Raw genomic sequence first — 57671 nt, forward strand, 5'->3', positions numbered from 1 at the left:
CGCCGAACGTACGCTCGGAAGCATGTCCGAGGTGTACGCGACGCGCCGCGCGCGGCTGCGCGAGCGGTGTGCGGCGGCCGGTGGCGAGGCCGCCCTGGTCTGCGGCGGCGCCAATGTCCGGTATCTGGCGGGCGGCGCGCCGCCCGGGGCCGCGCTGCTCCTCGGCCCGGACGGCGAGGACGCGCTGGTGTGCGCGAGCGACCCGTTCGTGGACGCCACGGGCGCCAGCCGCCCCGGGGACGGGCTGACCGTCCTGGTGCTGCCCACGCCCGAGGGCGATCCGGCCGTGGCCGCCGCCGAGCGGGCCGAGGAGCGCGGGGTGCGGTCGCTCGCAGTCGAGGAGCACCATCTGACGGTGGCCCGGCACCGCGCGGTGCGCTCGGTCGCCCCCCGGCTGCGGCTGAGCGACCTGGGGACGGCCGTGGAGCAGCAGAGGGTGATCAAGGACGACGAGGAGATCTCGACGCTGCGGATCGCCGCCGAGATCGCCGACCAGGCGCTCGGCGAGCTGCTGGAGTCGATACTCGTCGGCCGTACCGAGCGTCATCTGGCGCTGGAGCTGGAGCGCCGGCTGATCGACCACGGCGCGGACGGCGCGGCCTTCCCCACCTCGGTGGGGGCGGGGCCCCACTCGGGGCGGGCCGGGCACGTCCCGACCGACCGCCGGGTGGAGGAGGGCGATTTCCTCAGCGTCTGCCTGGGGGCGGACTATCGTGGGTACCGGAGCGAGATCGCCCGTACGTTCGTCATCGGGGCCTCTCCGGCGGACTGGCAGATCGAGCTGTACGAGCAGGTCTTCGCCGCCCAGCGGGCGGGCCGGGAGGCCCTCGCGCCGGGTGCCGCGTACCGTGACGTGGACCGCGCGGCACGGGTCGTACTGGAGGCCGCGGGCCATGGCGAACGGGTCGGACCCCGGATCGGTCACGGCGTCGGGCTCGAAAACGACGAGGACCCTCGGCTGGCACCGTCGGCAATGGGTAAACTGGACGCTTGCGTGCCGGTCACCGTAGATCCGGGAGTCCACCTCCCGGGACGGGGCGGCGTCCGGATCGATGACACGCTCGTCGTTCGCCCCGAGGCGGACGGCGGACCCGAGCTACTCACCATTACGACCAAAGAGCTGCTCGCGCTCTAGGAGCGCACCGCACTTTCTGGTTCCACCAGCCCAGGAGATACCGCAACCGTGGCATCCACGAACGACCTCAAGAACGGCATGGTGCTCAAGCTCGACGGCGGCCAGCTCTGGTCCGTCGTCGAGTTCCAGCACGTCAAGCCCGGCAAGGGCCCCGCCTTCGTCCGTACGAAGCTGAAGAACGTGCTCTCCGGCAAGGTCGTCGACAAGACCTTCAACGCGGGCGTGAAGGTCGACACGGCCACCGTCGACCGTCGCGACATGCAGTTCTCGTACATGGACGGCGAGTACTTCGTCTTCATGGACATGAAGGACTACGACCAGCTGATGATCGACCGGAAGGCCGTCGGCGACGCCGCGAACTTCCTTATCGAGGGCTTCGAGGCCACGGTCGCCACGCACGAGGGCGAGGTGCTCTACGTCGAGCTCCCGGCCGCCGTCGAGCTGGTCATCGAGCACACCGACCCGGGTGTCCAGGGCGACCGCTCCACCGGTGGCACCAAGCCCGCGAAGCTGGAGACCGGCTACGAGATCCAGGTCCCGCTCTTCGTCACCACCGGCGAGAAGATCAAGGTCGACACGCGCACCGGCGATTACCTCGGCCGGGTGAACAGCTAACCGTGTCCGCCCGCAGCAAGGCCCGTAAGCGCGCCTTCCAGATCCTCTTCGAGGCCGACCAGCGCGGCTCGTCCGTGGAGTCGGTCCTCGCCGACTGGATCCGGCATGCCCGGACCGACGACAGGCAGCCGCCGGTCAACCCGTACACGATCCAGCTGGTCGAGGGCTACGCCGAGCGCGCGGCCCGGATCGACGAGCTGATCGCCACCTACGCGATCGACTGGGACCTGGACCGCATGCCGGCCGCGGACCGCGGCATCGTCCGGCTCGGCGCGTACGAGCTGATCTGGGAGGACGAGACCCCGGACGCCGTGGCGATCGACGAGGCGGTGGAGCTCGCCAAGGAGTTCTCCACCGACGACTCGCCCGCGTTCGTCAATGGTCTCCTCGGTCGTTTCAAGGAGCTCAAGCCGAGCCTTCGGCGCGCCTAGCGCGAGCTCACAGACGAAAAACCGCCGTGGGGCGGGAAACCGGTTGGTTTCCCGCCCCACGGCGGTTTTGTTGTCAAGAACGGTGGACGGTTACGCGTCCTCGTGCTGAACGGCGCGACGGGCGTCCGCGTCGAGAACGCCCCAGCTGATCAGCTGCTCGGTGAGCACCGAGGGCGACTGGTCGTAGATCACGGCAAGGGTGCGCAGATCGTCCTGGCGGATCGAGAGGACCTTGCCGTTGTAGTCGCCGCGCTGGCTCTGGATGGTGGCGGCGTAACGCTGGAGCGGGCCCGCCTTCTCGGCCGGGACGTGGGCGAGTCGCTCCAGGTCCAGGACCAGCTTCGGCGGGGGCTCGGCCGCGCCGCCGGGCGTCGTGCCGGGCAGCAGCTCCTGCACGGGCACGCCGTAGAAGTCGGCCAGCTCGGCCAGGCGCTGTACGGTCACGGCACGGTCGCCGCGCTCGTAAGAACCCACGACAACGGCCTTCCAGCGGCCCTGGGACTTCTCCTCGACGCCATGGAGGGAGAGGCCCTGCTGGGTGCGGATGGCGCGGAGCTTGGCCCCGAGCTGTTTGGCGTATTCGCTGGACATAAAGCTCCCCGGACACTCTATCGATCGCGCGGCCGCGCCGCGCGACTGGTAACTCACTGTGAGGTTACGCAGCGTAATCTCGGTTCGTCAAGCCGAATGGGCCCCGCCCTGGGCCGTCAGTGGCTGTGGCTGGAGTTCGTCGTGGGTCCTGGTACGGTGAATCCTGTAAATCCGACGTCCTTTAATGTCCGTCCCGTGAGGCGGAGAAGGAGGTCCGTTTCGTATGGACGCAATTCCCAGCGCGCGCCCCGTGCTCGAAGCACCGGACATCGCCCGGGTCCTCACCCGTATCGCTCATGAGATCGTCGAACGCGCCAAGGGCGCCGACGACGTCGTACTCCTCGGCATTCCCACCCGCGGTGTCTTCCTCGCCCGCCGGCTGGCCGCCAAGCTCGAGGACATCACGGGGAGCAAGACCCCGGTCGGCTCCCTCGACATCACCATGTACCGCGACGATCTGCGGCTCCGCCCGGCCCGTGCGCTCGCCCGGACCGAGATCCCCGGTGAGGGCATCGACGGCAGGCTCGTCATCCTCGTCGACGACGTGCTCTTCTCCGGCCGCACCATCCGCGCCGCCCTCGACGCGATGAACGACCTGGGCCGCCCCCGTGCCGTCCAGCTCGCCGTCCTCGTCGACCGCGGCCACCGCGAGCTGCCGATCCGCGCCGACTACGTCGGCAAGAACCTCCCCACGTCGCTGCGGGAGACGGTCAAGGTCCACCTGACCGAGGAGGACGGACGCGACAGCGTGCTCCTCGGCGCGGGCACGACCGCCCCGGCCGACGGGCAGTAGCGAGCCCCTCACGGACCCGCGGGGCGGGTCCGTGCGCCGCCGCATGCCCGGCCACAGCCCTCGCACACCTCCACACCCACGGAGCACCCGGATGAAGCGCCACCTCATCTCGGCCGCCGACCTCACCCGCGACGACGCCGTCCTGATCCTCGACACCGCCGAGGAGATGGCCCGGGTCGCGGACCGGCCGATCAAGAAGCTGCCCACCCTGCGCGGCCGCACCGTCGTCAACCTCTTCTTCGAGGACTCGACGCGGACCCGCATCTCCTTCGAGGCCGCCGCCAAGCGGCTCTCCGCCGACGTCATCAACTTCTCCGCCAAGGGCTCCTCGGTCTCCAAGGGCGAGTCCCTGAAGGACACCGCCCTGACCCTGGAGGCCATGGGCGCCGACGCCGTCGTCATCCGCCACCACGCCTCCGGCGCCCCCTACCGGCTCGCCAACTCCGGCTGGATCGACGGGGCCGTCGTCAACGCCGGTGACGGCACCCACGAGCACCCCACCCAGGCGCTGCTGGACGCCTTCACCATGCGCCGCCGCCTGGTCGGCCGGGACGCCGGCCTCGGCAAGGACCTGTCCGGCCGCCGGATCACCATCGTCGGCGATGTGCTGCACAGCCGGGTGGCCCGCTCCAACGTCCACCTGCTGACCACGCTCGGCGCCGAGGTCACCCTGGTCGCCCCGCCCACGCTGGTGCCCGTCGGCGTCGACACCTGGCCCTGCGAGGTCTCCTACGACCTCGACGCCGTGCTGCCGAAGTCCGACGCCGTGATGATGCTGCGGGTGCAGCGCGAGCGGATGAACGCCGCGTTCTTCCCGACCGAGCGCGAGTACTCGCGGCGCTACGGCCTGGACGGCGACCGCATGGCGAAGATGCCCGAGCACGCCATCGTGATGCACCCCGGCCCGATGAACCGCGGCATGGAGATCACCGCCCAGGTCGCCGACTCCGACCGCTGCACGGCCGTCGAGCAGGTCGCCAACGGCGTCAGCACCCGGATGGCCGTCCTCTACCTGCTGCTCGGCGGCTCCGAGCCCGCCGTCGGCACGAACAACGCCCGCACCGAGGAGAGCAAGTAATGTCCAAGATCCTGATCCGTGGTGCGAAGGTCCTCGGCGGCGAGCCGCAGGACGTCCTGATCGACGGCGAGACCATCGCCGAGGTCGGTTCCGGCCTGTCCGCCGAGGGCGCGACCGTCGTCGAGGCCGAGGGCAAGATCCTGCTGCCCGGCCTGGTCGACCTCCACACCCACCTGCGCGAGCCCGGCCGCGAGGACTCCGAGACCGTCCTCACCGGCACCCGCGCCGCCGCGAGCGGCGGCTACACCGCCGTCTTCGCCATGGCGAACACCTTCCCGGTCGCCGACACCGCCGGCGTCGTCGAGCAGGTCTGGCGCCTGGGCAAGGAGTCCGGCTACTGCGACGTCCAGCCCATCGGCGCCGTCACGGTCGGCCTTGAGGGCAAGCAGCTCGCCGAGCTCGGCGCCATGCACGACTCCGCCGCCGGGGTCACCGTCTTCTCCGACGACGGCAAGTGCGTCGACGACGCCGTGATCATGCGCCGCGCCCTGGAGTACGTGAAGGCCTTCGGCGGCGTCGTCGCCCAGCACGCCCAGGAGCCCCGGCTCACCGAGGGCGCCCAGATGAACGAGGGCGTCGTCTCCGCCGAGCTGGGCCTGGGCGGCTGGCCGGCCGTCGCCGAGGAGTCGGTCATCGCCCGCGATGTCCTCCTCGCCGAGCACGTGGGCTCCCGGGTGCACATCTGCCACCTGTCCACCGCCGGCTCGGTGGAGATCGTCCGCTGGGCCAAGTCGCGCGGCATCGACGTCACCGCCGAGGTCACCCCGCACCACCTGCTCCTCACCGACGAGCTCGTCCGCTCGTACAACCCCGTCTACAAGGTGAACCCGCCGCTGCGCACCGAGCGCGACGTGATGGCGCTCCGTGAGGCCCTGGCCGACGGGACGATCGACATCGTCGCCACCGACCACGCACCGCACCCGCACGAGGACAAGGACTGCGAGTGGGCCGCGGCCGCCATGGGCATGGTGGGCCTGGAGACCGCCCTGTCGGTCGTCCAGCACACCATGGTCGAGACCGGGCTGCTGGACTGGGCCGGGGTCGCCGAGCGGATGTCCTTCAAGCCCGCCCGGATCGGCAGCCTCGCCGGTCACGGCCGCCCCGTCGCCCCGGGGGAGCCCGCCAACCTCACGCTGGTGGATTCCGCTTACCGTGGTGTCGTGGACCCCGCGGGCTTCGCCTCCCGCAGCCGCAACACCCCCTACGAGGGCCGTGAGCTGCCGGGGCGCGTCACCCACACCTTCCTGCGGGGCCGGGCGACGGTCGTGGACGGGAATCTCGCGTGACACCTGCACTAATCATCACTCTGGCGGCGGAGCAGAAGTCCGCCGACGTCACCCACTGGGCCGCGCGCGCCGGCTGGGTGGTGGGGCTGCTGCTCTTCGTCGCACTGCTCTACTGGCTGATGCGCGAGGGCTGGAAGTGGCGCGGCACGCTCCAGGGCGACCTGCCCGAGCTGCCCACCGCCCCCGCAGAGCAGGGCGAGCCCACCCTCACGATGAGTGGCCGCTACCACGGCTCCACCACCTCCGGGCAGTGGCTCGACCGGATCGTGGCGCAGGGGCTGGGCACGCGCAGCAAGGCCGAGCTCACCCTGACGGAGCAGGGCGTCGACGTCGTAAGGCCCGGCGCCCGGGACTTCTTCATCCCCGCCGCCGCCCTGCGCGGCGCCCGCCTGGAGACGGGCATCGCGGGCAAGGTCCTCCCCGAGGGCCTGCTCGTGATCACCTGGCAGCACGGCGACAAGACCATCGACTCGGGCTTCCGCTCCGACCGGGCGGCCGGCCACGCCGCCTGGGTCGAGGCGATCAGCACCATGAACAGCACTACGGAAGGCGCACGATGACGACCTCCAGCAGGGGAAGCAAGGTCCCCGCCGTACTCGTCCTGGAGGACGGTCGTACGTTCCGCGGCCGCGCCTACGGGGCGATCGGGACGACCTTCGGCGAGGCCGTGTTCTCCACCGGCATGACCGGCTACCAGGAGACCCTGACCGACCCCTCGTACCACCGCCAGGTCGTCGTGATGACGGCCCCGCACGTCGGCAACACCGGCGTCAACGACGAGGACCCCGAGTCCGGCCGGATCTGGGTCGCCGGCTACGTCGTCCGCGACCCCGCCCGCGTCCCCTCCAACTGGCGCTCCCGCCGCTCCCTGGACGAGGAGCTGGTCAAGCAGGGCATCGTCGGCATCAGCGGCATCGACACCCGCGCCCTCACCCGCCACCTGCGCGAGCGCGGCGCGATGCGCGTCGGCATCTTCTCCGGCAGCGCGCTGCCCGACGAGGGCACGATGCTCGCCGAGGTCCGCCAGGCCCCCGAGATGAAGGGCGCCGACCTCTCCGCCGAGGTCGCCACCAAGGAGACCTACGTCGTCCCCGCGATCGGTGCGAAGAAGTTCACCGTCGCCGCGATCGACCTGGGCATCAAGGGCATGACCCCGCACCGGATGGCCGAGCGCGGCATCGAGGTCCACGTCCTGCCCGCCACCGCGACCGTCGAGGACGTCTACGCGGTGAACCCGGACGGCGTGTTCTTCTCCAACGGCCCGGGCGACCCGGCCACCGCCGACCACCCCGTCTCCGTGATGCGCGAGGTCCTCTCCCGGAAGACCCCGCTGTTCGGCATCTGCTTCGGCAACCAGATCCTCGGCCGCGCGCTCGGCTTCGGCACCTACAAGCTGAAGTACGGCCACCGGGGCATCAACCAGCCCGTCCAGGACCGTACGACCGGCAAGGTCGAGGTCACCGCCCACAACCACGGCTTCGCCGTCGACGCCCCGCTCGAGGGCGCGACCGACACGCCGTACGGCCGCGTCGAGGTCTCCCACGTCTGTCTCAACGACGACGTGGTCGAGGGTCTCCACCTCCTCGACCAGCCGGCATTCAGCGTCCAGTACCACCCCGAGGCAGCAGCAGGCCCGCACGACGCCGCGTACCTGTTCGACCGCTTCGTGACCCTGATGGAGGGCCAGCGTGCCTAAGCGCACCGACATCCAGTCCGTTCTGGTCATCGGCTCCGGCCCGATCGTCATCGGCCAGGCAGCGGAGTTCGACTACTCCGGCACCCAGGCCTGCCGCGTCCTGAAGGCCGAGGGCCTGCGGGTCGTCCTGGTCAACTCCAACCCGGCCACGATCATGACCGACCCGGAGATCGCCGACGCCACCTACGTCGAGCCGATCACCCCGGAGTTCGTCGAGAAGATCATCGCCAAGGAGCGCCCCGACGCCCTCCTGCCCACCCTCGGCGGCCAGACCGCGCTGAACACGGCCATCGCCATGCACGAGAACGGTGTGCTGGAGAAGTACGGCGTGGAACTGATCGGCGCCAACGTCGAGGCCATCCACAAGGGCGAGGACCGCGACCTGTTCAAGGGCGTCGTCGAGGCCGTCAACGCCAAGATCGGCCACGGCGAGTCCGCCCGCTCGGTCATCTGCCACACCATGGACGAGGTCCTCGCGGGCGTCGACACGCTCGGCGGCTACCCGGTCGTCGTCCGTCCCTCCTTCACCATGGGCGGCGCCGGCTCCGGCTTCGCCCACGACGAGGAGGAGCTGCGCCGCATCGCCGGCCAGGGCCTCACGCTCTCCCCGACCACCGAGGTGCTCCTGGAGGAGTCCATCCTCGGCTGGAAGGAGTACGAGCTGGAGCTGATGCGCGACAAGCACGACAACGTCGTGGTCGTCTGCTCCATCGAGAACTTCGACCCGATGGGCGTCCACACCGGTGACTCCATCACCGTCGCCCCGGCGATGACGCTCACGGACCGTGAGTACCAGATCCTGCGGGACGTCGGCATCGCGATCATCCGCGAGGTCGGTGTCGACACCGGCGGCTGCAACATCCAGTTCGCGATCAACCCCGACGACGGCCGGGTCATCGTCATCGAGATGAACCCCCGGGTCTCGCGCTCCTCCGCGCTCGCCTCCAAGGCCACCGGATTCCCGATCGCGAAGATCGCCGCCCGGCTCGCCGTGGGCTACACCCTGGATGAGATTCCCAACGACATCACCGAGAAGACCCCGGCGTCCTTCGAGCCCACGCTCGACTACGTCGTGGTCAAGGCGCCCCGCTTCGCGTTCGAGAAGTTCCCGGCCGCCGACGCCACCCTCACCACGACCATGAAGTCGGTCGGCGAGGCCATGGCCATCGGCCGCAACTTCACCGAGGCCCTCCAGAAGGCCCTGCGCTCGCTGGAGAAGAAGGGCTCGCAGTTCGACTTCGTCTCCGCGCCCGGCGACAAGGCCGAGCTGCTGGAGAAGGCGGTCCGCCCGACCGACGGCCGGATCAACACGGTCATGGCCGCCATCCGCGCCGGCGCCACCCCGGAGGAGGTCTTCGAGGCGACGAAGATCGACCCCTGGTTCGTCGACCAGCTCTTCCTGATCAAGGAGATCGCCGACGAGCTGGCCGGCGCCGAGAAGCTCGAGCCCGAGCTGCTCGCCGAGGCCAAGCGCCACGGCTTCTCCGACGCCCAGATCGGCGCCATCCGGGGCCTGCGCGAGGACGTCGTCCGCGAGGTCCGCCACGCGCTGGGCGTCCGCCCGGTCTACAAGACCGTCGACACCTGCGCCGCCGAGTTCGCCGCGAAGACCCCGTACTTCTACTCGTCCTACGACGAGGAGTCCGAGGTCGCGCCGCGCGAGAAGCCCGCAGTGATCATCCTGGGCTCGGGCCCGAACCGGATCGGCCAGGGCATCGAGTTCGACTACTCGTGCGTCCACGCCTCCTTCGCGCTCAGCGACGCGGGCTACGAGACCGTGATGGTCAACTGCAACCCCGAGACCGTCTCCACCGACTACGACACCTCCGACCGGCTCTACTTCGAGCCGCTCACCCTGGAGGACGTCCTGGAGATCGTCCACGCGGAGTCCCTCGCGGGCCCCGTCGCGGGCGTCATCGTCCAGCTCGGCGGCCAGACCCCGCTCGGCCTCGCCCAGGCCCTCAAGGACAACGGCGTGCCGATCGTCGGCACCTCCCCGGAGGCCATCGACCTCGCCGAGGAGCGCGGCGCCTTCGGCCGCGTCCTCACCGAGGCCGGGCTGCCCGCGCCCAAGTACGGCACCGCCTACTCCTTCGACGAGGCCAAGGGCATCGCCGCCGGCATCGGCTACCCGGTCATGGTCCGCCCGTCCTACGTCCTCGGCGGCCGCGGCATGGAGATCGTCTACGACGAGCCCTCCCTCGCCGGCTACCTGGAGCGGCACGCGGGCCTGATCTCCGAGCACCCGGTGCTCATCGACCGCTTCCTCGACGACGCCATCGAGATCGACGTCGACGCGCTCTACGACGGCCACGACCTCTACCTCGGCGGCGTCATGGAGCACATCGAGGAGGCCGGCATCCACTCCGGCGACTCCGCCTGCGCCCTGCCCCCGATCACCCTCGGCGGCTACGACATCAAGCGGCTGCGCGCCTCCACGGAGGCCATCGCCAAGGGCGTCGGCGTCCGCGGCCTGATCAACATCCAGTTCGCGATGGCCGGGGACATCCTCTACGTCCTGGAGGCCAACCCGCGCGCCTCCCGCACCGTCCCCTTCACCTCGAAGGCGACCGCCGTGCCGCTGGCCAAGGCCGCCGCCCGGATCTCCCTGGGCGCGACCATCGCCGAGCTGCGCGAGGAGGGCATGCTGCCGAAGAACGGCGACGGCGGCACCCTGCCGCTGGACGCGCCGATCTCCGTCAAGGAGGCCGTGATGCCGTGGTCGCGCTTCCGCGACATCCACGGCCGCGGCGTGGACACCGTCCTCGGCCCGGAGATGCGCTCCACCGGCGAGGTCATGGGCATCGACACCCTCTTCGGCACCGCCTACGCCAAGTCGCAGGCCGGCGCCTACGGCGCGCTGCCCACCAAGGGCCGCGCGTTCGTCTCCGTCGCCAACCGCGACAAGCGCTCGATGATCTTCCCGGCCCGGGAACTGGTCGCCCACGGCTTCGAGCTGCTGGCCACCTCCGGCACCGCCGAGGTCCTCAAGCGCAACGGCATCAACGCCACCGTCGTGCGCAAGCAGAGCGAGGGCGAGGGCCCGAACGGCGAGAAGACGATCGTCCAGCTGATCCACGACGGCGAGGTCGACCTCATCGTCAACACCCCCTACGGCACCGGCGGCCGCCTCGACGGCTACGAGATCCGCACCGCCGCCGTGGCCCGCGCGGTGCCGTGCCTGACGACGGTCCAGGCGCTCGCCGCCGCCGTCCAGGGCATCGAGGCGTTCAGCCGCGGCGACGTGGGCGTGCGCTCCCTCCAGGAGCACGCGGAGCAGCTGACCGCCGCCAGGTCCTGATCCTCCCCGCCCGTCCGCCCCCGGTGAGAGCCGGGGGCGGACGGGCGGTCCCATGGAACCTCCCCTTCGGCTGTGGAAGGCCCGCCACCACATGTACTCCCTCTTCTTCCGACTGTTCTTCCAGCGGATGGACCCCGAACGAGCCCACCACCTGGCTTTCTCGTGGATCCGCCGGGCGGCCGGCGTCCCCGTCCTGCGCACCTTCGTCGCGGCCGTCCTCGCGCCCCGCCACAAGGAGCTGCGCACCGAGGCCCTCGGCCTGCGGATGCACGGCCCCTTCGGCCTCGCCGCCGGCTTCGACAAGAACGCCGCCGCGATCGACGGCATGGCCATGCTCGGCTTCGACCACGTCGAGATCGGCACCGTCACCGCCCAGCCCCAGCCGGGCAACCCCAAGAAGCGCCTCTTCCGCCTCGTCGCCGACCGCGCCCTGATCAACCGCATGGGCTTCAACAACGACGGCTCGGCGGCCGTGGCGGAGCGCCTGGCGGCCCGCAAGGAGGTCTTCCGCACGACCGTCGGCGTCAACATCGGCAAGACCAAGGTCGTGCCGGAGGAGGAGGCCGTCGCCGACTACGTCGCCTCCACCGAGCGCCTGGCCGCCCACGCCGACTACCTCGTCGTCAACGTCTCGTCGCCCAACACGCCCGGGCTGCGCAACCTCCAGGCCACCGAGTCGCTGCGCCCGCTGCTCACGGCCGTCCGCGAGGCCGCCGACCGCACGGTCACCTCGCGCCACGTCCCGCTGCTGGTGAAGATCGCCCCCGATCTCGCCGACGAGGACGTCGACGCCGTCGCCGATCTCGCCGTCGAGCTGGGCCTGGACGGCATCATCGCCAACAACACCACCATCGCCCGTGACGGCCTGGGCCTCGCCACCCCGAAGCGCACCGTCGAGGCCATCGGTGCCGGCGGCCTCTCCGGCGCCCCCGTGAAGGCCCGCTCGCTGGAGGTCCTGAGCCGCCTGTACGCCCGTGTGGGCGACCGGATCACCCTGGTGGGTGTCGGGGGCATCGAGACCGCCGACGACGCCTGGGAGCGCATCCTGGCGGGCGCCACGCTCGTCCAGGGCTACAGCGCCTTCATCTACGAGGGCCCCTTCTGGTGCCGCCGCATCCACCAGGGCCTGGCAGCCCGCCTGGCCGCCAGCCCGTACAAGACCCTCGCCGAGGCGGTAGGCGCGGCAACGCGCTGACCGAGTCGGTGTGTGCCCACCGGCCCGCACCCGACCACCGGCCCGCACCCGACCCGGAAAGGGAAACCCATGACCACCGAACCCTTCGGCGCCAGACTGCGCCGCGCCATGGACGACCGCGGCCCGCTCTGCGTAGGCATCGACCCCCACGCCTCACTGCTCGCCGACTGGGGCCTGTCCGACGACATCGCCGGCCTGGAGCGCTTCACCCACACCGTCGTGGAGGCCCTGGCCGACCGCGTCGCCGTCCTCAAGCCGCAGTCCGCCTTCTTCGAGCGCTTCGGCTCGCGCGGCGTCGCCGTCCTGGAGCGGGCCGTGGCCGACGCCCGGGCCGCCGGGGCGCTGGTGCTGATGGACGCCAAGCGCGGCGACATCGGCTCCACCATGGCCGCCTACGCCGCCACCTACCTCGACCCGGCCTCGCCGCTGTTCTCCGACGCCGTGACCGTCAGCCCCTACCTCGGCTACGGCTCGCTGCGCCCCGCGCTGGACCTGGCCCGGGAGAGCGGCGCGGGCGTGTTCGTCCTCGCCCTGACCTCCAACCCGGAGGGCGCCGAGGTGCAGCACGCGGTGCGGGCCGACGGCCGGAGCGTCGCGGCGACGATGCTGGACCACCTGCGGGCCGAGAACGCGGGCGCCACGCCCATGGGCTCGTACGGCGCGGTCGTCGGCGCCACGCTGGGCGACTCCCTGACCGCGGCGGGCGCGGAGCTCGCCATCAACGGGCCGCTCCTGGCCCCCGGGATCGGGGCGCAGGGCGCCACCGCCGCCGACCTGCCGAAGGTCTTCGGCGCGGCCGTGCGGGACGTGGTCCCGAACGTCAGCCGCGGGGTGCTGCGGCACGGCCCCGACATGGCCGCGCTGCGCGAGAGCGCGGACCGTTTCGCGGGCGAGATCCGGGACGCGGTGGCGGGCTGAGCGACGTCGGTCACAGTGGGGCGATGCGTCCCAGGTCGGCCACACCGGCGAGTTAACGCCAACCGCCAAAGAAAATTGTCGGTCATTATGCCCGGAAAAGTCCTGGTCGAGAGAGTCTGACCAGGACTTTTCGCTTGTTCTCGCTGACTGGAGCGGGATCGGCCGCTAGTCTCCGACGAGAGCGAACGCGCAAGCGCGTTGCTCGTTGCCCCCCAGGTGTGGGCCGACTAGGTTCCTCACCGGTCCGTATCCAGTTCGACTTCCGAGGTGACGTAGGCGTGGCTCTTCCGCCCCTTACCCCTGAACAGCGCGCAGCCGCGCTCGAAAAGGCCGCCGCGGCTCGCCGGGAGCGCGCCGAGGTCAAGAATCGGCTCAAGCACTCCGGCGCCTCTCTGCACGATGTGATCGAGCAGGGCCAGAAGAACGAAGTTATCGGCAAGATGAAGGTCAGTGCCCTCCTGGAGAGTCTCCCCGGGGTGGGCAAGGTCCGTGCCAAGCAGATCATGGAGCGGCTCGGAATTTCCGAGAGCCGTCGTGTGCGCGGTCTCGGCTCCAACCAGATCGCCGCTCTGGAGCGCGAGTTCGGCAGCAAGGCGGCCTGAGCCGAAGACCCCGTCGCGGTGGCCCGGTGGCCGTGACCGCCCCTTCCGGGCGGTCCGGCGTTACCGGGCACTCCCGGGAACCGGGATAATCGCTGCATGAGTACCTCAGTCTCCCGGGGGACGTCCCCCGTACCCCCGGCCAGACGACCGCGGCTGACCGTGCTCTCCGGCCCCTCCGGAGTCGGTAAGAGCACGGTCGTCGCCCATATGCGCAAGGCCCACCCCGAGGTGTGGCTCTCGGTGTCCTGCACCACCCGCAAGCCGCGCCCCGGTGAGCAGGAGGGTGTCCAGTACTTCTTCGTCGACGACGAGCAGTTCGACAAGCTCATCGCCAACGGCGAGCTGCTGGAGTGGGCCGAGTTCGCGGGCAACCGCTACGGCACGCCCCGCAAGGCCGTGCTGGACCGCCTGGACGCGGGCGAGCCCGTGCTGCTGGAGATCGACCTCCAGGGCGCCCGGCAGGTCCGCGAGACCATGCCGGAGGCCCAGCTGGTCTTTCTCGCGCCGCCGAGCTGGGACGAACTGGTCCGCCGGCTCACCGGCCGGGGGACCGAGTCGCCCGAGGTCATCGAGCGGCGGCTGGCCGCGGCGAAGGTGGAGCTGGCGGCGGAGTCGGAATTCGACACCACGCTGGTCAACACCTCCGTCGAGGACGTCGCACGCGAGCTGCTAGCCTTGCTGAGCTGAACATCTTTCTTCACCCCCCTTCGGAAGGCAGAGAGTGTCCTCTTCCATCACCGCGCCCGAGGGCATCATCAACCCGCCGATTGATGAGCTGCTCGAGGCGACCGACTCGAAGTACAGCCTCGTGATCTACGCCGCCAAGCGCGCGCGTCAGATCAACGCGTACTACTCGCAGCTCGGCGAGGGCCTGCTGGAGTACGTCGGCCCGCTGGTGGACACCCACGTCCACGAGAAGCCGCTCTCCATCGCGCTCCGCGAGATCAACGCGGGCCTGCTGACCTCCGAGGCCGTCGAGGCCCCGGCGGCGTAAGCACCGGATTTTTCGTCACCAAGGGCCCGGCAGAGCATCTGCCGGGCCCTTGGTGTGTCATAGGACCGTGCGTACAGATGTGCGTGCGTACGGGGATCGTGGGGAGAAGCGAGAGCGATGGACAAGCCCAACGTCGTCCTGGGGGTCAGCGGCGGGATCGCCGCCTACAAGGCGTGCGAGCTGCTGCGGCGCCTCACCGAGTCCGGCCATGACGTCCGGGTGGTGCCCACCGCGTCGGCCCTGAACTTCGTGGGCGAGGCGACCTGGGCCGCGCTGTCCGGCCACCCCGCCGGCACCGAGGTGTGGGAGAGCGTCCACGAGGTGCCGCACGTGCGGATCGGCCAGCGGGCCGACCTCGTCGTCGTCGCCCCCGCCACCGCCGACATGCTGGCCAAGGCCGCGCACGGGCTCGCTGACGACCTGCTGACCAATACGCTCCTCACCGCCCGCTGCCCGGTGGTCTTCGCCCCGGCCATGCACACCGAGATGTGGGAGAACCCGGCCACCCAGGAGAACGTGGCGACGCTCCGCCGCCGGGGCGCGATCGTCATCGAGCCCGCCGTGGGCCGGCTCACCGGCGTCGACACCGGCAAGGGCCGGCTGCCGGAGCCCGGCGAGATCTTCGAGGTCTGCCGCAGGGTCCTGGCGCGCGGCGCGGAAGGCGTGGCCGCCGACCTCGCGGGCCGCCATGTCGTGGTGAGCGCCGGCGGCACCCGGGAGCCCCTGGACCCCGTGCGCTACCTGGGCAACCGCTCCTCCGGCAAGCAGGGCTACGCCCTCGCCCGTACCGCCGTCGCCCGGGGGGCCAGGGTCACCCTGGTCGCCGCCAACAGCGAGCTGCCGGATCCCGCCGGCGCCGATGTGGTGCACGTCGGGACGGCGGTGCAGCTGCGTGAGGCCGTGCTCAAGGCCGCCGCCGACGCCGACGCCGTGGTGATGGCCGCGGCCGTCGCCGACTTCCGGCCGGCCAGCTACGCCGAGGGCAAGATCAAGAAGCGGGACGGGCAGGAGCCGGAGCCGGTCGCGCTGGTGCGCAACCCGGACGTCCTCGCCGAGCTCTCGGCGGCCCGTCCCCGCCCGGGCCAGGTCGTCGTCGGTTTCGCCGCCGAGACCGACCAGGTGCTGGAGAACGGCCGCGCCAAGCTCGCCCGCAAGGGCTGCGACCTGCTGGTCGTCAATGAGGTGGGGGAGCGGAAGACATTCGGCTCCGAGCTGAACGAGGCCGTCGTCCTCGCCCCCGACGGCACCGAGACCCCGGTCCCGTACGGCCCCAAGGAAGCCCTCGCGGACACGGTCTGGGACCTCGTCGTCCCCCGCCTCGGCTGACGCGCTCCGGGCACGGCCTGTGCGGTTTTCGTGACGGGAGTCACAGGCCGTGCCCAATGTCATCGGGGGCGGGATGTTCGGAGAGCGACGGGGCCGGATAAACTGGCTACGGATCCGAGTCGAGCGCAGCTCTCGGCCGGATCTGTCAATGATCAGCCAGCAGCCGCTGCAACCCCAGGGAGCGATGTGTCCCGCCGCCTGTTCACCTCGGAGTCCGTGACCGAGGGTCACCCCGACAAGATCGCTGACCAGATCAGCGACTCCATTCTCGACGCCCTCCTCAAGGAGGACCCGACGTCCCGCGTCGCCGTCGAGACGCTCATCACCACCGGCCTGGTGCACGTCGCCGGTGAGGTGACCACGAAGGCCTACGCGCCGATCGCCTCGCTCGTGCGCAACAAGATCCTCGAGATCGGCTACGACTCGTCCAAGAAGGGCTTCGACGGCGCCTCCTGCGGCGTCTCGGTCTCCATCGGCGCGCAGTCCGCCGACATCGCCCAGGGTGTCGACACCGCCTACGAGAGCCGCGTCGAGGGCGACGAGGACGAGCTCGACAAGCAGGGCGCGGGCGACCAGGGCCTGATGTTCGGCTTCGCCTGCGACGAGACGCCGAACCTGATGCCGCTGCCGATCGAGCTCGCGCACCGGCTCTCGCGCCGCCTGTCCGAGGTCCGCAAGAACGGCACCATCCCGTACCTGCGCCCCGACGGCAAGACCCAGGTCACCATCGAGTACGACGGCAACAAGGCCGTGCGCCTGGACACCGTTGTCGTCTCCTCGCAGCACGCCTCCGACATCGACCTGGACTCGCTGCTCGCGCCCGACATCCGCGAGTTCGTCGTCGAGCACGTGCTCAAGGAGCTCGTCGAGGACGGCATCAAGCTCGACACCGACGGCTACCGCCTCCTGGTGAACCCCACCGGCCGCTTCGAGATCGGCGGCCCCATGGGCGACGCCGGCCTCACCGGCCGCAAGATCATCATCGACACCTACGGCGGCATGGCCCGCCACGGTGGCGGCGCCTTCTCCGGCAAGGACCCGTCCAAGGTCGACCGCTCCGCCGCGTACGCGATGCGCTGGGTCGCCAAGAACGTCGTCGCCGCCGGCCTGGCCGCGCGCTGCGAGGTCCAGGTCGCCTACGCGATCGGCAAGGCCGAGCCCGTCGGTCTCTTCGTCGAGACCTTCGGCACCAACACGGTCGACACCGACAAGATCGAGAACGCCATCGCCGAGGTCTTCGACCTCCGCCCGGCCGCGATCATCCGCGACCTCGACCTGCTCCGCCCGATCTACGCCCAGACCGCCGCGTACGGCCACTTCGGCCGCGAGCTCCCCGACTTCACCTGGGAGCGCACGGACCGCGTGGACGCGCTGCGCAAGGCCGCGGGGCTGTAAGTCCCGCCCGGTCGTATGACGAACGGCCCCGGACCGAGGAATCGGTCCGGGGCCGTCGTATTGCCGGTCCCGCACGACCGGTGTAACCGAGCGGTCCATGGCAGCAGCACGCCGCCGCCGACTTTCGATCTCGGGCGCCTTCGCGCGGGTGCCACCACTGTCAGTGGCGTCTGGTAGGACTGGGGCTGTGAGCAGCGAGAACGGGCGGTCGGAGCGGGAGGGTCCCGAGGCGGAGCAGCTCGCGCTGATCCGGGAGAGCGTGCGCAAGGCCAAGGTGCCGCGGGCCAAGCCGCGGACGTGGCGGGGGGCCGTGCTGGCCAAGGAGCTGCCCGTCGCCCGGGTGCTGGTCGACAAGGGGCCGGTCCACCTCGACCGGCTGTGGGACTACGCCGTTCCCGCCGAGCTGGACGCCGAGGCCCGGCCCGGGGTGCGGGTGCGGGTGCGCTTCGGCGCGGGCACGCGGAACGTACGGGGCGGGCGCCGGGAGGGGGGCGGGCTGCTCGACGGGTTCATCGTGGAGCGGGTCGCCGAGTCCGACTACCAGGGGCCGCTGGCCGCGCTCGCGCAGGTGCTGTCGCCCGAGCCGGTGCTGAGCCCGGCGCTACTGGGGCTCTGCCGGGCCGTCGCCGACCGGTACGCGGGCTCGCTCGCCGATGTGCTGCAGCTGGCCGTGCCGCCCCGGCACGCCCGGATCGAGGCCGAGCCGTCGCCCGGGCCGGCCCCGCGCCCCGCCGCGCCGGAGCCCGGCAGCTGGGCGCGGTATCCGACCGGGCCCGCCTACCTCCAGGCCATCGCCCGGGGCGACGCCCCCCGCGCGGTGTGGACGGCCCTGCCCGGGCCGCACTGGCCGGGCGAGCTGGCCCGGGCCGCCGCCGCCGCGCTCGCCTCCGGGCGCGGGGCGCTGATCGTCGTGCCCGACGGCCGGACCGCCGCCCGCGTCGACGCGGCGCTCGGCGAGCTGCTGGGCGCCGGGCGCCATGTGCTGCTCACCGCCGACACGGGCCCCGAGGAGCGCTACCGTCGCTGGCTCGCGGTCAGCCGCGGCGCGGTACGGGCCGTGGTCGGCACCCGCGCCGCGATGTTCGCGCCCGTACGGGATCCCGGCCTCGTGGCCATCTGGGACGACGGCGACTCCAGCCACAGCGAGCCGCACGCGCCCCAGCCGCACGCCCGTGAGGTGCTGCTGCTCAGGGCCGCCCATGAGAAGGCGGCGTTCCTGCTGGGCGGCTTCGGCTGCACGGTGGAGGCCGCCCAGCTGGTGGAGACCGGCTGGGCCCTGCCCCTGGTCGCGGCCCGCGAACGGATCCGCGTCACCGCGCCCCGGGTCCGTACGGTCGGGGAGGCCGACGAGGCGCGGGACGCCGCCGCGCGGGCCGCCCGGCTGCCCACGGTGGCCTGGGAGGCCGCCCGGGAGGGCCTCAAGCACGGGCCGGTGCTGGTGCAGGTGCCGCGCCGGGGCTATGTGCCCCGGCTGGCCTGCGAGCGCTGCCGCGAGCCCGCCCGCTGCGCGCACTGCGCCGGGCCGCTGGAGGCGCGCTCCGGAGACGACGGCCTGCTGCACTGCGGCTGGTGCGGGCAGGAGGCCCGCGACTGGCACTGCGGCGAGTGCGGCGGCTTCCGGCTGCGCGCCCAGGTCGTGGGAGCCGGACGGACCGCCGAGGAGCTGGGCCGGGCGTTCCCGGCCGTGCCCGTCCGTACGTCCGGGCGCGATCACATCCTGGACACCGTCCCGGACCGGCCCGCGCTCGTCGTCTCCACGCCGGGCGCCGAGCCCGTCGCCGAGGGCGCCGGCTACGCGGCGGCCCTGCTGCTGGACGGCTGGGCCCTGCTCGGCCGCCCCGACCTACGGGCGGGGGAGGAGGCGCTGCGCCGCTGGCTGGGCGCGGCCGCGCTGGTGCGGGGGCAGGAGGCCGGCGGCACGGTCGTGGTCGTGGCCGACCCCACGCTGCGGCCGGTGCAGGCCCTGGTCCGCTGGGACCCGGCCGGGCACGCGGTGCGTGAGCTCGCCGACCGGGCGGAGCTGGGCTTTCCGCCGGTGTCGCGGATGGCGGCGCTCTCGGGGCCGACTTCCGCCGTCGCGGAGCTGATCGCCATGGCGGAGCTGCCGGAGGGGGCGGAGGTGCTCGGGCCCGTCCCGCTGCCCCCGCCCCTGCCGGGGCGGCCGCGGCGGGCGGGCGACCCGCCGCCGGGTGAGCACTGGGAGCGCGCCCTGCTCCGGGTGCGGCCCGGGCAGGGCGCGGCGCTGGCGGCCGCGCTCAAGACGGCGCAGGCGATACGGCTGACCCGGTGGGAGGGGGAGCCGGTGCGGTTGCGGGTGGACCCGCCAGATATCGGGTGACGGGGCCTGTGTGGGGTGCGCCCGGTGCCGTGCGGTGGGTGCCGGGCGTGTGCGGGCGCGGGCACCCACAATCCGCCGCGGCGGGCATCAGCCACAGCGGTGGATGTCGGCGGTGCCCGCCCGCCTCGGGCCGGTGGGTGCCCCACATGCGGTCTGTTCGGCACCGCCGGGCTCCTCGGTGGGGGTGGCCCGCCATTGCGGCGGGGAGGGGCCCCAGTCCCGCCCTTTCACCGTTTCCGGGGGCTGCGCCCCCGACCCCGGGGGATGGGGGCCGATGTTTCCGGGGCTTCACCCCGGTACCCGCGCGGGCCGGGGCCGCCACTGCCCGGGGCTGCGCCCCGCCAGACCCGGGCCGGGCCCGGGGAGATCAGCCGTTTCGGGGGCCCGGAAACGCCGACGCGCGCGGCTCCTCGCGGTGGGGCGAGGGCTGGCCCGGGACCGTGCGGGCCGCCGGGACGATCGGTACCGGCGTGGGCTCCGCCGTGCGGACGGAGTCGGGCGCCTCGGCCGTGGCCTGCGCGCCCGCGCGCCGCGCGCCGTAACGGCGGTGCACCGCCTGCTTGGTGACGCCGAGCGCCGAACCCACCGCGTCCCACGAGAAGCCCAGCGAACGGTCGAAGTCCACCGCGGCCGTGACCAGCGTCTCGACGCTGTCCCTCAGCTCCTGCGCCAGCCGGACGGTGGGCGCGGGGGCGCGGCCGTAGACGACGAAGCCCGCCGACGGGCCGGTGCGGCGCGGCCGGTAGACATTGCCCAGCTGGGCGGTGAGGGTGCGCAGGGCGTCCACCTGGCGGCGGACCCTCTCGATGTCCCGGACCAGAAGATGCAGGCTGGCCCGTGCCTGGGCGTCGTGGGTTGCGTGGTCGGGCATGAACAAGCCTCTCGGACCGGCGGTTAAAGGGACGTTCGGGTGGGAGAAAGGAAGGCGGGCCGCAGTTGCGGCCCGTTTCGGTCAATCTCTCTTGACCCAACGCGCCACGGGCCGCTGGGTCACGGTATGGGGGCGTACATCCGCCGGAATGGGGCGCGTGTCAGCCCGCACGCCCCCTGTGCCAAGGGCGCCTCTAGACTGAGACGCCGCTCACCAGAGAGGTAGTCCGCCACCCATGAGGCTCGTCTTCGCCGGTACCCCCGAGGTCGCCGTTCCCGCCCTCGATGCCCTGATCGCCTCGGACCGCCACGAGGTCGTCGCCGTCGTCACCCGGCCCGACGCGCCCGCCGGGCGTGGCCGCCGGCTGGTCGCCAGCCCCGTCGCCGAGCGCGCCGAGGAGGCCGGCATCGAGGTGCTCAAGCCCGTCCGGCCGCGCGATGAGGACTTCCTCGCCCGGCTGCGGGAGATCGCCCCGGACTGCTGCCCCGTCGTCGCCTACGGCGCCCTGCTGCCCAAGGCCGCCCTGGAGATCCCCACCCACGGGTGGGTGAATCTCCACTTCTCGCTGCTGCCCGCCTGGCGCGGCGCCGCCCCCGTGCAGCACGCGATCCTCGCCGGTGACGACATGACCGGCGCCTCCACGTTCCAGATCGAGGAGGGCCTGGACTCCGGCCCCGTCTACGGGGTGCTGACCGAGCACGTCCGCCCCACCGACACCAGTGGTGACCTGCTGACGCGGCTGGCCTTCGCCGGTTCCGGGCTGCTCGCCGCGACCATGGACGGCATCGAGGACGGCACGCTCAAGGCCGTGCCGCAGCCGGCGGACGGCATCACGCTCGCCCCGAAGATCAGCGTCGAGGACGCCCGGATCGACTGGGCCGCGCCCGCCCTGCGCGCCGACCGCGTCGTACGCGGCTGCGCCCCGGCGCCCGGTGCCTGGACGACCTTCCGCGGCGAGCGCCTGAAGGTCATGTCCGTGGCCCTCGACCCCGCCCGTACGGACCTGGCGCCCGGCGAGATCGCCGCCGCCAAGAACTCCGTCCACGTGGGCACCGGCTCCCACGCCGTCCAGCTCCAGTGGGTCCAGCCGCAGGGCAAGAAGCCGATGCAGGCCGCCGACTGGGCGCGCGGCGTGCGCATCGCCCAAGGTGAGAAGCTCGGCGGCGAGTGAGCCGGGAGCGGCCCGGGGCGAGCCGGCGGTGGCCCGGGGTGGGGCAGGAGTGATCCGGCGTAGGCTGGAGTTCCTCATCACCCCAGCTCCGGAGCACCTTTCGTGAACGACCAGGCCCCTCGCAAGCGCCCCGCAAAGCCCTACCGCCGGCCCAAGAAGGACCCGGTGCGGATACTCGCCTTCGAGGCGCTGCGGGCCGTCGACGAGCGGGACGCGTACGCGAACCTGGTGCTCCCGCCGCTGCTCCGCAAGGCTCGGGAGCAGGAGGGCTTCGAGACCCGCGACGCCGCCCTCGCCACCGAGCTCGTCTACGGGACGCTGCGCCGCCAGGGCACCTACGACGCGATCATCGCCGCCTGCGTGGACCGCCCGCTGCGCGAGGTCGACCCGCCGGTACTCGACGTCCTGAGCCTCGGCGCCCACCAGCTGCTCGGCACCCGCATCCCCACGCACGCGGCGGTCTCGGCCACCGTCGAGCTGGCCCGGGTGGTGCTCGGCGACGGGCGGGCCAAGTTCGTCAACGCCGTCCTGCGCCGGGTCACCGCCCATGACCTGGACGGCTGGCTGGAGAAGGTCGCCCCGCCCTACGAGGACGACCCCGAGGAGCACCTCGCCGTCGTCCACTCCCACCCGCGCTGGATCGTCTCCGCGATGTGGGACGCGCTCGGCGGCCCCCGGGCCGGTATCGAGGACCTGCTGGAGGCGGACAACGAGCGCCCCGAGGTCACCCTGGTCGCCCGCCCCGGCCGGGCCACGACCGAGGAGCTGATCGCGGCGGTCGGCGAGGACTCCGCCCTGCCCGGCCGCTGGTCGCCCTGCGCGGTCCGGCTCGCCGAGGGCGGCGAGCCCGGCGCGCTGGAGCCCGTCCGGGAGGGGCGCGCGGGCGTCCAGGACGAGGGCAGCCAGCTGATCGCCCTCGCCCTGGCCGAGGTCCCCGTCGAGGGGCCGGACAAGCGCTGGCTGGACGGCTGCGCGGGCCCCGGCGGCAAGGCCGCCCTGCTCGGCGCGCTCGCCGCGCAGCGGGGCGCCGCGCTGCTGGCGTCCGAGAAGCAGCCGCACCGGGCCCGCCTCGTCGCCCGCGCCCTGGCCGGCAACCCCGGCCCGTACGAGGTCATCGCCGCGGACGGTACGCGTCCGCCGTGGCGCGAGGGGTCCTTCGACCGGGCCCTGGTCGATGTGCCCTGCTCGGGTCTGGGCGCCCTGCGCCGCCGTCCCGAGGCCCGCTGGCGCCGCCGCCCCGAGGACCTGGCCGGCTTCGCGCCGCTCCAGCGGGGGCTGCTGCGCGAGGCGCTGCGCTCCGTGCGCGTCGGCGGCGTCGTCGGCTACGCCACCTGCTCGCCGCACCTGGCGGAGACCCGGGCCGTCGTCGAGGACGTGCTGCGCGGCCGCGGTGGCGAGGCCCCGCCCGCCGAGTGGATCGACGCCCGCCCCTTCATGCAGGGCGTCCCGGTGCTGGGCGACGGCCCGGACGTCCAGCTGTGGCCGCATCTTCACGGCACGGACGCGATGTACCTGGCGCTGCTGCGCCGTACGGGCTGACCTCCCGGCCGGGGACGCTCGCGCCCCCGGCCGGCGGCCGGGCTCCCCCGGCCGCCGCCGGGCCCGTGTCACGGGCATGAGCGGCGGCATGGCAGGCTTGGGGCATGGCAGTGCAGATCAACCCCAGCATCCTTTCCGCGGATTTCGCGCGCCTGGCCGACGAGGCGCAGGCCGTGCGGGGCGCCGACTGGCTCCACGTCGATGTGATGGACAATCACTTCGTCCCCAATCTGACGCTCGGCGTTCCCGTCGTCGAGTCGCTGCTCAAGGCGACCGACACGCCGCTGGACTGCCATCTGATGATCGCGGACCCCGACCGCTGGGCCCCGCAGTACGCGGAGGTGGGCGCCGGCTCGGTGACCTTCCACGCGGAGGCGGCCCACGCGCCCGTACGGCTCGCGCGGGAGATCCGGCGGCTGGGGGCCCGGGCGTCGATGGCGCTCAAGCCCGCGACGCCCATCGAGCCCTTCGAGGACCTGCTCCCCGAGCTCGACATGCTGCTGATCATGACCGTCGAGCCGGGCTTCGGCGGCCAGTCGTTCCTCGACATCATGCTGCCCAAGATCCGCCGCACCCGTGAGCTGATCTCGCGCCACAACCTCCCCATCTGGCTCCAGGTGGACGGCGGCGTCTCGGCCGCCACCATCGAGCGGTGCGCGGAGGCGGGCGCGGACGTGTTCGTGGCCGGCTCCGCCGTCTACGGTATGGACGACCCGGCGGAGGCCGTACGGGCCCTACGCGCTCAGGCGGAGCAGGCGACCCTCGGCGCGCCCTGGGCCTGCGCGCACTGAGCGGTCCGTACCGCTCGCCCGAATTGCTGAGGGCCGAGGTCGAGGTCTGATCACGGACCGTCGAATCTGACAGGATGACATCGGGCCCACGCGTCACAGCGGGACAGCCTCAGCAGAAACAGCTACATCCACACCAGTAACTACCCACGCGGTAGCAGCAAGCTTGACCACAGTAGTGAGGAGACCGCGGTGTCGACGGGCGGCCGTTCAGCCACGCCTATGGGGCCCGCCGAGCTGGTGCAGGCGGCGGCGATGGCCCGCCGTTTCTACCTCGAGGGCAAGTCGAAGATCCAGATCGCCGAGGAGTTCGGCGTGAGCCGCTTCAAGGTGGCCCGTGTGCTGGAGACGGCGCTCGAGCGCGATCTGGTGCGCATCGAGATCCGGGTGCCGGCCGAGCTGGACGCGGAGCGCTCCGACGCGCTGCGCGCCCGCTACGGCCTGCGCCACGCGGTCGTCGTGGAGTCCCCGGCCGACGCCGCCGACGACGCCGCCGACCCGGAGAACCTCGGCGAGGTCGCGGCCGGCCTGCTCGGCGAGCTGGTCCACGAGGGCGATGTGCTCGGCCTCGCCTGGGGCCGCTCCACCATCCACATGGCCGCGGCCCTCCACCGGCTGCCCCCCTGCACGGTGGTCCAGCTCACCGGCGTCTACGACGCGGGCACCGCCGAGCGCGGCTCCGTGGAGGCCGTCCGCCGGGCCGCCCAGGTCTCCGGCGGCGAGGCCCATCCGATCTACGCCCCGATGCTGCTGCCGGACACGGCCACCGCCGCCGCCCTGCGCGGTCAGACGGGCATCGCCCGGGCCTTCGAGTACTTCGACCGGGTCACCGTCGCAGCCGTGTCCATCGGCTCCTGGGAGTCCGGCGTCTCCACGGTCTACGACATGCTCACCGAGGAGGAGCGCGAGCACTACGCCTCCCTCGGCGCGGCCGCGGAGATGTCCGCACACCTCTTCGACGCCGAGGGCCGCCGCATCGGCCGGGACCTGGGCGAGCGCTGCATCACCGTCGAGGCCGACCGGCTGCGCCGTATACCGGAGGTCGTCGCGATCGCCGGCGGGCTGCGCAAGGCGGCGGCGATCGGCGCGGTGCTCCGCTCCGGACTGGTCACCAGCCTGGTCACGGACACCGCCGCCGCCGATTTCCTCCTCAACGAGACGGGCCCGGGCCCCCGCCCGGCCCTGGACCGTGCCGACCCGGACGGGGCGTAAGCAGGCGCCGCTTCCCGGGTTCCGCCCGCGTTTCACCGGGTTCCGCCGCGTTTCACCGGGATCCTCGCAGGTCAACGGCGGTGGTTGGAGGATCGGACAAGGCCCTCCCGGACAGCCCTGGAGGTTCGGGACTGGCACGGCGCCCCGGTCGGCATGGGAGAATGAAGTACGTGCTTTTCCCTCGGCATGCCTTGTCGGGGGTCACCTCGAACGACTGGGATGTATCAGCACGTGCGTTTCCTCAATGACCAGAAGCCGCCGTACGACCTGACGTACGACGATGTGTTCATGGTGCCGAGCCGCTCCGCGGTCGGCTCCCGCCAGGGTGTGGACCTCTCCGCCCCCGACGGGACCGGCACCACCATTCCGCTCGTGGTCGCGAACATGACCGCGATCGCCGGCCGCCGCATGGCGGAGACGGTCGCCCGCCGCGGTGGCCTCGTCGTCATTCCGCAGGACATTCCGATCGAGGTCGTCACCGAGGTCATCTCCTGGGTCAAGGGCCGTCACCACGTGCTCGACACCCCGATCGTGCTGGCCCCCACCCAGACCGTCGCCGACGCGCTCTCCCTGCTGCCGAAGCGGGCCCACGGCGCCGGCGTCGTCGTGGACGAGGACCAGCGCCCCGTCGGTGTCGTCACCGAGCACGACCTGTCCGGTGTGGACCGCTTCACGCAGCTCTCCGAGGTCATGTCCAAGGAGCTGCTGCTCCTCGACGCCGACATCGACCCCCGCGAGGCCTTCAACCAGCTGGACGCCGCGCACCGCAAGCTGGCCCCGGCCGTCGACAAGGACGGCAAGCTGGTCGGCATCCTGACCCGCAAGGGCGCCCTGCGCGCGACGCTGTACACCCCGGCCGTCGACAAGGACGGCAAGCTGCGCATCGCCGCCGCCGTGGGCATCAACGGCGACGTGGCCGGCAAGGCCAAGGCCCTGCTGGACGCCGGTGCCGACACCATCGTCGTGGACACCGCGCACGGCCACCAGGAAGGCATGATCTCCGCGGTCAAGGCCGTCCGGTCGCTCGACCCGCGGGTCCCGATCGTCGCGGGCAACATCGTCGCCGCCGAGGGCGTGCGCGACCTCATCGAGGCCGGCGCGGACATCATCAAGGTCGGTGTGGGCCCGGGCGCCATGTGCACCACCCGCATGATGACCGGCGTGGGCCGCCCGCAGTTCTCCGCGGTGCTCGAGTGCGCCGCCGAGGCCAAGAAGTACGGCAAGCACGTCTGGGCCGACGGTGGCGTCCGTCACCCGCGCGACGTGGCCATGGCGCTGGCCGCCGGTGCCTCCAACGTCATGATCGGCTCCTGGTTCGCCGGGACGTACGAGTCCCCGGGCGACCTCCAGCAGACCGCCGACGGCCGTCTGTACAAGGAGTCCTTCGGTATGGCGTCGGCCCGTGCCGTGCGCAACCGCACCTCCGAGGAGTCCGCCTACGACCGGGCCCGCAAGGGTCTGTTCGAGGAGGGCATCTCCACCTCCCGGATGTTCCTCGACCCGGCCCGCCCGGGCGTCGAGGACCTGATCGACTCGATCATCGCGGGTGTCCGTTCCTCCTGCACCTACGCGGGCGCGGGCTCCCTGGAGGAGTTCGCCGAGCGGGCCGTCGTCGGCGTCCAGAGCGCCGCCGGCTACGCCGAGGGCAAGCCGCTGCACGCCAGCTGGCAGTAGTCCCCACCGCCCATGAAGGGGCGCGATCCGGTTCGCCGGGTCGCGCCCCTTTTTTGCTACCCCTGTACCGATTCATAACACCGTGCGCAATGATTCACTGCTAAAGGCACCCCGACGCAATGATCGAACGGGCATACGCAAGAATGGTGCATTACGAGCGCGGGCCCTCACCTCGTAAGGTCTGCGCAGAACGTGGAGTGGCGGATACCGCTTGCTCGGCGGTACCCCCTCGCTACGGGTTTGCTCTGCCATGCCGGCGCGCCCTGGGGCTGCCGTGCCGTCGCTCCCGACCGGCCACCCCCCGACCGGGAAATCATTGAACGGAGCGACCCCTGTGGGATCGACCCCAGTGTTGGACAAAGGCGCATCGTCGGCCGTGACCGCCGATGCCAAGCGTGCCCCGCTGCCGACCGCCGGCTTCGGCGCCCGCCTGATGCGCCGCAAGCCTGTCGAGCGCCTGGTCGCCGAGGGCGGCCAGGGCGAGGGCGGCACGCTGCGCCGTTCGCTCGGCATGTGGCAGCTGACGATGATCAGCATCGGCGCCACGCTGGGCACCGGCATCTTCGTGGTGCTGGGCGAGGCCGTGCCCAAGGCCGGCCCCGCCGTGGTGATCTCGTTTGTGATCGCCGGTCTCACCGCGCTCTTCTCGGCCCTGTCCTACGCCGAGCTCGCCGGCACCATCCCGGTCTCCGGCTCCTCGTACTCGTACGCCTACGCCACCATGGGCGAGGTCGTCGCCTGGGTCTGCGGCTGGTGCCTGATCCTGGAGTACGGCGTCTCGGTGGCGGCCGTCGCCGTCGGCTGGGGCCAGTACCTCAACGAGCTCCTCGAGGGCACCATCGGCGTCACCATCCCGACGTGGATGGCCAACCCGCCCGGCGTGGACGGCGGCGTCTTCAACCTGCCGGCCCTGCTCGTCGTGCTGCTGTGCATGGCGTTCCTGCTGGGCGGCGCCAAGGAGAGCGCCCGCGCCAACACCATCATGGTGGGCGTGAAGATCGTGGCCCTGCTGCTCTTCTGCGCCGTGGCCTTCACCGGCATCCGCGCCGGCAACTACGCCCCCTTCATGCCGCTCGGCCTCGGCGGTGTCAGCGCCGCGGGCGCCAGCCTGTTCTTCTCGTACATCGGCTTCGACGCCGCGTCGACGGCCGGCGAGGAGGCGAAGGACCCCAAGAAGGACCTGCCCAAGGCGATCATGCTCTCGCTGCTGATCGTCACCGCCCTGTACGTCCTGGTCGCGGCCGTCGCCGTCGGCGCCCTGCCGTGGAAGAAGTTCGAGGGTTCCGAGGCCGCGCTGGCCGGGATCATGAAGGACGTCACGGGTCAGAGCTTCTGGGCCGTCCTCCTGGCCGCCGGTGCCGTCATCGCCATCGCCAGCGTCGTGCTCACCGTCCTCTACGGCCAGACCCGCATCCTCTTCGCGATGTCCCGCGACGGACTGGTCCCCAAGTCCTTCGCCAAGGTCAGCAAGAAGGGCGTCCCGGTCGCCAACACCGTGATCGTCTCGCTCTTCTGCGGAGTCCTGGCCGCCGCCGTGCCGCTCGGCCAGCTCGCGGACGCCACCAGCATCGGTACGCTCTTCGCCTTCGCGCTGGTCAACATCGCCGTCATCGTGCTGCGGTTCACCCGCCCGACCATGAAGCGCAGCTTCCGGGTACCGCTTTCGGGTGTGCGGATTCCCTTCGGCGACACCACGGTGCCGCTGGCCCCGGTCTTCCCCGCCATCGGCTGCGCCATGTGCGTCTACATGATGACCAGCCTGGACATCGTGACCTGGGAGGTCTTCGGCGGCTGGATGGTCATCGGCCTGGTGCTCTACTTCGCCTACGGCATGCGCAGCTCGCGGCTCGCCCGGGAGGCCGGCGGTGAGCTGGTGGCGGATGTGACCGAGGTGGCCCAGGAGGCGCCCGAGGCGGCTCCGAAGGCGGCGGCGAAGACCGCCCAGGCCCCCGCCAAGGCCGCGAAGCCGACGGCGAAGCGTTCCGCCAAGTCCCGGAAGCCTTCCAACAGGAAATGATCTTCTTCCGCGCCGTCCTATGATCCCGGCTGCCGGGTCCGCTCCGCGCGGGCCCGGCAGCCACGTATGTCGAACCCGGCAGCCGGGTATGTCGACGGCCCCGGCCCGGCCGTCCGGGGCACGGAAGGGATCACATCCGATGAGCAGCCCCCACCTCCTGCTGACCGGCGACCGGCTCGCCCTGGGAATGCCCCGTGACGAGATGCTGACCGAGTACCACAAATGGGAGACCGACCCCGGTAGCGTCCTGGGCCGCGGCAGCGGCTTCCCGCAGACTTGGGAGGCCCGGGCCGACGAGTGGGACCGCGCGCTCGGCGACCGTGACCGTCCGTGCTTCGAGATCGTCCGGCTCAAGGACAAGCAGCCCATCGGCCTCACCTCGCTACGGGTCGACGCCCGCGAGCGACGGGCGGAGTTCTCGCTCCTGATCGCCCCGGCCCACCGCGGCCGGCGCTTCGCCGAGGAGGCCACCCGGCTGACCCTCGACTGGTCCTTCCACCTGGGCGGGCTCCACGCCGTATGGCTGAGGATCCTGGAACCCAACCGGGCCGGGATCACCGCCTTCGAGAAGGCCGGGTTCCGGCCGACCGGCCGCTTCCGCAAATCCGGCCACTGGATGGGTCAGCGCGTCGACGAAGTCCTGATGGACGCCCTGGTCGAGGACTTCCCCGGGCCCTCCGCCATGATCACCACCCTCGGCAGATGAGCCGCCCCCACCGCGCACGGGTCGGGAGCGGGGCCGGGCACGTGATCTACTGCTGGTAGCAGCAGCCATGACCCGGAGAAAAGTGATCCACCCGCCGTGCGATTGAACGAGCTCGACGAACGCATCGTGCATGCCCTGGCCGAGGACGCCAGGCGCTCCTACGCCGACATCGGAGCGGAGATCGGCCTGTCCGCGCCCGCCGTCAAACGGAGGGTGGACCGGCTGCGCGCCGAGGGCGCCATCACCGGCTTCACCGTACGTGTGGACCCGGCGGCGCTCGGCTGGGAGACCGAGGGGTTCATCGAGCTCTACTGCCGCCGCAACACCTCGCCCGAGGCGATCCACCGGGGCCTCTCGCGCTACCCGGAGGTGGCGTCGGCCTCCACCGTCACCGGTGAGGCCGACGCCATCGTGCAGATCTTCGCCTCGGACATGCGCCACTTCGAGCGGGTCCTGGAGCGCATCGCGGGCGAGCCCTTCGTGGAGCGCACCAAGTCCGTGCTGGTCCTCTCGCCGCTGCTGCGCCGCTTCAGCTCCGGCGCCCCGTCCTGACCCGGGCCTCAAGAGGTCAGCGGCGGCCGGCGACGCCGATCGCGCCACCGGTGTCCAGCCGGCTGACGCGTCCCTGGGCGGCGAAGGCCGCGGCGAGATAGCGCGGGTCGGGCCGCAGCGCGTGTTCACGCAGGCAGGCCTCGGTGAACTTGATGACGTGCTCGTCGCCGTGCTCCACCGCCCGCGCGGCCAGCTCGGGGAGCGCGGGCGCCACCTCCGCCTCCGCCCGCCAGGCGTCGGTGCCCTCGCCGCGCCGGTCGGTGGTGAACGCCAGCAGGAAGGTCGTGTGGACCTGCCAGAGGGCGGCCAACGTCGGCTCGTGCAGCTCCGGCGGCAGGTGGGGGAGGACCAGCCGGGCGGCCGCGGGCGCGGTCACCCCGTGGATCAGCGGGACGGGGAAGACCTCGGGGTGGGCGAGGTAGACGTCGGCGAACCGGAGGGTCATCTCGCTCAGCAGCCGGTCCGCGCGGTCCGGCGCGAGCGCCTCCAACGCCTCGCCGTAGCCGGGGAGTTCGGCGAGCCGGGCGAGGCGCTGCCGGGGGACCTCCGGGCTCAGCGGCCCGTCGTGCGGGACGCGGGGGAGCGCGGCGATCGCGCCGGCCAGATCGTACGTCCCGCCCAGGCGCGGGCGGCCGGGGAGCTCGGTGAAGCGGGCGGCCCAGTAGGCCAGCCCCCGGGCGAGCTCGTCCAGCTGGAGCGGGGTGGGCCGCTCGGCGGCGTACAGGCCGCGCACGGCGTGCGCGGTGCGGATGAGGCCGTGGGTCAGCCCGGCGAAGAGGCCGGGGAGCAGCCGCGGCCACCAGCGGACGAGCACCTCGCGCCAGTGCGCCTCGGCGAGTTCGCGGGTGAAGAGGGCCTCCCAGTCGCCGGCCCGGTGGAACGCCCCGAGCGCGGGGCGCCAGGAGGACTCGTCGGCGGGGTCCAGGGCGAAGCGCGGGGCGGGCGGCTCATGGTGCTCCATGGCGCGCCGGTAGCGCTCCACCCACCGGGAGACCTCGTCCTCGTGCCCGAGGAGGGCCAGCGCCTCGGCCCCCATCGGGCCGTGATTGGCCAGGTCGACGCCCTGGCCGCGTTCGTACCCCAGATCCTTCATGCGCTCCAGGGCGTCGTTGAGGGCATCGCTGTAGCTGATCGACGGCATGATCCGGCCACCCATACCTTTCGAATATCCCAATAGTTCTGAGTTCCAAAGCATCTACAATCGAAGTATGCCGCACGCGATCAGAACCGGGACACCGCCCCGCACCCCGACCGCCGAAGAGGTCGAAGTCATCGCCCTCGTCCCCCTGTTGGAGCCCTTCTTCCGCAAGGTGCGAGTCCGGGAGCAGATGCCGCCGGCGCTGCGCGAGGCCATGGAGCAGCACGGGCTCACGGCGCGCCATGGCGCCGTGCTGCCGCATCTGCTGGCCGGCGTACCGCTGACCGTCGGCCAGATCGCCGGGCGGCTGCACGTCTCCCTGCCGACCGCCAGCGAGCTGGTGGGGGCGCTGAGCCGGGCGGGGATCGTGGAGCGGTCGGAGGACCCGGCGAACCGTCGCCGGGTGCTCGTGTCCTTGACGGTGGACTACCGGCCCCTGCTGGAGACCTTCGTCGCGCTGCGGGGGGAGCCGCTGCTGCGGGCGCTGGACGGGCTGACGCCGGAGGAGCGGGCGGGCTTCGCGGCAGGGCTGGCGGCATGGGTGCGGGAGATCCAGGGCTGACTTCCGCTGTCCAGTCCTTGAGAACCAGGGGTACGACGCAACGATTCGCCGCTACCGGGTCAAAACACGCAACGAATCCACCGTCGTCGCGCAACGTCCGCGCCTTGTCCGGCCAAGAGCCGAAACCTTACCGTCGAGTCGTTTAAACGTACGAGCGTTTGAACTGACCTGCTCGACTGCTGAAGAGGACGCATGACGCCGCTGCGTATCGCGCTCTGCCAAGGCCCCAGCGGCGTTCCCGCCTCGACCGCCGACAGCATCGCCGCCCTGGACGACGCCGCGCGCCGGGCCGCCGCCGCCGGCGCCCGGCTGCTGCTCACCGACGAGCTGTTCCTGACCGGGTACGCCCTCGGCGCGGCCGTCGGCGGGCTCGCCGAGCCCGCCGACGGCCCCGGCGCCCGGGCGGTCGCGCGGATCGCCGCCGAGCACGGCCTGGCCATCGGCTACGGCTACCCCGAGCGCGACGGTGCGGAGATCTTCAACTCCGTCCAGCTGATCGGCCCCGACGGGGCCCGGCTGGCGAACTACCGCAAGACCCATCTCTTCGGCGAGTACGAGACCACCAGCTTCACCCCCGGCCGGGACCTCGTCGTCCAGGCCGAGCTCGACGGCGTCCGGATCGGGATCCTGATCTGCTACGACGTCGAGTTCCCCGAGGCCGTCCGGGCGCACGCCCTGGCCGGCACCGAGCTGCTGCTCGTCCCCACCGCGCTGATGCGGCCGTACGAGATCGTCCCGCAGACGATCGTCCCGGCCCGCGCGTGGGAGAACCAGCTCTACATCGCCTACGCCAACCGCTGCGGCGTGGAAGGCGACTTCACCTTCGCGGGGCTGTCCTGTCTGGCCGCCCCGGACGGGACCGTACGGGCCCGGGCCGGCGCCGGCGAGGACCTGGTCGTCGCCGACGTCGACCCGGAGCTGCTCCGGGCGTCACGCGCCGAGAACCCCTATCTCGGCGACCGCCGCCCGGCGCTCTACACCTCGCTCACCTGACCCGCGGACCCCGCCCCGCGCACCCCCTCAACACCCCCTGCCAGTAGGAGAGTCCAGCCGATGACGTCCACGGTGCCCCCCGCCGCCCACGACGAGCACGAGCAGGCCCAGCCCGTCGAGCCGCCGATCACCATGTTCGGCCCGGACTTCCCCTTCGCGTACGACGACTTCCTCGCCCACCCGGCGGGCCTCGGCCAGATCCCGGCCACCGAGCACGGCGCCGAGGTCGCCGTCATCGGCGGCGGCCTGTCCGGCATCGTCGCCGCGTACGAGCTGATGAAGATGGGCCTCAAGCCTGTCGTCTACGAGGCCGACCAGATCGGCGGCCGGCTGCGCACGGTGGGCTTCGAGGGCTGCGACGACGAGCTGACCGCCGAGATGGGCGCGATGCGCTTCCCCCCGTCCTCCACCGCCTTCCAGCACTACATCGACCTGGTGGGCCTGGAGACCAAGCCGTTCCCCAACCCGCTGGCGCCCGACACCCCCTCGACCGTCGTCGACCTCAAGGGCGAGTCGCACTACGCCGAGACGATCGACGACCTGCCGCAGGTCTACCGTGACGTCGCCACCGCGTGGAACGCCTGTCTGGAGGAGGGCGCCGACTTCACCGACATGAACCGCGCCATGCGCGAGCGCGACGTGCCGCGCATCCGCGAGATCTGGGCGAAGCTCGTCGAGAAGCTCGACGACCAGACCTTCTACGGCTTCCTCTGCGAGTCCGAGGCCTTCAAGTCCTTCCGGCACCGGGAGATCTTCGGCCAGGTCGGCTTCGGCACCGGCGGCTGGGACACCGACTTCCCCAACTCCATCCTGGAGATCCTGCGCGTCGTCTACACCGAGGCGGACGACCACCACCGCGGCATCGTCGGCGGCAGCCAGCAGCTTCCGCTGCGGCTGTGGGAGCGCGAGCCGGAGAAGATCGTCCACTGGGCGCAGGGCACCTCGCTGTCCTCGCTGCACGACGGCGCCCCCCGCCCGGCCGTCACCCGGCTGCACCGCACGGCGGGCAACCGCATCACGGTGACCGACGCGACCGGCGACATCCGCACCTACCGGGCGGCCGTCTTCACGGCGCAGTCCTGGATGCTGCTCTCCAAGATCGCGTGCGACGACTCGCTCTTCCCGATCGACCACTGGACGGCGATCGAGCGCACCCACTACATGGAGTCGTCCAAGCTCTTCGTGCCCGTGGACCGGCCGTTCTGGCTGGACAAGGACGAGGAGACCGGCCGGGACGTCATGTCGATGACGCTCACCGACCGGATGACCCGCGGCACCTACCTGCTGGACAACGGCCCGGACAAGCCGGCCGTGATCTGCCTCTCCTACACCTGGTGCGACGACAGCCTCAAGTGGCTGCCGCTGTCGGCGAACGAGCGCCTGGAGGTCATGCTCAAGTCGCTCGGCGAGATCTACCCGAAGGTCGACATCCGCAAGCACATCACCGGCAACCCGGTGACGATCTCCTGGGAGAACGAGCCCTACTTCATGGGCGCGTTCAAGGCCAACCTGCCGGGTCACTACCGCTACCAGCGACGGCTGTACACCCACTTCATGCAGGAGCGGCTGCCCGAGGACAAGCGCGGCATCTTCCTCGCGGGCGACGACATCTCCTGGACGGCCGGCTGGGCCGAGGGCGCCATCCAGACCGCGCTGAACGCCGTGTGGGGCGTCATGCACCAGTTCGGCGGCGGCACGGACGCCACCAACCCCGGCCCGGGCGACGTCTTCGACGAGATCGCGCCCGTCGAGCTGCCGGAGGACTGAGCCGCTCCACCGCTCCGGCCGCTGACGCGCGCCCGCCCGTTCGTACGGGGTGGACGGGCGTGCGTCAGCCCAGCGGGGGTGAGTCAGCCCAGCGGGGTGAGGAGACAGCGGCCGACCATGCCGACGCCGGCGTCGACGCGGTCGGTGAACTCCTCGGCCAGCTCGGGCAGATCGCGTATCGCCCACAGCGCGCGGAACGAGGCCCAGGCCGCGTTCCGCGCGGCCTCCAGGGTCCAGGAGCCGACCAGATGGGTCAGGGGATCGGCGACGTCGAGGGCGTCCGGACCAGGCATCAGCTCCTCGCGGATCCGCTCCTCCAGGGCGACGAGCGTCTCGCCGATCCGGTGGAAGTCCCCCTGGAGGGCGTGCGGCTCGACCTCCAGCACCCGGCAGGTGTCGACGAGCGCCAGCGCCAGGTCATGGCCGATGTGGGCGTTGATCCCCGCCAGCGCGAATTGCAGCGGCCGGACGGCCGGATGGCCGCGCAACTGGAACAGCGGCCGCCAGCAGGCGGGCTGCCGCCGCCCCCGCGCGGCCTGGTCGACGGCGCGCAGATAGCGCTCGGCGAAGCGCACGTCCAGCTCCGTCGTGGCGGTACGGTCCCGGAAGCCCCCCGTCGCCGTCCGCCGGCCGACCTCCTCGGTGACGGTCAGATACACCCGGTTGAAGACGGCCACCCCGTCCCCCGGCGGCAGCGCGGCCTCCAGCGCCCGCATCCGCGCCAGAACCCCCTCGATACCGGCGGGCACCGCCGGCTGTACCCGCGTCATCGTCATGCACACAGAGTGACAGATGAATGCGGAGCGTAGGTGGTCCGGTCCGATGGTTAACCAGAACGGGTGAACGGCGGGGTGTCGCCGCCGGGCTCCCGGCGGCGACACCCCGAGTGATCACGCCTGGCCGCGCGCCGGGCCCTCGCCGGTGGTGCCCTCGACCGGGTCGTAGCTGCTCGTGCCCTCGTCCAGCAGCGGCTCCTGCGCCTTGAGGTGCGCCGGGGCCAGGGCTCGCAGGACGTGGTAGCCGGACAGGACCACGATCGTGCCGAGCGCGATGCCGCCCAGCTCGAAGTTCTTGCCGAACTTCAGGGAGACGCCGCCGATGCCGATGATGACGCCCGCGGCCACCGGCACCAGGTTCAGCGGATTGCGCAGGTCGACCTTGTTGTGGACCCAGATCTGCGCGCCCAGCAGGCCGATCATGCCGTACAGGATGACGGTGATGCCGCCGAGCACACCGCCCGGGATCGCCGCGACGACGGCGCCGAACTTCGGGCAGATGCCGAAGAGCAGGGCGAAGAAGGCCGCGGCCCAGTAGGCGGCCGTGGAGTAGACGCGGGTGGCGGCCATCACGCCGATGTTCTCGGAGTACGTGGTGTTGGCCGGCCCGCCGACCGCCGTGGAGAGCACCGTCGCCGCGCCGTCCGCCGCGATCGCGGGGCCCAGCTGGTCGTCCAGCCGGTCGCCGGTCATCTCGCCGACGGCCTTGACGTGCCCCGCGTTCTCCGCGATCAGCGCGATGACCACCGGCAGCGCCACCAGCGCCGCCGACCAGCCGAAGCTCGGCCCGTGCAGCGAGGGCAGGCCGACCCAGTCCGCCTTGGCCACCCCCGAGAGGTCCAGCCGCCAGTGGTCGACGGCCTCGGCGCCGCCGTTGACCGAGTGGATCTTGCCGAAGAGCCGGTCGGACACCCACGACAGGGCATAGCCGAAGAGCAGGCCGAGGAAGATCGCGACCCGGGACCAGAAGCCCCGCAGGCACACCACCGCGAGCCCGGTGAAGAGCATGGTGAACAGCGCCGTCCACTGGTCCTGCGGCCAGTACGTCCGCGCCGTGACCGGTGCCAGGTTGAAGCCGATCAGCATGACCACGGCACCGGTGACCACCGGCGGCATCGCCGCGTGGATGATCCGCGCGCCGAACCGCCGCACCACCAGACCGGCCAGGAACAGCACCACGCCGACCACGAGGATCGCGCCGGTGACCGCCGAGCTGTCGCCGCCCTGGGCCCGGATGATCGCCGCGACGCCGACGAAGGAGAGGCTGCACCCCAGATAGCTGGGCACCCGGCCGCGGGTCGCCAGCAGGAAGAGCATCGTGGCGACGCCCGACATCATGATCGCGAGATTCGGGTCGAGACCCATCAAGACGGGTGCTACAAAAGATGCGCCAAACATCGCGACCACGTGCTGGGCGCCCAGCCCCGCGGTCCTCGGCCACGAGAGCCGTTCATCCGGTCTGACGACGGCGCCGGGTGCGGGAGTGCGCCCGTCCCCGTGCAGGGTCCAGCGGACGCCCAGGCCCATGACTGCTCCCAAAATGTTCGCGTTGTGATGATCCGGACCATGCTAAGCGGGCCCGGCGGGTGCTCCCGCGCGCCTGGAGCTGCGGGGCGGCGGGCCGCCCCGCACGGGGTGTTGCTGCGATCGGCGCAATTAACACCTCGTAGGGCTGTATGGCCACGACCGCCGGATGTTTATCAGCTCATGCGAGGTATGCGTCCCTGTGTCCGATTTCCTGCAATTCAGGAGACACACATGCGCAAGCACGTCGGCCGCACCGCGGCCGCCGCGATCATCGCCGCCGCAACCGTCGTTCCGGTCGCCGGGGTCGCTCAGGCCGCGCCGCAGATCGCGTCCGGCAACCAGGTCAAGGGCTGGGACGACGACCGTGACTGCGACCGCGGCCGTGACCACGGCCGTGACCGCGACAAGGACCGTGACCGCGACAAGGGTCGCGACCGCGACAAGGGCCGTGACCGGGACAAGGGTCGCGACCGCGACCGCGACCGGGACCGGGACTGCGACCGGGGTCGCGACCGCGACCGGGGCCGCGACCGTGACTGCGACCGCGACCGCGGCCGCCACCACGAGGACTGCGACCACCACACCCACCACCACATCTACCGGCACGTCTGGAGCCACAGCAACCTGTGGGACTGGCTGGGCGGCTGGACGAACCGCCACCACAACCGCTGGGGCGGCGGCTGGGGCGGCTGGGGCGGCGGCGAAGGCCGCTGGGGCGGCGAAGGCCGCTGGGGTGGCCACAACCGTGGCTGGGAAGAGGAGGACTGCGGCGGAGGCCGCTGGGGCGGCGGCCGCCACGGCGGTTGGGAAGACGACTGCGGCGGCGGCAAGTGGGGCGGCCACCACGAGCGCTGGGGTGGCGGCGAAGACTGCAACCGCGGCTGGGGTGGCGGTCACGGCGGTCACGGCGGCCACGGCGGCTGGGACTTCTGATCTGACCCTTCGCGCCTGAACAATCCCCCTCCACCGCGGGCCGTCGCCGCAACCCTCCGGGGTTCGGCGCACGGCCCGCGGCGGCGCGTGGCCCCGCCGGCGCCCGTACCTAGCGGCGCCCGTACCTAGCGGCGTTCGACCGCCGCGGCGGCCCGGCCGGACGTCGCCGCGCGGACCGGGGCGCGCAGTACGCCCGCGCCCGCCACCAGCCCCGCGGCCCCCGCCGTCACCAGGGCGAAGGACACCGTGAGCGAGCTGGCGTTCGCGATCTGCCCGATGACGGCCGGCGCCACCAGCCCCGACGTGTAGGTGATGGTGGCCACGCCCGCTATCGCCCGACTGGGCTCGGGCCCGCTGCGCCCCGCCGCCGCGAAGGCCAGCGGCACGACGACCGCGATGCCCAGTCCCAGCAGGCCGAACCCGGCGATGACCGGCACCGCCGAACCCCCGGCGACCACCAGCACCCCGCCGGCCGTCGCCAGCGCGCCCCCGGCCCGTACGGTGCGCACCGGCCCGAAGCGCCGCACCGCCGCGTCGCCCGCCAGCCGGGCCGCCGCCATCGTGCAGGCGAAGGCCGTGGTGCAGCCCGCCGCGACCCCGGCGCCGGAACCGACGACGTCCCGCAGATAGACCGCCGACCAGTCCAGGCTCGCGCCCTCCGCGAAGACGGCGCAGAACCCCACCGCCCCGATGGCCAGCGCCGACCGCGGCGGAGCCGAGAACCGCGGCGGAGGATGCTCCTCCGGCTCGGCGCGCAGATCCAGCACCCAGTGGCAGACGACCGCGCCCAGCAGGACCAGGACGCCGGCCGCCAGCCCGAGATGGACCCGGGCGTCCGTATTGGCGTGCGCGGCGACCGTGCCCGCCACCGAACCGGTGAGCGCCCCGGCGCTCCACATCCCGTGCAGTCCGGACATGATCGAGCGGCCCAGCCGCTCCTCGGTGCGCACGCCCAGGGCGTTCATGGCCACGTCCGCCATCCCGGACGTGGCCCCGTAGACCGCCAGCGCCGCGCAGAACGTGATCATCCCGGGGGCGACGGCGGGCAGGACCAGCGAGGCGCACCACAGGGCGAGCAGGGCGCGCAGCGCGGCCCGTGAGCCGTAGCGGTGACTTATCCGCCCCGCGAGCGGCATCGCGAGCGAGGCGCCGACCGCGGGCAGCGCGAGCGCCAGCCCGAGCCGGCCGGCGCCGATGCCGAGGTGGTCCTGGAACCAGGGGACGCGGGTGGCGAAGCTGCCGGTGACCGCGCCGTGCACGGCGAAGACCGTCGCCGTCGCGACCCTGGCCCGGCGTACCACCGCCGGGGGACCGCCGTGTTCCACGCGTCCCGTGCTGCCGTCCATACGACCCCTCCTCGGCATCGGCCCGTCTTCACGGACCTCAGTGCATCAGCACGTGCCGAGGTCCTGCCATACGCCCCAGTCGCCGGTGGTCCCGGGCTCCTCGCCCTTGGTCCACCACTTGGCCTTCCAGCTGTGGGACTTCCAGGAGACAGTGGCGCCGCCGTTGTAGGCGGTCGCCGTGTTCCAGGCGGGGGCGGCGCAGGTGCCGCCGGTCGGGGTGGCGGTGGGCGTGCCGGTCGGGGTCGCCGTCGGGGTGCCGGTGGGGGTGGGGGTCGGGGTGGCGCCGCCCGGGTCGACCACGGTCGTCCCCCGCGCCAGGTCGCCGGCCAGCGCGTACGTCGTCCCGCCGACGGTCACCGTCCAGTTGGACGGGGTGGCGGCCGGGAGGTAGTAGACGAAGTCGACGACGGCCGTGGCGCCCGGGGCGAGCGACTGGTAGGAGGGCAGCTTGAGGGAGACCCGGTTGTAGTCGCCCTTGAGGCCGCCGATGTTGTCGGCCGCCGTGTGGTCGCTGCGGACGACCTTCAGGCCCCAGCCGGACTGGTCCTTGGCGTTGCCCGGTGCCGAGTTGCCGTAGTCGAACTGGAACTCGGAGCCGCCGGGGATGGTGGTCTTGCTGTTGTTGGTGATGCGCAGCTTGGGGCTGATGGGGTAGTTGGAGTCGCCGAGGGGGAAGTCGGTGAGGCTGACGTCGATGTCGAGGGCCTGGGTGGGCAGGTCGGTGGTCGCGCGCCGGGCGCCGTAGGCGGGGGCGGACTTGAAGGCGTCGTACATCGCAGAGGTGAGCGTGCTGCCGGGCTCGTACTGGCCCTTGGCGGCGTTCCAGCCGTAGTCGCCGGCGAGTTCCCAGATCATGGTGCCGCCGAGGCCCTTGTCCACGACGTACTGGGCCTTGGCCTTGACCGACTGCTCGTCCTCGGTGGAGAGGAAGACCTTCTTCTCGGCGTTCCACAGCCAGGGCGCGGTGAGCGTGGCGTCGTAGCGACGGGTGTAGGTGCCGGTGAGCTTGGTGCCGGTGGGGAAGCCGTAGCGGGTGAGGTAGTCCCCGGCGACGCCCTTCTCCAGGTTCTTGGCGTGCCACATGGGGTTGGAGCCGGCGGGGGACTCCTTGCCGTTGTCGTCGAGGTCGTGCCAGAGGTTGTCGACGCCGACGGCGCCGTCGCCGCAGGTGGTCAGCCCCGAGCCGGCCGGGCAGTCGGTCGTCTTCGCCTGGCCCCACAGACCGTCGGTGCCGCCGGTGACGTTCTTCCAGCCGCGGGTGTAGTACGGCAGGCCGAGGTTGACCCGGCCGGGCGGCAGGGCGCCGCGGAAGTAGTGATAGGCCCAGTCGCCGTTCAGGTAACCGATGCCGCCGTACTGGGCGGTGGTGTAGACGCCCCACTTGGCGAGTTCGGCGTCCTTTCCGTCGTCGTACAGCGCGGCGTTCGGGCCGACGAATTCGTTCCAGGCGCCGTGGAGGTCGTACGACATGACGTTGACGTAGTCCAGGTACTTCGTGGCCTGGTAGGTCTCCATGCCGCGCAGCAGGTATCCGGAGGAGGGCGCGGCGACGGAGAGCATGTAGTGCTTCCCGTCGGCGGCGCCCGCCCGGTCGAGCTTTTCGCGCAAGGATTTCAGCAGTGCCGTGTAGCCCTTGTTGAGCCCGCCGCGCCGGGCGTTGGCGAGCGCCCAGTCCTTGGGGTTCCCGGCGTCCTTCATGGAGGTCGGGTACTCGTAGTCGATGTCGACGCCGTTGAACCCGTACTTCTTGATGAACGCGACGGCGGAGTCGGCGAAGGTGTCGATGCCCGTCTGGTTGACCGAGCCGTCGGCGTTCGTGGCCGTCTTGTAGAAGCCGCCGGAATCGACGCGCTTGCCGTTCTCGTCGATGTATCCGCCGGTCTCGGCCCAGCCGCCCACGGAGATGAGGGTCTTCACGTCCGGGTGCTGTTTCTTGAATTTGTTGAGCAGGTTGAAGTGGCCCTTGTAGGGGAGGGCCGGGTCCATTTCCGCGCCGGGCGCTGTGGGCCAGGTCATTCCGGTCGCGGGATTGTCCGGGCCGTCCGCGCCGACGGATATCTTGTCGTCCGCCCCGACGTGCGCGAAGGCGTAGTTGAGGTGGGTGACCTTGTCCCAGGGGATGTCGGGGGCCAGATAGGCGGGGGTGCCGTCCTTGCCGGTGCGCCAGCCGGTGAAGTAGCCGATGACGCGGCGCTGGTGGTCGGCGCCCATCTTCTCCCGGCCGGCGGTGTCGTAGACCGAACAGTAGGGGACGTCGACGCCCGGGGTGGTGTAGAGCCCGTCGGGGCGGCAGGCGGACTGGTCCTGGGCGTGCGAGGCGGTGGCCGAGAGGGTGCCGACGAGCAGCCCGGCCATCGCGGTGCCGACCGACGCGAGGGCGGCGGCTCTTCGGACTCGGGGTCCGGATGGTCTCTTCAGGGACAACACGAGCGTGTTCCTCACAGTGGGGGCTCTTGCGAGCGCGGTGCGTGGGGGGCTTGCGACGTGCTGCGGCCCGTGGTGTGCGCCCACCGGCGGGCCTTTCGTGCTTTCTCGAAGACATGGCTCGGAGGTGTGGCAGAGGTTAAGAGGACTAGACCAGTGCGTCAATAGGTCCGGACCAGGACGCCGTATTCCCTCGTCGCCCTCGGTGTGAGCCTCGGCGCACTGTGTCAAGTCCCCATGGACACCGCGCCGCCGCCCGGCGTACGCTCGGAACGTCCGGCAAGCGGATCAAGAAACCGCAGGTCAGGCACCCTGTACTATTGAGCGAATATTTTTACGCAGCGCACTCCGGGGTCGGTGAAAATCCGAACCGGCGGTTACAGTCCGCGACCCGACCGCAGCCGGCGGCCGGTTGACCAGGTGAAATTCCTGGACCGACGGTTAAAGTCCGGATGGGAGGCAGTGCGCGGCGGGCACGCATCGGCACCACCGTCACAGGTGACGCGGATGGGTGGCGGTTCCACCGGTTCTCACCACTGGCACCGTCGTACCCTCTCCCGTCCCCGGCCGGACGGTCCCCGCCGCTGTGATCCCGCTCATCGTCGTTCCTCAAACGACGCCCCGGAGTCCGTTGCCCGATGAGGCAGGAGGACCCCGGTGGCCACCGCGACCGAAACAGACGCGATGCGACGCGCCATCGCGCTCGCCGCCCGCGCCCTCGGCTCCACCAGCCCCAACCCGGTCGTCGGCTGTGTCGTCCTCGGCCCCCGCGGCCGTGTCCTCGGCGAGGGCTGGCACCAGCGGGCCGGCGGTCCGCACGCCGAGGTCAACGCCCTGCGCGCCGCCGCCGACGCCGGCCACGACGTCCGGGGCGCCACCGCCGTCGTCACCCTCGAACCCTGCAACCACACCGGCCGCACCGGCCCCTGTGCGCAGGCCCTCATCGAGGCCGGCGTCGCCCGGGTGGTCTACGCGGTCGCCGACCCGAACCCCACCGCCACCGGCGGCGCGGCCACCCTGGCCGCCGCCGGCGTCGACGTCGAGGGCGGCCTCCTCACGGACCCGGCCGCCGAGGGCAACGCCGCCTGGCTCACCTCCGTGCGCCACGCCCGCCCCTTCGTGGTGTGGAAGTACGCCGCCACCCTCGACGGCCGCAGCGCCGCCGCCGACGGCACCAGCCGCTGGATCACCTCCGCCGAGTCCCGCGCGGACGTCCACCGGCTGCGCGCCGAGGCCGACGCCGTCGTCGTCGGCTCCGGCACCCTGCGCGCCGACGACCCCCACCTGGCCGTACGCGGCGGACTGCTCCGCCGGGGCACCGTCACCCAGCCGCTGCGCGTCGTCATCGACACCCACGCCACCGTCAAGCCCGGCGCCCGCGTCCTGGACGACGCCGCGCCCACGCTCGTCGCCGTGGCCGAGGACGCCGACACCCGCCACCTCGCCGGCGTCGACACCGTACGGCTGCCGCGCGCCGAGGGCGGCACCGGACTCGACATCCCCGCGCTGCTCGACGTCCTCCACCGCCGCGAGATCCGCTCCGTCCTGCTGGAGGGCGGACCCACCCTCGCCGGCGCCTTCCTGGCCGCCGGCGCCGTCGACCGCGTCATCGGCTATCTGGCCCCCGCCCTGCTGGGCGCCGGACCGGCCGCCCTCGGCGACGCCGGGATCGGCACCATCACCCAGGCGCTGCGCCTCGACGTCACCGACGTCTCCCGCCTCGGCCCCGATCTGCGCGTCACCGCCACCCCTCTCGCTCCCGCCACCGCTCCCGCCACCGAGGAGAACTGACAGTGTTCACCGGAATCGTCGAAGAACTGGGTGAGGTCGTCGCCGTCGAGGAGCTCGGCGACAGCTCCTGCTTCCGGCTGCGCGGCCCCCTGGTCACCGAGGACGCCAAGCACGGCGACTCCATCGCCGTCAACGGCGTCTGCCTCACCGTCGTGGACACCGCGGACGGCGAGTTCACGGCCGACGTGATGGCCGAGACCCTCAAGCGCTCCAGCCTCGGCGCCCTCGCCGCCGGCTCCCGCGTCAACCTCGAACGCCCCATGGCGCTCGGCGGACGCCTCGGCGGCCACCTCGTCCAGGGCCATGTCGATGGCACCGGCACCGTCGTCGAGCGCGTGCCCGGCGAGCACTGGGAGATCGTGAAGATCGCCCTCCCGGCCCCGCTCGCCCGCTACGTGGTGGAGAAAGGCTCCATCACCGTCGACGGGGTGAGCCTGACCGTGGTCGAGGCCGGTGACGACTTCTTCACCATCAGCCTCATCCCCACCACGCTCGCCCTGACCACCCTCGGCATCAAGCAGCCCGGGGACCCGGTCAACCTCGAGGTGGACGTCCTCGCCAAGTACGTCGAGCGGCTCCTCGGCCGGCCCGGCGCCCAGGGGGCCGCGGGCGCCGAGGAGGTCGTGGCGTGAGCGCCCTCGACTGGCTGAGCCAGGAGGCCTTCTCGGCCTTCGGCCAGAAGGTGATCTGGTCCGACATGATCGGCAACACCGTAGGCCTCGCCGCCCTCGCCCTCGGCTGGCGCCGGTCCATATGGACCTGGCCCGCCCAGCTGCTGTCCGGCGTCATCCTCGTCACCGCCTACGCCTCCGCCCACCTCAGCGGTGGCGTCGGCAAGCAGCTCCTGGTCATCGGGGTCGCGGCGTGGGGCTGGCGGCAGTGGACCCGCGGCAGGCGACAGGCCCAGGACGGCTCCCTCGCCATCCGCTTCGCCTCCTGGCGCGAGCGCGCGGTGCTCCTCGCCGGTACCGCCGTCGGCACCGTCGCCGTCGGCGCCCTCTTCACGGCCGTCCCCGAACTGTCCTGGAACCCCTGGCCGGACGCGTACATCTTCGTCGGCACCCTCGCCGCGATGGTCGCCCAGGCCCGTGGCCTGGTGGAGTTCTGGTTCGCCTGGCTGCTCGTCGACGTCGTCGGCGTCCCGCTCGCCTTCGACAGCGGGCTCGCCTTCTCCGGCCTCGTCTACGTCGTCTACTTCGCCCTCGTCCTGTGGGGCATGCGCGACTGGTGGCTGCGCTCCCGTATGAGCACGGCCACCCCCGTTACGGAAGGAGTGGCGGCATGACCGCCCTGCAGAGCTGGTACGCGAGCGACGAGATCGTCCTGGACCCCGTCGAGCGCGCCATCGCCGACGTGGCCGCGGGCCGGCCCGTCGTCGTCGTGGACGACGCCGACCGCGAGAACGAGGGCGACCTCATCGTCGCCGCCGAGAAGGTCACCACCGAGATCGTGGCCTTCATGATGAGCGAGTGCCGCGGCCTGATCTGCGTGCCCATGGAGGAGCCGGACATCGACCGGCTCGACCTGCCGCAGATGGTCACCCGCAACACCGAGTCGATGCGCACCGCCTTCACCGTCTCCGTCGACGCCACCCGCGCCCACGGCACCGACACCGGCATCTCCGCCGCCGACCGCGCCGTCACCATCCGGCTGCTCGCCGACCCGGCCGCCATCCCCGGCGACTTCGTCCGCCCCGGCCATGTCTTCCCGCTGCGCGCCAAGCCCGGCGGCGTCCTGGCCCGCAACGGCCACACCGAGGCCGGCGTCGACCTCGCCCGGCTCGCCGGGCTGCGCCCGGCCGCGGCCATCGTGGAGATCGCTGGCGAGGACGGCGCCATGCTCCGCCTGCCCGAGCTGGTCCCCTTCGCCCGCAAGCACGGCCTGTCGATCATCTCCATCGAGGACCTGATCGCCTACCGCCGCACCGCCGAGCCCACCGTCCGCCGCGAGGCCGAGACCCGGCTGCCCACGGCCTTCGGCGACTTCACCGCCTACGGCTACCGCTCCACCGTCGACGGCGTCGAGCACATCGCGCTGGTCGCCGGCGAGCTCGGCGACGGCGAGGACGTCCTGGTGCGCGTCCACTCCGAGTGCCTCACCGGCGACGTCTTCGGCTCGCTGCGCTGCGACTGCGGACCGCAGCTGCACGCCTCCCTGGAGCGCGTCGCCGACGAGGGCCGGGGCGTCGTCCTCTACCTGCGCGGCCACGAGGGCCGCGGCATCGGCCTGCTGCCCAAGCTGCGCGCCTACCGGCTCCAGGAGGACGGCCACGACACGCTCGACGCCAACCTGGAGCTGGGCCTGCCGGCCGACGCCCGGGACTACGGCGTCGGCGCGCGGATCCTCACCGACCTCGGGGTGCGCTCGCTGCGGCTGATGACCAACAACCCCGACAAGACCGCCGCCCTCGTCCGGCACGGCCTCAAGGTCAACGGCCGCGAGCCCATGCCCGTCCAGGCCGGCGAGCACAATCTGCGCTATCTCCGCACCAAGCGGGACCGCATGGGACACGACCTGCCGTGGCTCGACGGCGAGCAGCGCGTATCCACCTGCGGCAACCAGTGATCAGAAGCAACGACAGAGGAGAAGGTAAGTGAGCGGCAAGGGCGCCCCCCAGCTGAGTGTGAAGAACTGCCAGGACCTCCGGGTGGCGGTGATCGCGGCACAGTGGCACGAGAAGGTGATGGACGGTCTCGTCGACGGCTCCCTGCGGGCCCTCCACGAGCTCGGCATCGACGAGCCGACGCTGCTGCGCGTCCCCGGCAGCTGGGAGCTGCCCGTCGTGGCCAAGGTGCTGGCCGGCCGGGGCTACGATGCCATCGTCGCCCTCGGCGTCGTCATCCGCGGCGGCACCCCGCACTTCGACTATGTGTGCCAGGGCGTCACCCAGGGCCTGGCCCAGGTCTCCGTCGACACCGGCGTCCCCATTGGCTTCGGTGTGCTGACCTGCGACAACGATCAGCAGGCCCTGGACCGCGCCGGGTTGGAGGGCTCCACCGAGGACAAGGGCCACGAGGCGGTCACCGCGGCCGTCGCCACGGCGGTCACCCTCCGCTCGGTCTCCGAGCCCTGGCACTGACCCCGGCCGGGAGCGGCGTAGGGTAGGGGGACCATGTCCAAGAAGACGTTCGAGGAGCTCTTCGTCGAGCTCCAGCAGAAGGCCTCCGGCGACCCCGCCACCTCCCGCACCGCCGAGCTGGTGGGCAAGGGCGTCCATGCCATCGGCAAGAAGGTCGTCGAGGAGGCCGCCGAGGTCTGGATGGCCGCCGAGTACGAGGGCGCCGAGGCCACGGCCGAGGAGATCTCCCAGCTGCTGTACCACCTTCAGGTGATGATGGTGGCCCGGGGCATCTCCCTCGACGACGTATACGCTCATCTGTAGATCCACCGGATCCGCAGACCCCACCCCCACCCGCTTCTTTTCTCCGCACAAAAGGAAAACGACCTCATGCTGCGCATCGCCGTCCCCAACAAGGGTTCTCTCTCCGAGCCTGCGTCGGCGATGCTCCATGAGGCCGGCTACCGCCAGCGCAAGGACCGCAGGGAGCTCGTCCTCGTCGACGCCGAGAACGACGTCGAGTTCTTCTTCCTGCGGCCCCGCGACATCGCGGTCTACGTCGGCTCCGGCCGCCTCGACATCGGTATCACCGGCCGTGACCTGCTGCTCGACTCCGGCTCCAAGGCCGAGGAGATCATGCAGCTCGGCTTCGCCGGGTCGACCTTCCGCTACGCGACCCGCCCGGGCACGGCCCAGGACGTCAGCGAGTTCGGCGGGATGACGATCGCCACCTCCTTCTCCGGCCTGGTCACCAAGCACCTGGCCGACAACGGCGTCGACGCCTCCGTCGTCCACCTCGACGGCGCCGTCGAGACCGCCATCCAGCTCGGCGTCGCCGAGATCATCGCGGATGTCGTCGAGACCGGCACCACCCTGCGCAACGCCGGACTGGAGATCATCGGCGAGCCGATCCTCAAGTCCGAGGCCGTCGTCATCCGCCGCCACGGCGCCCCCGCCGACGACCCCAAGGTCCGGCAGTTCCTCCGCCGGATGCAGGGCGTCCTCGTCGCCCGCCGCTACGTGATGATGGACTACGACATCCGCGTGGAGCACGTCGAGCGCGCCGTCGCCCTCACCCCCGGCCTGGAGTCGCCCACCGTCTCCCCGCTGCACCACGAGGGCTGGGTCGCCGTCCGCTCGATGGTCCCCGCCCAGGACGCCCAGCGCATCATGGACGAGCTCTACGAGCTGGGCGCCCGCGCCATCCTGACCACCGGCATCCACGCCTGCCGCCTCTGACGGTCCCGTAGGGCCTTGAGCACCCACCGACCCGAGGAAGAACACCGACGTGACCAACCCCGTGCCGCACGCCGACTCGCCGCGGCTGCCCGTCACCTTCCGCCCGACCCGCACCCGCGCCGTGCTCCTCGGCATCGGCGGGGTCCTGCTCGTCGTGCTCACGGTGATGTCGCTGCTGCTGGAGACGTTCACCACGGGCGACCGGATCACGTTCATCTGCACCGGGCTGCTCGGGTTCGGGGTCCTGGCGCTGCTCAGCCGCCCCAAGGTCGTCGCCACCGAGGACGGCGTCACCGTCACCAATCTGACGACCGTCCGCCGGCTCGCCTGGGCGCAGATCGTACGGGTCAATCTGCGCTCCGGCGACCCCTGGGTCCACCTGGACCTCTCCGACGGAACGAGCCTGCCCGCCATGGGCATCCAGACCGGCATCGCCAAGCAGCAGGCCATCGCCGACGCCCGTGCCCTGCGCGCGCTCGTCGACACCCACGGCACCGTCCACTCCTCGGACTGACCCGCGACACACTTCGTTTCCCTGCCTGAACGATCACGTTCATGACGTGAGCGATCGGGTACGCGACCTGACGATGCCGTTGACGGTTCCTTGATTACTCTGGTGCCACGGGCACACACGTGCCCGCCCCGCACCGGGGACACCTGCGAACCGAGGAGTGACGTACTCCGGCAATGGACGGATCGTCCTGTAGTACCTGCGCCGCCCCCCACAGCGAGGCGGCGTCATGAGTATCACCGTGTCTCTTCTGCTGCTCGTGGCAGCGCTCCTGCTGATCCTGGCGAACGGCTTCTTCGTCGCCGCCGAGTTCGGTCTCGTGACCGTCGAGAGGCCGGAGGCCGAGCGGGCCGCCGCCGACGGCGACCCCCGGGCCCGGACCGTGGTCGCCTCGCTGCGCGAGCTGTCCTTCCAGCTCTCCGGTACCCAACTGGGCATCACCATCACCTCCTTGGTGGTCGGCATGCTCGCCGAGCCCGCCCTCGGCCGGCTGCTCACCGGCCCCCTCGCGGCCACCGGGCTGCCGGCCTCCGCCGCGCCCGGCGCCGCCGTCGTCACGGGCATGCTGATCGCCTCCGCCGTGCAGATGGTCGTGGGCGAGCTGGTGCCCAAGAACTGGGCCGTCTCCCGGCCGCTCCAGGTCGCCCGGTTCGTGGCCGGCCCGCAGAGCGTCTTCGCCCATCTCTTCCGGCCCGTGATCACCGGGCTGAACGCGGTCGCCAACCGGCTCGTGCGGGCCCTGGGCGTGGAGCCCGCCGAGGAGCTGGCCTCCGCCCGCACCCCCGGCGAACTCGTCTCGCTCGCCCGGCACTCCGCCCGGGCCGGCGCGCTGGAGCAGGACACCGCCGACCTCTTCGTACGGACCCTCTCCCTCGGCGGGCTGACCGCCCAGCACGTCATGACCCCCCGGGTGAAGGTCAGCGCCCTCCAGTCCACCGCGACCGCCGAGGACGTCCTCAACCTCACCCGTGCCACCGGCCTCTCCCGCTTCCCCGTCTACCGGGAGCGCCTCGACGAGGTCGTCGGCATGGTCCACCTCAAGGACGCGCTGGCCGTCCCCGGCCACGACCGGCTGCGCACCCCCGTGGCGCGCATCGCCGTCGCCCCGCTGCTCGTCCCCGGCACCCTGCCCGTCCAGCCGCTCCTGGAGCGGCTGCGCAGCGGACAGCCGATAGCCGTGGTCGTCGACGAGTACGGCGGTACGGCCGGGGTGGTCACCCTGGAGGACATCGTCGAGGAGCTCGTCGGCGAGGTCCGCGACGAGCACGACGCGCTCGACGCGGCCCGGCCTGACCTGGTGGCGGTGCCCTGCGAGGACGGGCGCGCCGTCTGGGACGCCGACGGCGGCTGCCGCGTCGACACCCTGCGCCGCATCGGCCTGGAGGCGCCCGACGGCCCCTACGAGACCGTCGCCGGTCTCGTCGCCGGCCTGCTGGGGCGCATCCCCGCCCCGGGCGACGGCGCCGAGCTGCCCGGCTGGCGGCTCCAGGTGCGCCGGGTCGGGCACCACCGCGCCGAGCGGGTGCGGCTCGTCCGTTCGGACGCCACCGTGGGGGAGCGGCGATGAACGTGCTGCAACTCCTGTTCGCCGTCCTGCTGGTGCTGGCGAACGGCTTCTTCGTGGGCGCCGAGTTCGCGCTGGTGTCCGTACGGCGCAGCCAGATCGAGCCGAGGGCCGCCGAGGGGTCGGGGCGGGCCCGTACCGTCCTGACCGGGCTGGAGAGGCTGCCGGAGATGATGGCGGCGGCCCAGTTCGGCATCACCGTCTGCTCCCTGACGCTGGGCGCGGTCGCCGAGCCGACCGTGGCCCGGCTGCTGGAGCCCGCCTTCCACGCGATGGGCCTCCCCGAGGGGCTGATCCATCCGCTGGGCTATGTGATCGCCCTGGCCCTGGTGGTCTTCCTCCATCTGGTCATCGGCGAGATGGTGCCCAAGAACCTGGCCATGTCCGCCCCCGACCGGGCGGCGCTGTGGCTGGGCCCGGGCCTGGTGACCTTCGCCCGGCTGTGCCGGCCGGTCACCCACCTGATGGGCGCCTGCGCCCACGGGGTGCTGCGGCTCTTCCGCGTCGAGCCCAAGGACGAGGTGGAGGCGGTCTTCACCAGCGAGCAGCTCAACCGGCTGGTCGACGACTCCCGGCAGGCCGGCCTGCTGGAGCCCGAGCAGCAGGAGCGGCTGGAGGACGCGCTGGGCCTGGGCAGCCGCCCGGTCACGGACGTCCTGCTGGACCCGGCCACGCTGGTGACGGTCGAACCGTCGGTCACGCCCCGGGAGGTCGAGGAGCTGACGGTCCGTACCGGCTACTCCCGCTTCCCGATATGCGCCTCCCCGGGCGGGGCCGTCATGGGCTATCTGCATGTGAAGGACGTCCTCGACCTGGAGGACCGCGAGCGGGCGGTGCCGCAGCACGTGTGGCGCCGCGTCCAGACGATCCGTGCCGAGCTGCCGCTCGACGACGCGCTCACCGTGATGCGACGCGCCGCCGCCCACCTGGCAGCTGTCGCGGACTCGTCGGGGCGGGTGCTGGGGCTGGTGGCGCTGGAGGACGTGCTGGAGATGCTGGTGGGTGAGGTGCGGGATCCGGCCCACCGGATTGTTCCGGCGGCGGTTCCGGTACAGCGGACGGCTGTGATGACGGGCTGAGCCCGTGACGGCACCGCCGGGGAGCCCGGCGGTGCCGAACCCCTCAGGGGGAGCCGTCATGGCGCGGGATCCTGTGGATCCCCCTGCCGGCGCCGGGGCGAGCCCCACCCCGGCCCCGAGAGAACCTCCCCGTACGCCTGCATGAGGTCCGGCAGCCGCAGCGTCGCGAGGTCGTCCCGCGTGGGCGTCCCCGCGTAGCCCGAGAGCCGTAGGTCCCGGTACGCGCAGCTCTTCTCGTACAGGGTGCGCAGGAAGCGCCCGTTGCCGAGTTCGTCGATCCAGCCCTGCTCCACCACGTGGGCGCTGATGCTGCGCAGTTCCTCCAGTGCCTCCTCGTCCCAGGCGTCGCCGTTCTCCGCGGCGAGGACCTCGCCGATGCTGGTGAGTTCGGCGGGGCGGTAGCTGGGGAAGTCCACGCGGGTGGTGAAGCGGGAGTGCAGCCCGGGGTTGGCGGCCAGCAGGCGGTCCATGCCCTCCGGGTAGCCGGCCAGGATGACGACGAGCCGGTCGCGGTTGTCCTCGGCGCGCTTGAGCAGGACTTGGAGGGCCTCGTCGCCGTAGGCGTCGCCCTTGCTGTAGCCGGAGTTGGAGAGGCTGTACGCCTCGTCGACGAAGAGCACCCCGCCGAGCGCGGAGTCGATCAGGTCGTTGGCCTTGACGGCCGTCTGGCCCAGGAACTCGCCGACCAGGTCCGCCCGCTGGGCCTCGACGAGATGGTCGCCGCCGAGCAGCCCCAGGGCGTAGAAGACCCGGCCGAGGATCCGGGCGACGGTGGTCTTGCCGGTGCCGGAGGGGCCGGAGAAGACGAAGTGACGCTTGGGGGGCTGGACGGGCAGTCCCTGACCGGCCCGCAGCCGGGCCATGTGCAGCTGCGCGGACAGCGCCCGCACCTGCCGTTTGACGGGCTCGAGGCCGACCATCCGCTCCAGTTCGGCGAGGGCCTTGGCCAGCAGGACCGGGTCCGAGCGGCCGGGCGCGGGCGGCGGGCCGCCCTGGGCCGGGACACGGAACTTCTCCCGTACGCCGTCGGCCTCGACGGGGGCGTTGCCCGGGGTGTCGCCGGGCGCGGGATCGGGGCCGGTGCCGGTCAGCAGGTCGAGGGGGTCGGTGAACTGCTGGGGCTCCGGCTCCCCGCCGGGCTCCTGCGGCTCGGGGGCGACGGGCCCGCCGAGCGGTACGGGCGCCAGGTCCGCCGGGACGTCGTCGAGGCCGTCCGCGTCCGCGATGGCGGTCAGCCGGGCGGCGGTGTCCATGAAGGACGGGTCCACCCGGTGGACGGCCCGGTAGAGGGGGAGGGCGGCGGCGCTGCGGCCCGTGCCCTCGTGGGCGCGGGCGAGCCAGTAGCGCAGCTCCTTGCGCTGGGGCTGCTCGCTGCGGCAGCGCATCAGCGCGGCGGCCAGCAGCGGCTCGGCTTGTCCGTACATCTCCAGGCGCACCCGGGCCATGCCGCCGAACAGGCCCGCCTCGATGCCGAGCAGCGCGTCGTCGAGGAGCGGCTCGGTGTGGCGGACGAGCTGCTCCCAGTCCTTGACGAGATACGCGCGGCAGGCGTGGAGGAAGCGCACCTGGGCGTCGGTCTCCGCGGGCGGGCAGCCGGCGAGGGCGCGGTCGAGCTCGGGGACGTGCCGGCTGTCGAGCCAGTGCGAGGCATGGGCGAGCAGCAGATCGCGATGGCTCTCCAGTACCGGCTGTACCCACCAGCCCAGCCAGTACCAGGAGTTAAGGGGCCGCCGGTGGCGGGCGCGCTGTTCGCCGAAGCGGTCGCGGTGCCGGTACATCCGCAGCAGCGCGGTGGTGGTCTCCGCGCGCAGCGCGTGGAGACCGAGCCAGGCGTCGGCCATCCCCGGGTCGGCGCGGACCGCCGCCCGGAACTCCTTCTCGGCCTCGGTGTACGCGCCCATGGTGTAGGCGTCGACGGCGCGCAGCCAGGCGAGATCGGCCGGGGCGGGCGGGCCCTGCATGCCGAGATCCATCACGTCCCCCACAAACCTGCCCCCGTAGCGTGCCGTGCCGACGGGCGAGTGCCTTGGCCGCGCCTTTCCGAACCGCTGTGCTGTGGACGGGAGTTGACCATCAATGCCGGTGCGTCCCGCGCGGCCGGCCCGGGGCCGCCCGTCATCGGGTGTGCCGTCTCGCATCGTACCTGCGCGATCGGTGTCGGCCGAAGGGTGTGGGGGAGCGGTTCGCGGCACGGGCGTGAGCCGGGGGCGGCCGGGAAAGCGATCCGGAGAGCGATCACCCAGGGTGACCCCGTGCGGCGGTGCGAGGGAACAAACGACGCGAATCGCCGGGCGGAGGGCAGTACGAAGCCCCCGATCACGGGGGAACAACCGGGGGCTTCGCGTCTGCAAGCGGCCTTGGCCGGCCGCACATTGAGAACGTAAGTCCTGTAAGCCCCCTGGGTCAAGCCGAGTTGAGGCAGTAGGCGGGGAACCTACGCACCCTTAGCGCGGTTCGGGCGTGGGTGTGCACGGAGAGTGAGGAGGTGCGGGGATCAGTCGGTTTTCGGGTGCCTCTCCAGCATCTCGTATCCCTCAGTGCACTGGAGTACCAGTAGTCCTGCGTAGGGCCGGGAGGGGTCGGCGGCGAAATGCGCGCGCTCCGCTCGCTTCCAGCCGTCCCAGAATTCGGTCAGTTCGGGGCCGTCGCGGAGTTGACCCCTTTCCCAGGAGCCCTCATCCGCCAACTCCATCCACAGCAGGCACGCCAGATACGGCCTCAGTTCCCGTCGCCCCGCGCCCACTCCCTCCAGCAGAACCACGGGCGCGGCGGGCAACTCCCGTTCCTCCGGAGGGAATCGGCGTGCCACCCAGTCGTAGGCGCGGTACCGGGCCGCCTCGCCGCGCGCGAAGGGATCCAGCACCCACTCCCGCAGCCGCCCCATCCACTCGAACAGCTCCTCGTGCGTCGCGAGGTCGTCGAGGTGGAGTACCGGGGCGCCGCCCAGGGCCGCCGCCAGCCGCTCGCTGAAGGTGGTCTTGCCCGAGCCCGCGTGCCCGTCCACCGCGACCAGCCGTACGGGGCCGACGGACGGGGGCAGCGCGCTCAGCCGGCGGGCCAGACCGCTCAGCGTGGTTCGTTCGTTCACCGCACCACCCTAGGACCGCGTCGCCGGGACCCGTCCGCGCCCGGCGCGGTATGGGGGACGCGCCGTGCGGGAATCACTGGCCTGGGCCGCCCGGTGGCGCGATAGTGGTCCGGCCTGCCGGGCCGGTCCGGCAGGCCCGCGGCACCGACCACACACGACTGGGGGACCACATGTCCAGCAGACCCACACCGCGTCGCACCGTGCTCACCGCGGCCCTCGCCCTCACGGCCGTGACCGGGCCGCTGGCCTCGGTCTCCGCCGCGGGCGCCCCGGCCGGCGGCGGCTCCGCCCGCCCGGAGGGTTCCGTCGACTACCGGGCCTGGTCCACCTTCCCCCAGTGGGCCGGCGGCAAGGGCGCCGGCACCAAGGTCGTCGGCGGTGACCGCCCCGGTCTCGTCATCGACCGCTCCCTCGGCGCCGTCGACTACACCGACCCGCACACAGGCACCACGGCCCGCTGGGAGCACGCCACCTGGCTCTCCCCGCTCCGCCGCCTGGATGCGCCCGCCACGGAGATCGTCGTCTCCTGGAACGCCCGTACCCCCGCCGGCACCTGGCTCCAGGCAGAGCTGCGCGCCGCCTACGCCGACGGCACCCGCACCCCCTGGTATGTGATGGGCCGCTGGACCTCCGGCGACGCGTCCGGCGACATCCGGCGGACCTCGGTCGACGGCCAGGGCGACAAGCGCAGCAGCGTCTCCACCGACACCCTCGCCGTCGACGACCGCGCGAGCGGGACGCGCCTGGCCGCTTACGAGCTGAGGCTCACCCTCTACCGCAGGCCCGGCACACAGCTGACCCCCACCGTCTGGCGGCTGGGCGCCATGGCCTCCGACATCCCCGACCGCTTCACGGTGCCCGCCTCGCGGCCGGGGGAGGGGGCGGGCCACAAGCTGCGGGTCCCGCGCTACTCGCAGGAGATCCACAAGGGCCAGTACCCGGAGTACGACAACGGCGGCGAGGCGTGGTGCAGCCCCACCTCCTCGCAGATGGTCGTCGAGTACTGGGGACGGCGGCCCTCGGCCCACGACCTGGCCTGGGTCGACCCCTCCTACGCGGACCCCCAGGTCTGCCACGCGGCCCGGTACACCTACGACAACCAGTACAAGGGCTGCGGCAACTGGCCCTTCAACGCCGCCTACGCCGCCACGTACCGAGACCTCCAGGGCGTGGTCACCCGGCTCCGCTCGCTCGACGACGCCGAGCGGCTGATCCGCGCGGGGATCCCGGTCATCACCTCGCAGTCCTTCCTCGCCACCGAGCTCGACGGCGCCGGTTACGGCACGGCGGGCCATCTGATGTGTGTGATCGGCTTCACCGGCGGCGGCGACGTCATCGCCAACGACCCGGCCAGCCCCTCGGACGCCGCGGTCGAACGCGTCTACAAGCGGCGGCAGTTCGAGAACATCTGGTTGCGGACCAAGCGCCACAACGCCCAGGGGCAGGTCAAGAGCGGCTCGGGCGGCGTCTGCTACCTCTACTTCCCGGTGCGCCCGACGACCCGCCAGGCACGCGCGCTGGCCTCGGTCGGGGTGCGCTGACCGGTCCGGCCCCGGTGACGATCCCTCTCATCCGGGACCCCCCACGTGTATCGCACATACATCCTCCATATGATCATTTGCAGCGGTGGCCGGTAAGCGGCCGATAGTGATTGATTTCGTGATCATCGCCACGTCTCGCCACCACGGCGGTCGCGGTGAAGCCCTGGGCCGGAAGAGATGCATGTCACGCGATCGGGTGGTTTCGAACTGCCGTGGAGGACGCACCCGCAGGAGGTGAAGGTGGCCGGTGGCCGAATGCGGATGAGTCATTTCCGCTTGACGCTTCCATTCGAACGAACGATCAGTAGCCTCTGCTCAACACTCCCCGACACCCTTGTGATGAGCTGGAGACACACTCTGATGGAGCGTCCCACCAGGGCCCCCCGGGGCATCGACCCGTCCCTGCCCCACGTGTCGGGTCTGCCGAGGGTCACGCCGGAGAAGAAGCGGTACGGCATCGACCGTGCGGTTTGTTCTTCGTCGCCGACACGCCCTCAACAGGACGCCGTGACTGCCACCGCCGCCCGCATCCGGAACGGGAATCCCATACGGACGCGGCACGCCGGGGCGGGGTGGCAGCCGTGACCGGACGGTTCAGTGGCAGAATGCTGCCTGTGAAGCAAACCGCCTCCCCGGTTTCGTACGCCGCAAGGGAACCGGCCAACGGAACCGCCGGCTGCGAACTGCGTGACGACCGGCTGCGGCGGTTCGCCGCCATATGGAGCCGTGCGGTCCACCCGTCGCTGACGGCATCCGTCTCCCGCGCCGAGTTCGAACGCCACCTCGTACCGCTGGCCGCCGTACTCCGTGACGCCCTCCACGCCCGGCCGTTCGACCCCCGGCCCGCCCACGACGTCGGCGCCGCGCTGGTCGCCGCGCACTGCACCGACGCCGAGGCGCTGCCCCGGATCCTCGGCGTCATCGACGCCTATCTGGTGCTCTATCTGCCACCCGGCCACCCCATGCCCGCCGAGGAGAGCCGCGCCCGCTGCTCCCGCATCCAGCACGCCGTCGCCGCGGGCTTCTCCCAGGCCCTCGCCGAGCACGCCCGCGCCGAGGAGGCGGCCGCCGCCAAAGCGGCCCGCGCCGCCCTCACCGACGCCGAACGGGCCCTCCACACCAGCGAGGCCCGCTTCCGCGCCGTCTTCGAGGACACCTCCGTGGGGGTGGGCATCGCGGACGTCGACGGCCGCATCATCGACGTCAACGGCGCGCTCCAGGGCATGTTCGGCAGCCCCGGCCGCAAGGTGACGGGACGCAACGTCGGCGAGCTCGTCCACCCCGACGACGCCCCCGAGTTCTGGAGCCTCTACCGCGAGCTCGTGCGCGGCGACCGCGACCACTACCGCGTCGAGAAGCCGTACTACCGCAGCGACGGCAGCGTCGTGTGGACCGACATGTCGGTCACCCTCCTGCGCGACGCCGCCGGGGAACCCCGGTACCAGCTGGCGCTGATGGAGGACATCACCGAGCGCCGCCAGCTCCACGCGCGCCTGCGCTACGAGGCCACCCACGACCCCCTCACTGGCCTGCCCAACCGCACCCTCTTCTTCGAACGCCTCGACCAGGCCCTGGAGACCGGGGCCGGCCCGGAGCCCGCCGAGGAGGGAGCCGGCCGCTTCGGCCTCTGCTACCTCGACCTCGACGGCTTCAAGGCCGTCAACGACAGCCTCGGCCACGCCGTGGGGGACCGGCTGCTCGTCGCCGTCGCCGAACGGCTGCGCGCCTGCGCCACCGGGCCCCGGGAACTCGTCGCCCGCCTCGGCGGCGACGAGTTCGTCGCCCTGATCACCGGCCCCGCCGCCCCCGGCGAGGCGACCGCGCTGGCCCGGCGGATGCTGGCCGCCCTCGCCGAGCCCGTCCACCTCGACGGCCGCGACCTGTCCGTACGGGCCAGCATCGGCATCGTCGACGGCACCGCCGGCCAGCTCGGCGCCGCCGAGGTACTGCGCAGCGCCGACATCACCATGTACCGCGCCAAGGCCGCCGGCGGGAACCGCTACGAGCTCGCCGACGCCGACTCCGACGCCCGCGCCATCGCCCGCCACGGCCTCACCAACCGGCTGCCCGCGGCCCTCGACAACGGCGAGTTCTTCATCGAGTACCAGCC

General features: G+C 72.1%; 50 protein-coding genes and 1 riboswitch (1 of these 51 cut by a window edge). Of the genes, 41 read left to right on the top strand and 9 right to left on the bottom strand.

From position 1 onward, the window contains the following. The first annotated feature begins 22 nt into the window (after nucleotides 1-22). From RM609_RS12360 to nusB, 3 genes are read left to right on the top strand one after another with little or no spacing between them, the layout of a single operon-like run. Nucleotides 23-1135, top strand: a complete 1113-nt coding sequence (locus RM609_RS12360) for an aminopeptidase P family protein (protein ID WP_311610417.1) — start codon at nucleotides 23-25, stop codon at nucleotides 1133-1135. 48 nt (nucleotides 1136-1183) lie between these two features. Beyond that, nucleotides 1184-1750 (top strand): elongation factor P, encoded by a 567-nt coding sequence (gene efp / locus RM609_RS12365; RefSeq protein ID WP_311610419.1) that lies wholly within the window; start codon nucleotides 1184-1186, stop codon nucleotides 1748-1750. Between the two features lie 2 nt (nucleotides 1751-1752). Beyond that, complete coding sequence (gene nusB / locus RM609_RS12370; protein WP_311610421.1) at nucleotides 1753-2181, top strand: transcription antitermination factor NusB; 429 nt, start codon at nucleotides 1753-1755, stop codon at nucleotides 2179-2181. 90 nt (nucleotides 2182-2271) lie between these two features. On the opposite strand, the gene bldD is transcribed toward nusB, so the two are convergent. Next, a complete protein-coding gene (gene bldD, locus RM609_RS12375) occupies nucleotides 2272-2772 on the bottom strand; it encodes a transcriptional regulator BldD (RefSeq protein ID WP_004948690.1) in 501 nt (166 codons plus the stop codon). 223 nt (nucleotides 2773-2995) lie between these two features. On the opposite strand from bldD, the gene pyrR reads away from it, so the two are divergent. From pyrR to RM609_RS12445, 14 genes are all read left to right on the top strand, one after another. Next, a complete protein-coding gene (pyrR, locus tag RM609_RS12380) occupies nucleotides 2996-3565 on the top strand; it encodes a bifunctional pyr operon transcriptional regulator/uracil phosphoribosyltransferase PyrR (RefSeq protein WP_311610423.1) in 570 nt (189 codons plus the stop codon). 91 nt (nucleotides 3566-3656) lie between these two features. Then, nucleotides 3657-4643 (top strand): aspartate carbamoyltransferase catalytic subunit, encoded by a 987-nt coding sequence (locus RM609_RS12385; RefSeq protein WP_311610424.1) that lies wholly within the window; start codon nucleotides 3657-3659, stop codon nucleotides 4641-4643. Further along, nucleotides 4643-5929, top strand: coding sequence for a dihydroorotase (locus RM609_RS12390; RefSeq protein WP_311610425.1), 1287 nt, complete (start codon nucleotides 4643-4645; stop codon nucleotides 5927-5929). The genes RM609_RS12385 and RM609_RS12390 overlap by 1 nt, the downstream gene beginning before the upstream one ends. Further along, a complete protein-coding gene (locus RM609_RS12395; protein ID WP_311610427.1) occupies nucleotides 5926-6489 on the top strand; it encodes a PH-like domain-containing protein in 564 nt (187 codons plus the stop codon). Before RM609_RS12390 ends, RM609_RS12395 begins: the two co-directional genes overlap by 4 nt. Beyond that, nucleotides 6486-7625, top strand: coding sequence for a glutamine-hydrolyzing carbamoyl-phosphate synthase small subunit (gene carA, locus RM609_RS12400; RefSeq protein ID WP_311610429.1), 1140 nt, complete (start codon nucleotides 6486-6488; stop codon nucleotides 7623-7625). The genes RM609_RS12395 and carA overlap by 4 nt, the downstream gene beginning before the upstream one ends. Then, nucleotides 7618-10926: a carbamoyl-phosphate synthase large subunit gene (gene carB, locus RM609_RS12405; protein WP_311610431.1), complete on the top strand. Its 3309-nt coding sequence runs from the start codon at nucleotides 7618-7620 to the stop codon at nucleotides 10924-10926. The genes carA and carB overlap by 8 nt, the downstream gene beginning before the upstream one ends. A gap of 91 nt (nucleotides 10927-11017) precedes the next feature. Continuing rightward, on the top strand, nucleotides 11018-12121 hold the full coding sequence (locus RM609_RS12410; RefSeq protein ID WP_311610684.1) for a quinone-dependent dihydroorotate dehydrogenase: 1104 nt from the start codon (nucleotides 11018-11020) through the stop codon (nucleotides 12119-12121). A gap of 69 nt (nucleotides 12122-12190) precedes the next feature. Further along, entirely contained in the window at nucleotides 12191-13039 is an 849-nt protein-coding gene (gene pyrF / locus RM609_RS12415; RefSeq protein ID WP_311610433.1) for an orotidine-5'-phosphate decarboxylase, read from the top strand. Nucleotides 13040-13317: 278 nt separating this feature from the next. Continuing rightward, complete coding sequence (locus RM609_RS12420; protein ID WP_126913308.1) at nucleotides 13318-13641, top strand: integration host factor; 324 nt, start codon at nucleotides 13318-13320, stop codon at nucleotides 13639-13641. 96 nt (nucleotides 13642-13737) lie between these two features. Further along, nucleotides 13738-14328 carry a guanylate kinase gene (gene gmk / locus RM609_RS12425; protein ID WP_311610435.1) on the top strand — a complete coding sequence of 197 codons (591 nt, stop codon included), beginning with the start codon at nucleotides 13738-13740 and terminating at the stop codon, nucleotides 14326-14328. Between the two features lie 34 nt (nucleotides 14329-14362). Then, nucleotides 14363-14635, top strand: coding sequence for a DNA-directed RNA polymerase subunit omega (gene rpoZ, locus RM609_RS12430; RefSeq protein ID WP_126913306.1), 273 nt, complete (start codon nucleotides 14363-14365; stop codon nucleotides 14633-14635). Between the two features lie 117 nt (nucleotides 14636-14752). Continuing rightward, entirely contained in the window at nucleotides 14753-15961 is a 1209-nt protein-coding gene (coaBC, locus tag RM609_RS12435; protein WP_311610438.1) for a bifunctional phosphopantothenoylcysteine decarboxylase/phosphopantothenate--cysteine ligase CoaBC, read from the top strand. Between the two features lie 186 nt (nucleotides 15962-16147). Beyond that, complete coding sequence (gene metK / locus RM609_RS12440; protein WP_311610440.1) at nucleotides 16148-17356, top strand: methionine adenosyltransferase; 1209 nt, start codon at nucleotides 16148-16150, stop codon at nucleotides 17354-17356. Nucleotides 17357-17543: 187 nt separating this feature from the next. After that, nucleotides 17544-19694: a primosomal protein N' gene (locus RM609_RS12445; RefSeq protein WP_311610441.1), complete on the top strand. Its 2151-nt coding sequence runs from the start codon at nucleotides 17544-17546 to the stop codon at nucleotides 19692-19694. A gap of 367 nt (nucleotides 19695-20061) precedes the next feature. Here the strand turns inward: RM609_RS12445 and RM609_RS12450 are convergent, their stop codons facing one another. Then, nucleotides 20062-20565 carry a hypothetical protein gene (locus RM609_RS12450; protein ID WP_311610442.1) on the bottom strand — a complete coding sequence of 168 codons (504 nt, stop codon included), beginning with the start codon at nucleotides 20563-20565 and terminating at the stop codon, nucleotides 20062-20064. Nucleotides 20566-20800: 235 nt separating this feature from the next. Between RM609_RS12450 and fmt the strand changes: the two genes are divergently transcribed. From fmt to RM609_RS12490, 8 genes are all read left to right on the top strand, one after another. Next, nucleotides 20801-21736 (top strand): methionyl-tRNA formyltransferase, encoded by a 936-nt coding sequence (gene fmt, locus RM609_RS12455; RefSeq protein ID WP_311610443.1) that lies wholly within the window; start codon nucleotides 20801-20803, stop codon nucleotides 21734-21736. 102 nt (nucleotides 21737-21838) lie between these two features. After that, nucleotides 21839-23275, top strand: coding sequence for an RsmB/NOP family class I SAM-dependent RNA methyltransferase (locus tag RM609_RS12460; protein WP_311610444.1), 1437 nt, complete (start codon nucleotides 21839-21841; stop codon nucleotides 23273-23275). A gap of 104 nt (nucleotides 23276-23379) precedes the next feature. Further along, entirely contained in the window at nucleotides 23380-24066 is a 687-nt protein-coding gene (gene rpe, locus RM609_RS12465) for a ribulose-phosphate 3-epimerase (protein WP_311610445.1), read from the top strand. 219 nt (nucleotides 24067-24285) lie between these two features. Then, nucleotides 24286-25275, top strand: coding sequence for a sugar-binding transcriptional regulator (locus RM609_RS12470; RefSeq protein ID WP_311610446.1), 990 nt, complete (start codon nucleotides 24286-24288; stop codon nucleotides 25273-25275). A 219-nt stretch (nucleotides 25276-25494) separates the two neighbouring features. Further along, nucleotides 25495-26949 (top strand): GuaB1 family IMP dehydrogenase-related protein, encoded by a 1455-nt coding sequence (locus RM609_RS12475; RefSeq protein WP_311610447.1) that lies wholly within the window; start codon nucleotides 25495-25497, stop codon nucleotides 26947-26949. 349 nt (nucleotides 26950-27298) lie between these two features. Further along, nucleotides 27299-28966 (top strand): amino acid permease, encoded by a 1668-nt coding sequence (locus tag RM609_RS12480; protein WP_438828424.1) that lies wholly within the window; start codon nucleotides 27299-27301, stop codon nucleotides 28964-28966. 139 nt (nucleotides 28967-29105) lie between these two features. Then, a complete protein-coding gene (locus tag RM609_RS12485; RefSeq protein ID WP_311610449.1) occupies nucleotides 29106-29672 on the top strand; it encodes a GNAT family N-acetyltransferase in 567 nt (188 codons plus the stop codon). Between the two features lie 96 nt (nucleotides 29673-29768). Further along, nucleotides 29769-30224, top strand: a complete 456-nt coding sequence (locus RM609_RS12490) for an Lrp/AsnC family transcriptional regulator (protein WP_126913291.1) — start codon at nucleotides 29769-29771, stop codon at nucleotides 30222-30224. Between the two features lie 16 nt (nucleotides 30225-30240). Here RM609_RS12490 and RM609_RS12495 read toward each other — a convergent pair whose 3' ends face one another. Continuing rightward, nucleotides 30241-31365, bottom strand: coding sequence for a questin oxidase family protein (locus RM609_RS12495; RefSeq protein ID WP_311610451.1), 1125 nt, complete (start codon nucleotides 31363-31365; stop codon nucleotides 30241-30243). A gap of 67 nt (nucleotides 31366-31432) precedes the next feature. Between RM609_RS12495 and RM609_RS12500 the strand changes: the two genes are divergently transcribed. The 3 genes from RM609_RS12500 (at nucleotide 31433) to RM609_RS12510 (ending at nucleotide 34684) form a co-directional block, all read left to right on the top strand. Beyond that, nucleotides 31433-31924: a MarR family winged helix-turn-helix transcriptional regulator gene (locus RM609_RS12500; RefSeq protein ID WP_311610452.1), complete on the top strand. Its 492-nt coding sequence runs from the start codon at nucleotides 31433-31435 to the stop codon at nucleotides 31922-31924. Between the two features lie 192 nt (nucleotides 31925-32116). Next, a complete protein-coding gene (locus tag RM609_RS12505) occupies nucleotides 32117-32917 on the top strand; it encodes a carbon-nitrogen hydrolase family protein (RefSeq protein WP_311610453.1) in 801 nt (266 codons plus the stop codon). 60 nt (nucleotides 32918-32977) lie between these two features. Next, complete coding sequence (locus RM609_RS12510) at nucleotides 32978-34684, top strand: flavin monoamine oxidase family protein (RefSeq protein ID WP_311610454.1); 1707 nt, start codon at nucleotides 32978-32980, stop codon at nucleotides 34682-34684. An 83-nt stretch (nucleotides 34685-34767) separates the two neighbouring features. Here RM609_RS12510 and RM609_RS12515 read toward each other — a convergent pair whose 3' ends face one another. Further along, the gene (locus tag RM609_RS12515) at nucleotides 34768-35460 is read right to left on the bottom strand and encodes a DUF5995 family protein (protein ID WP_311610456.1); all 693 of its coding nucleotides are present in this window, start codon (nucleotides 35458-35460) and stop codon (nucleotides 34768-34770) included. Between the two features lie 114 nt (nucleotides 35461-35574). After that, a complete protein-coding gene (locus tag RM609_RS12520; protein WP_311610458.1) occupies nucleotides 35575-36987 on the bottom strand; it encodes a uracil-xanthine permease family protein in 1413 nt (470 codons plus the stop codon). 231 nt (nucleotides 36988-37218) lie between these two features. Here RM609_RS12520 and RM609_RS12525 point away from each other — a divergent pair, with 231 nt between their 5' ends. After that, nucleotides 37219-37920, top strand: coding sequence for a hypothetical protein (locus tag RM609_RS12525; RefSeq protein ID WP_311610460.1), 702 nt, complete (start codon nucleotides 37219-37221; stop codon nucleotides 37918-37920). A gap of 125 nt (nucleotides 37921-38045) precedes the next feature. On the opposite strand, the gene RM609_RS12530 is transcribed toward RM609_RS12525, so the two are convergent. Together RM609_RS12530 and RM609_RS12535 are read right to left on the bottom strand one after the other, a co-directional pair. After that, nucleotides 38046-39266, bottom strand: a complete 1221-nt coding sequence (locus RM609_RS12530) for an MFS transporter (protein WP_311610462.1) — start codon at nucleotides 39264-39266, stop codon at nucleotides 38046-38048. Between the two features lie 45 nt (nucleotides 39267-39311). Further along, complete coding sequence (locus RM609_RS12535; RefSeq protein ID WP_311610688.1) at nucleotides 39312-41621, bottom strand: chitinase C-terminal domain-containing protein; 2310 nt, start codon at nucleotides 41619-41621, stop codon at nucleotides 39312-39314. 408 nt (nucleotides 41622-42029) lie between these two features. Further along, a riboswitch (FMN riboswitch) is annotated at nucleotides 42030-42160 on the top strand. Between the two features lie 187 nt (nucleotides 42161-42347). Between RM609_RS12535 and ribD the strand changes: the two genes are divergently transcribed. From ribD to RM609_RS12585, 10 genes are all read left to right on the top strand, one after another. After that, a complete protein-coding gene (ribD, locus tag RM609_RS12540) occupies nucleotides 42348-43481 on the top strand; it encodes a bifunctional diaminohydroxyphosphoribosylaminopyrimidine deaminase/5-amino-6-(5-phosphoribosylamino)uracil reductase RibD (protein WP_311610464.1) in 1134 nt (377 codons plus the stop codon). A 2-nt stretch (nucleotides 43482-43483) separates the two neighbouring features. Beyond that, nucleotides 43484-44113 (top strand): riboflavin synthase, encoded by a 630-nt coding sequence (locus RM609_RS12545; protein ID WP_311610466.1) that lies wholly within the window; start codon nucleotides 43484-43486, stop codon nucleotides 44111-44113. Next, on the top strand, nucleotides 44110-44766 hold the full coding sequence (locus RM609_RS12550; protein WP_311610468.1) for a nicotinamide mononucleotide transporter family protein: 657 nt from the start codon (nucleotides 44110-44112) through the stop codon (nucleotides 44764-44766). Before RM609_RS12545 ends, RM609_RS12550 begins: the two co-directional genes overlap by 4 nt. Next, complete coding sequence (locus tag RM609_RS12555; RefSeq protein WP_311610469.1) at nucleotides 44763-46046, top strand: bifunctional 3,4-dihydroxy-2-butanone-4-phosphate synthase/GTP cyclohydrolase II; 1284 nt, start codon at nucleotides 44763-44765, stop codon at nucleotides 46044-46046. The genes RM609_RS12550 and RM609_RS12555 overlap by 4 nt, the downstream gene beginning before the upstream one ends. A 28-nt stretch (nucleotides 46047-46074) precedes the next feature. Then, nucleotides 46075-46560, top strand: coding sequence for a 6,7-dimethyl-8-ribityllumazine synthase (gene ribH / locus RM609_RS12560; protein WP_311610470.1), 486 nt, complete (start codon nucleotides 46075-46077; stop codon nucleotides 46558-46560). 33 nt (nucleotides 46561-46593) lie between these two features. Continuing rightward, nucleotides 46594-46863: a phosphoribosyl-ATP diphosphatase gene (locus RM609_RS12565; RefSeq protein ID WP_045932822.1), complete on the top strand. Its 270-nt coding sequence runs from the start codon at nucleotides 46594-46596 to the stop codon at nucleotides 46861-46863. Between the two features lie 66 nt (nucleotides 46864-46929). After that, on the top strand, nucleotides 46930-47778 hold the full coding sequence (gene hisG, locus RM609_RS12570; protein ID WP_311610471.1) for an ATP phosphoribosyltransferase: 849 nt from the start codon (nucleotides 46930-46932) through the stop codon (nucleotides 47776-47778). A gap of 49 nt (nucleotides 47779-47827) precedes the next feature. Further along, nucleotides 47828-48292, top strand: a complete 465-nt coding sequence (locus tag RM609_RS12575; protein ID WP_311610473.1) for a PH domain-containing protein — start codon at nucleotides 47828-47830, stop codon at nucleotides 48290-48292. Between the two features lie 232 nt (nucleotides 48293-48524). After that, a complete protein-coding gene (locus RM609_RS12580) occupies nucleotides 48525-49856 on the top strand; it encodes a hemolysin family protein (protein WP_311610689.1) in 1332 nt (443 codons plus the stop codon). Continuing rightward, nucleotides 49853-50932 (top strand): hemolysin family protein, encoded by a 1080-nt coding sequence (locus tag RM609_RS12585; RefSeq protein WP_311610474.1) that lies wholly within the window; start codon nucleotides 49853-49855, stop codon nucleotides 50930-50932. Before RM609_RS12580 ends, RM609_RS12585 begins: the two co-directional genes overlap by 4 nt. 56 nt (nucleotides 50933-50988) lie before the next feature. On the opposite strand, the gene RM609_RS12590 is transcribed toward RM609_RS12585, so the two are convergent. Together RM609_RS12590 and RM609_RS12595 are read right to left on the bottom strand one after the other, a co-directional pair. After that, complete coding sequence (locus tag RM609_RS12590; RefSeq protein ID WP_311610476.1) at nucleotides 50989-52905, bottom strand: AAA family ATPase; 1917 nt, start codon at nucleotides 52903-52905, stop codon at nucleotides 50989-50991. 521 nt (nucleotides 52906-53426) lie between these two features. Then, nucleotides 53427-54020, bottom strand: coding sequence for a uridine kinase family protein (locus tag RM609_RS12595; protein WP_311610477.1), 594 nt, complete (start codon nucleotides 54018-54020; stop codon nucleotides 53427-53429). Nucleotides 54021-54190: 170 nt separating this feature from the next. Here RM609_RS12595 and RM609_RS12600 point away from each other — a divergent pair, with 170 nt between their 5' ends. After that, the gene (locus RM609_RS12600) at nucleotides 54191-55561 is read left to right on the top strand and encodes a C39 family peptidase (protein ID WP_311610479.1); all 1371 of its coding nucleotides are present in this window, start codon (nucleotides 54191-54193) and stop codon (nucleotides 55559-55561) included. Between the two features lie 605 nt (nucleotides 55562-56166). Next, nucleotides 56167-57671 carry the 5' portion of a putative bifunctional diguanylate cyclase/phosphodiesterase gene (locus RM609_RS12605; protein ID WP_438828425.1) on the top strand. The gene runs 724 nt beyond the window's last position, so the window shows 1505 of its 2229 coding nt (coding positions 1-1505); its start codon is at nucleotides 56167-56169; its stop codon lies off the right edge, out of view.

Source organism: Streptomyces hesseae, from assembly GCF_031845785.1.
Taxonomy (GTDB): Bacteria; Actinomycetota; Actinomycetes; order Streptomycetales; family Streptomycetaceae; genus Streptomyces; species Streptomyces hesseae.

What these genes read in the sequence shown, in the direction of transcription:
- pyrR (WP_311610423.1), top strand. Translation starts at nt 2,996, where the DNA reads ATGGACGCAATTCCCAGCGCGCGCCCCGTGCTCGAAGCACCGGACATC.
- RM609_RS12410 (WP_311610684.1), top strand. Translation starts at nt 11,018, where the DNA reads ATGTACTCCCTCTTCTTCCGACTGTTCTTCCAGCGGATGGACCCCGAA.
- rpe (WP_311610445.1), top strand. Translation starts at nt 23,380, where the DNA reads ATGGCAGTGCAGATCAACCCCAGCATCCTTTCCGCGGATTTCGCGCGC.
- RM609_RS12510 (WP_311610454.1), top strand. Translation starts at nt 32,978, where the DNA reads ATGACGTCCACGGTGCCCCCCGCCGCCCACGACGAGCACGAGCAGGCC.
- RM609_RS12585 (WP_311610474.1), top strand. Translation starts at nt 49,853, where the DNA reads ATGAACGTGCTGCAACTCCTGTTCGCCGTCCTGCTGGTGCTGGCGAAC.
- RM609_RS12520 (WP_311610458.1), bottom strand. Translation starts at nt 36,987, where the DNA reads ATGGGCCTGGGCGTCCGCTGGACCCTGCACGGGGACGGGCGCACTCCC.
- bldD (WP_004948690.1), bottom strand. Translation starts at nt 2,772, where the DNA reads ATGTCCAGCGAATACGCCAAACAGCTCGGGGCCAAGCTCCGCGCCATC.
- coaBC (WP_311610438.1), top strand. Translation starts at nt 14,753, where the DNA reads ATGGACAAGCCCAACGTCGTCCTGGGGGTCAGCGGCGGGATCGCCGCC.
- RM609_RS12515 (WP_311610456.1), bottom strand. Translation starts at nt 35,460, where the DNA reads ATGACGATGACGCGGGTACAGCCGGCGGTGCCCGCCGGTATCGAGGGG.
- RM609_RS12590 (WP_311610476.1), bottom strand. Translation starts at nt 52,905, where the DNA reads ATGGATCTCGGCATGCAGGGCCCGCCCGCCCCGGCCGATCTCGCCTGG.
- RM609_RS12360 (WP_311610417.1), top strand. Translation starts at nt 23, where the DNA reads ATGTCCGAGGTGTACGCGACGCGCCGCGCGCGGCTGCGCGAGCGGTGT.
- fmt (WP_311610443.1), top strand. Translation starts at nt 20,801, where the DNA reads ATGAGGCTCGTCTTCGCCGGTACCCCCGAGGTCGCCGTTCCCGCCCTC.
- pyrF (WP_311610433.1), top strand. Translation starts at nt 12,191, where the DNA reads ATGACCACCGAACCCTTCGGCGCCAGACTGCGCCGCGCCATGGACGAC.
- RM609_RS12505 (WP_311610453.1), top strand. Translation starts at nt 32,117, where the DNA reads ATGACGCCGCTGCGTATCGCGCTCTGCCAAGGCCCCAGCGGCGTTCCC.
- RM609_RS12600 (WP_311610479.1), top strand. Translation starts at nt 54,191, where the DNA reads ATGTCCAGCAGACCCACACCGCGTCGCACCGTGCTCACCGCGGCCCTC.
- carA (WP_311610429.1), top strand. Translation starts at nt 6,486, where the DNA reads ATGACGACCTCCAGCAGGGGAAGCAAGGTCCCCGCCGTACTCGTCCTG.
- RM609_RS12385 (WP_311610424.1), top strand. Translation starts at nt 3,657, where the DNA reads ATGAAGCGCCACCTCATCTCGGCCGCCGACCTCACCCGCGACGACGCC.
- RM609_RS12470 (WP_311610446.1), top strand. Translation starts at nt 24,286, where the DNA reads ATGGGGCCCGCCGAGCTGGTGCAGGCGGCGGCGATGGCCCGCCGTTTC.
- RM609_RS12450 (WP_311610442.1), bottom strand. Translation starts at nt 20,565, where the DNA reads ATGCCCGACCACGCAACCCACGACGCCCAGGCACGGGCCAGCCTGCAT.
- RM609_RS12555 (WP_311610469.1), top strand. Translation starts at nt 44,763, where the DNA reads ATGACCGCCCTGCAGAGCTGGTACGCGAGCGACGAGATCGTCCTGGAC.
- RM609_RS12565 (WP_045932822.1), top strand. Translation starts at nt 46,594, where the DNA reads ATGTCCAAGAAGACGTTCGAGGAGCTCTTCGTCGAGCTCCAGCAGAAG.
- RM609_RS12535 (WP_311610688.1), bottom strand. Translation starts at nt 41,621, where the DNA reads ATGGCCGGGCTGCTCGTCGGCACCCTCTCGGCCACCGCCTCGCACGCC.
- RM609_RS12475 (WP_311610447.1), top strand. Translation starts at nt 25,495, where the DNA reads ATGTATCAGCACGTGCGTTTCCTCAATGACCAGAAGCCGCCGTACGAC.
- RM609_RS12485 (WP_311610449.1), top strand. Translation starts at nt 29,106, where the DNA reads ATGAGCAGCCCCCACCTCCTGCTGACCGGCGACCGGCTCGCCCTGGGA.
- gmk (WP_311610435.1), top strand. Translation starts at nt 13,738, where the DNA reads ATGAGTACCTCAGTCTCCCGGGGGACGTCCCCCGTACCCCCGGCCAGA.
- hisG (WP_311610471.1), top strand. Translation starts at nt 46,930, where the DNA reads ATGCTGCGCATCGCCGTCCCCAACAAGGGTTCTCTCTCCGAGCCTGCG.
- RM609_RS12390 (WP_311610425.1), top strand. Translation starts at nt 4,643, where the DNA reads ATGTCCAAGATCCTGATCCGTGGTGCGAAGGTCCTCGGCGGCGAGCCG.
- RM609_RS12525 (WP_311610460.1), top strand. Translation starts at nt 37,219, where the DNA reads ATGCGCAAGCACGTCGGCCGCACCGCGGCCGCCGCGATCATCGCCGCC.
- RM609_RS12530 (WP_311610462.1), bottom strand. Translation starts at nt 39,266, where the DNA reads ATGGACGGCAGCACGGGACGCGTGGAACACGGCGGTCCCCCGGCGGTG.
- RM609_RS12495 (WP_311610451.1), bottom strand. Translation starts at nt 31,365, where the DNA reads ATGCCGTCGATCAGCTACAGCGATGCCCTCAACGACGCCCTGGAGCGC.
- RM609_RS12500 (WP_311610452.1), top strand. Translation starts at nt 31,433, where the DNA reads ATGCCGCACGCGATCAGAACCGGGACACCGCCCCGCACCCCGACCGCC.